The organism is Enterobacter sp. YSU (assembly GCF_016082135.1).
Classification (GTDB): domain Bacteria; phylum Pseudomonadota; class Gammaproteobacteria; order Enterobacterales; family Enterobacteriaceae; genus Enterobacter; species Enterobacter hormaechei_C.
Map to the genome: position 1 here is coordinate 1,903,512 of NZ_CP059487.1, position 57,671 is coordinate 1,961,182.

The window sequence follows — 57,671 nt, forward strand, 5'->3', positions numbered from 1 at the left end:
TGCGGAACGTGAATCTGTTTACAAGGGGTAAAGCCGTACCATCCATGAGGGCTCAGAGAGCCGGGGTCTCCTCCAGATCACTGGAAGTTATTGACTCTGGCAGGCCTATCCCTATGACTTTTTCCCGGATGGCAAATTAAGAGCGAACAGGGCCAAATTAGTACTCTTTTCTAAACGGAAATACTGAATCACCCTGATATAACTGGTCTCTCACAAGACAGGAGATCATCAATGGAACGTGTAATATTTTCAGTAATCTTTTTTATGATGCTGGGCGTACCTTTTTACCTTCTTTATAAAATTGCCCGGGACATTTTTGGTACCGCCGGTGCTGGTGAGCCTGCACAATTGCCTCAGGGCAAGCAAAGACGCTCAGGAGGCGCTGGTTCGGGTTCGATCTGGCAAGGACACCATCTACAGGGGAGCAGCCATTTGAACCCCCTCGGAGGTGATTGTAATGGTGAAAATAGCATAGCTGGTGGTTGTGATGGTGGCGGTGGAGGAGGTGACGGAGGTGGTGGTGGTGACTGATAGCCTGCAACTTTAACTATCAGGATGAAACCCATGTCCAGCAACCGGAAAAAGAATTCATTTCAACCGAAAAGCCCTGCCTTAAAGTGAAGCGTATTAAACGTGAAGGATGCTGAATTAGAGGGTATCGGTTTTATACTGAAGCGTAACTGGAAGAAGGATCTGAAATTAACTATTACGGAAAAGTAACTTTCTGACTCACCACGTACGCCCCTCGGTTATGCCATACAGTTTGATACGAAAACAGATCAGTAAGTAGATTGCTATACGCCGGAGAGAAGTCTATTTTTCATGCACCGAACCTGTTTGGCCTGCAATGGAAGCAGGTATAATAATCACATACAAAGGAGGGCATTATGAATACATTTTTATACGTGCTTTTGGCCTGGATTGTTGTGCTTTTTATCGCCAACAAACTGCTCGCAAGACGTAAGCCCAATACGGTTAAAATCCTGGTACAGCGCAACGGGAAAGCCGCAGAGGTTGATGCTGTAGTGGTTCAGGGTTCAAAGAGAGCTAACAACAGTTCTGTTGCGGACAGCGACGCGGTAGATAGTTATTTTGAAATGAATCCTTACTCCCGCGAAAACCAGGCGAATGGTTGGGCTATGCTGGCCAGAGACGATGACCAGCTTAAATAATCAGTTGAGTGTGATGTGTAAAGCAGCTTAAAACTCTAAATGGACGAACAGGGGAGGTGACAAAGATGACAACCAATACAACAACGACCACCTACCGCTCAGAAGAAATCGTGCCGTTCAGACGGCCCAAAGGGGATCTGGATAGTCGGTATATGCCTCAGGTGTATGCAATGGTGCGGAACTGGGCAAGTAACCCTGCTCAATATGGTGAGGGTGTACTGGCCTCCTACCGCCAACCGGCAGTAAACCTTGCCTACCAGGTAAAAGGAACTCGTGTTGTTTTAATTCTGGTACCAGTAGAGTGCGAGCCACCTGGAGTGATAATGACGGAAACAGTCCTGTGGCCGTCACTATCACTTGTAGAAGTCTTGCAGACCTTGCAGGAGGCCTGGCAAAATATTCCGGCGTTAAACCCCTGACGACTTCTGTCAATATCACCGGCTAGTGATTTACCTCTCTGCTGGTGGTCAGCCCGCCTAAGTTCAAATTATCTCTTTCTAAATTAGCCCGGATAAAAATCGGTCCCTCTAAAATAGCCTGCCCTGAGTAGGCTACGTCATACAAAGCGTTGGCCAGTCACCAGCTGGCTGGTGGCCATAATGCTCCACAGGATAAACCGTATCAGAACTACGCAAAGAAAAAGCCCCAACAATTTACCGATGGGGCCTTTTGCAGACATTTTACAGCCTTACCAATGATAGAGCGCTAAGGCTTCTGCTTAGTGAACAGACTTGCCCACAGATAATGGATAAAGTTGAGCAGAATGTATGTTACTCGTTGCTCGAATTTCATCGGGGCTTTGTACTTTGTCGTTATGTTATGAATATGAGTAAGGTCCGTATAGAGCCCTGGCGACTTCCTTGTTGACTTCAACACCGAACAGATGTGCTGAACAGACTCCGGTGTGAACAACCGTAGCCCTCGTCGTTGTTTGACTTTATGGATAAAATCGTCCATCCCCATACATAACCATTCCGGCTTGATGCCATCAAACTTACAACGTCCGTTTATGATGACGACATTGATACATTCCAGTTCTCTAGCCTTAAGAGCAGACTGAATAGCCCTGATGTGCCCCTGGTTTTGCTTAAACGGGTTCTGCAACTTGAGGGTTCGGGACTGAGTCCATTTCCGCCAGTGGCTTTCCTCCAGAGTACCGTAGAGCTTGCCTACGTAGTTTTTCTGCTCTATGACGTATATACCATGTGGGGCTACGAGAATGTGATCAACCTGCGTAGTGCTATGAGCCGACAACTGAAAGGTGAGATCACTAAGTAGCCCCTGAGCTTCTTCAGGAAGCCCAGATTCAATTGCCTTTGCAGTCCGCCGTTCCGCTATGGCAGAGGTCATAAATCCCAACAGACACAGCAACACGACGAAAATAAGGATAATGAAAGCTACCCCCGTAATGCTCCACAGCAGATTGAAAGCATCCATGTTACCTCACAGAGGGGTAGCTGGTGGCATTAACAGATTCTACTAAGCGGGTAGTGGTACCGGTAAGGCTCTCAATATTTGAAGACAGGCTCATCAGCATGCCGAGTGCAGAACGGAGATTACGATGAGGCTCATTGTAGTTTTTGAACGTGTCAGTGGAGTACATTTTTGAAAGACGTGTACGGATCTCTACTGACGTAAGATCTCCATCCACCAGGCCGTACTTAACTGCCTGAGGTGTTGGCCATACACGGCCTGAATAGAGAGAAACAGCATCGGCATCATGACGCGAGAGAAGCTTTTTACCCCGTCCAAGTTCAACATCAGTTATAAATTTTTCATGCATCGTGTTCAGGATCTCCTTCTGCATGAACTCCCTCGTTGAATCGGACAATGGGTGGAAGGGGTCAAGAGCATCTTTGAACTCACCGGCCGTAAGGGGCTCATTCTTGACGCCTACTGTGCTCATGATCTCTGACAGATTCCAGTGGTCCATACGCACACCGATAGAACCGATCAGGGCATTACTGTCGGCATAAATTGCATCAGCGGGCGATACCGCGTAATAGCATGCGGATGCGCATATGCCTTTCACACTAACGATGATTGGTTTATATGAGTCTGCGATATCAGAGAAAAAACGACCGGTACCGCTGGAGAGTACTTCGAGGGAGTTTTGCTTCGACCGTGCTTCATCGCCACGTTCTGTGCTCCCGGTTTTGTTACTCTTGTCAGCGGCTACAGATGAAAGAGAGCCACCGGCATCTGATACGCGTTCAATCTGTGGCTGGTGGTTTTTAAGCGCGTTTATCTGGCGGTAAATAATGATGGCGTCAGAGGGACCACCACCACCTGACTCTGCCTCGATAATAACTGCTTTGGCATGGGGATTATTGTAAGCTTTGGCAAGAGCTGTTGCGATCACTGTTCCATCGCCCGTTTCCGAGCCGGTACCCATCTCGCCAGAAATCCGTATTACAGCTATATGGTCTTTCTTCCCTTCAGCGTCCTGCCATTGTTCGTAAAGATTGTAGAAAGAAAACCCTACAGCGGTCATGGCAATTAGCGACATAGCAACTTTTGCCGTGGTATGAATGCGAAACATCTTATAAAAACGGTCAGCGTTATCATTGAGCGATTCTTTGATATTTGTAGGGGACTTCCTTTTTTTACTGCTTAACATCTGACCACCTTTACATGAGTTTTTGAAAGTTAGACCACAAGCGATTCAATGCAATTCCCAGTATCAATAAAGCGACTGGTGGGAAAAGTTGAGCGATATTGTTAAATAGTGACATATTTGGCATGACCAGGTAGACCATCGTTAAAGCACTGATCACCCAAAATGCTCGAAACCAAATACGATAAAACTGAACTGTAACCTTACCAAATACGTACCTCTTCAATTTCCACTGGTACATTCCATCTGCTAGCATGGCAAATAGATAGGGCAGAAAAACGATTAGCCACCCCAGGATTAAGTTCCACCGGAAAATGGACTGATAAAGTAAGAGGGGTATGTTTTTGGCCATAGTGTAATTAATAGAGGTAAATTTTTCAGCAACAATGTTAATACCTCTGGCTGGTTTTTTGGTGTCAGGGATCAGAATAGTATTCAGATAGTCAATTAACTTATAGTCATGTACCAACCAATTTAAAGTCGCTTCACTATTTGCAATGACAGACTTCCAACGGTCATTTGATATGATGGACCGGCTTGCATTAACCTCCTGAGTAATCTGATATTTGAGCTCCTCAGTATTCTGGAAAGCCAAGCTGTAACCAAAATAAATGACCATGCCAAAAAAAAGCATTGTTCTGAGCACTGCTGCCCTGCTTGTATTATCCGCAGCCATTGCTTTCCCTCCATTCACGAAAAAGAGCTAGCCTCTGATCGTGATTGCAATAGTTGTTACGCCACATCGTCGGGATACCCAGGAGCCAGTGGTACTGTTTAGGTATGATTTGGTCGATGAGGCTTAACTCCGCCAGTTCTTTATGCTCTGCGCTTTTCCACTCGATCTGTCCCACATCAGGAACAAATACAGCGGTCCTTGCTTTTGCGGCCTGGCGGGAAAATTCTATAAAGTTGATGCCCCACGGCGTCCAGTATCTGTACTGCTCGTTTAGGCCGATGTTAAACACCGGCAGAGAAAGAGTTGAGTCGGCAAAAGCCGAAATCACATTTTTGCAGACTCTTGGACTATCTATTTTTTCCTGTTCGGTTTTGAGATGAGTCAGCAGTGCACGGTCAATAATGCTGTTAAAGGTGTTTGTATAAAGGCCATTAGGGTCAGGAAGCTGATCTATGGCAGTAATGATTTTAAATTTTAACCGAGAAAGAAAGGGAGAGTCCTCAATAGTAACTATATGACTATGTGTTGTTTCTGGATGAATCTGGGGTTTGATGCGCTGTACTTGTTTAAAAGAGACACTACCTGGCAAATTAATGAATGCGCCCACCGTGCGTGTTAAATCGACGAAATAAGGCAAAAGATAACAACCAAGCATACGGGCATTCTTTTTTACAAGATCACACCGTACGTCATTGTTATCGAAAGAAATACGGAAACTAACGAATTTACGTTCAGGACCTTCGCTGGTGGTCAGTGATTGAATCCATTCATGGCATGATCCTTGTGGTACCGACCAGTAGCTGGTTTCACGGTCCCCAAAGGGATCAGTCGTGATCAACTCTCCCTTTAAAAGGAAAAGCTCAGACAGGGTATTTGCCATGGAGAATAGGGAATCGATATCGTTGCTCTGACAAAATTTTCCCAAATGATGAAACGCGTTTTTTTCTATCATAGTTAGCCGATCTCGAACTTCCTGAGAATCTGCGTACTTTAAACCCAAAGACTGAAAGCGCCTTTTTACGAGCGAGCGACATTTGCTGACTTTTAGTGCAGAGCTTAAAATTTGCTGGCGCGTCAGGACAATTTTTTCATCCATCAATGCAACTTCCTTAGAAATTTATTAAGATTTTTGATATCGAGATTTTGACGCAAAGTAACTTTTCCGGCCTTCTTGAAAAGCATTTCCGACAGAGTTGTGTTTGGCTTCATTTGTTTCTCAGCAACAGCAATAGGGATTTGGCCTACAACCTTCCTGCCATCTTGAAGCCTGGCAACTATGTGAAACATAGGGACCTGACCCAAGAGATCCTTTGGAATACTCTCTTCTAAAGTTGTCTGCTTTCTTTCTGAGATTGAACCTGAGAAGTTATTATGCGGCAAAGATGTTTCTGAACCGGTCGTATAAGTGACCATATTTGTGCTTATCGCACTCTTACCAAAGTTCTCTACAACAAGCGTCTGAGTAGGAGTATCGTTGACTCGCAAGCTTATATAATTGTTGCAGAGCCCCGTAATTCGATTGGCAGTTTCAACACTTGCCGCAGCAATAAAGTCGGAGATGGTTTGGGTGCAAATAAACAGTGCAATTTTCGCTGCACGACCCTGCGCCAGAAGGTTAATCATAGGGTTGTTAATGGCTGAGTGTGCCTCATCAACAAAAATACTTATCCTGGAATTAGCTGACATATCACCATCTTGAGCGTTGTAGCGACTACCGGCACAGGAGGTCAGATCTGACATTATTAATTGAGAAATAGCAGCTGCTGTATCGGGGTTTGAAAGGCCATCAAGCGAAATGTATAGCACCCCGCCAGTGCTGAACATCCCTTCGCTTGTTACAATTTCTCTTGATGATACTGAGTTCGGGTTAGGAGATAAAAGCTCATTTAAAGGTTTTTCAATGAGCATATCGAAAACAGGCATAATACCTGCGGTCATTTTAGCCATATGCTCTGGGTCGGACATTGAGTAATCAATAAGCTGGGAAACAGTATCTAACCAGTCTATTTGTTCGGACCCCTCGTAATTCATGAAATGAGCCGTAAACCATTCAGCGAGACGCTTGAAACGTACCGGCAAGGTATCGTTAGCGACGTACTTAACTTTTTCGGTCCAGACATCGTAACCATAATATCTCGCGTAACATGACTCCATTACCTTGACTGTAAGATTCACAATAGACATGTGGCTTTTCATGTTCTTGTGAATCAGATAAATAGAAGGCTTTTTCTCTATGTAAGAAAGCCCGGAAATCACATTGGAAACGAGAGCCTTGGCATACTGAACGAATGGGTTAACCTCACCGGGAACTGTCACCAAGCTCAAAAGACGAGATGTTAGGTCAGAAACATTAGTATAGGTGTTGCAGACATCAATACAGACCGAAGATGCTGGCTGGCCAGGATGAAATTTATAGAAAGGAAGACCGAGGGTCTTAGCCTCTTCCATTAGAGATTCTCGCCACTCTGCATCGTTCTTTGGATCTATGACAACAACAACATGACCAAGATGAAGCATGCTAATGCTTAGTAAACGCTGTAGCACCGTTTTCCCGGTACCCACGTTTCCGGTTATCAGAGTATGACCAAACCAATTGTCTTCAGTTACAAATATGGGTTCCCTACGTTCCACAGCAAAAATTGCATTGCTGCCGCCCATCTTACGAGCCATTGCGTCAAAATGTCTCTTAATTGGGTTGAAGACGAATGGCAACTCGATCTCACGTTTATCACTGGAGAGGTTAGCTATTTGATATGCCCGATCCGCATGTTCCGGACCCCACTCAAACCCATCACAAAAATAGGACTTTCGCTCGGGTATATCCTTATTTTTATTTTGATAATCCTGAACCAGTTGACGATACTTTCGCTCATTGGAGAAAAAGTTACTTTTGTTAATTACACGCAGTGAATCAAGACTAACGAACATGAAATGTCGCTTGAATACACGCCAATGAGCCATCAAAAATGGCGCTGCTGTTTTGCAACGATAAAGGCACAGCAAAAAAAGCAATATTGAGGTGAACAGAACTATTGGGGCGATGTCCAGTCCGTCTGAAGAAAGTCCCATATAAAGCATAGAAACCGAACAAATCAAAAGTATTGAGGCACTACGATACTCAAGAATAGGCCGATAAAAATTCTCTTGTGCATGGAGGTTAGTCCTCTTCGAATCTGACATTATAGGTTCCCAGCCTCTTTCAGGTTATTGATAATTCGTTCAATGTCCACTTTCGCCCGGTCTGATGCGGCCAGCAAAGTAGGCATGTTAAATGCATGGCATTTTGTATTGATCACAGCACCAGAATTAACGAGGTACTGAGGAAGCTTATTGAAAAGATCTTGAGCCTCTAACTGCGACCCAAATTTTTCCACGCAAGATTGGGTCAGATAGAGAGTATTAGGAGTACTTACCATAAATCTGTTTTTGCGCTTTCTTTTAAACGCCACCTCCATTTTGGACAGAATTTGATGCAGTACTAACGCAATTTCTACAAATTCAAGCTCTGTAACGTCACCTTCGCTTATAAGCGAGAATTCACCATTTTGGTCTGATTCAGTAGATGCAAAGACTTTACTGTTCAGATTGTGACCAGAAACAGGTGATGCTGGTTTTTGTACTTCTGCTTTGTCCGATGATTTATTCCGGTTGCGCTTGGGATTTTGTTTTTCTACCGGTGCTGTTGGGGCGAACAGTCTGGCCAGTGCTGGCGAAAGATGATGCCCCTTAGCGTCTGTGGGCGCATGCTCTCCATTTGATTCTTCAAGTACAGGAGGTAAGGCGGGCTCTTCACTTGCCATCACACTGGTTGCGGCTGCTTCGGTCTGGGAATACACAACTTCAGCTGGTGGTGGGCAGTTACCCTCAGTATCTGGTTCTGAGTTTTCTTGTCCTACAGAAACATCCATAGAGCGTTCATTCGTACCCTGGGGATCAGCGTTCTGTTCTCGGTTAAGTTCTGGTAATTCTGACGGCTCGGAGAGAAGCTTTTCATTATGGACCGAAGAGCTTGTTGCACAACTACCGACTTCTGGCCGAGAAACACTAAGCTGTGAGAAATCGGTATAATCAATGATCTCATGCTCTTCATCTTCTTTCTCAAAAAGATGTTGATAATGTTCATATTCCACAGCCTCAGTTTTCAGCGGACCAGTCGCGGATGCACTATCGGTTCCATGATATTCCACGTCGCCAGAATGTTCTTCGACTGCATTTACACGTGGGGGAGGCAGCTCAAGCGTTTGCTTTGGACGTGGGGCAGAGTTTTCAACAGAAGACTCATCATTAATCACTAATGCCTGATACATAGAAGTATTGAAAAGTGACTTTAAAGTTGTTGGCCTTCTTGGCTCATGATAGGTGAGCTGGAACCCGGCGCAGTTATCGCCGAGCTGGACTAAACGCAGATCGTCAATGTCCCTTACTATCCACATTCCATCGAGAGAGCCTTCTCTGAATGTCAGTTGGAAATAGGGCTCTTCACTGAATGCTTTTTCATCTAATCCCGGCAGCAATGCCATAGTGGTATCTATGTTGAGGTAGGGGACAGCATCAACACACACTATATAGTCATTGGAAAGTGGAGCGCTTAAAAGGAGTTCATGAAGTTGGTTGACCAGGACATGGGATTCCGTGTCCTTTGCCGATTCATCTTCACTTTCTTCTATATCAGGAATGACAGGATCAGCTGCTTCCTCACCCTCAGATTTAACTATCTGCGTGTCATTATCAATTTCATTATCACTTTCGGCTTTCTTCTCAAAATCGTCGGATGAGCCTTCATTTTTCTTAGAATGTATATCAACATCAATAGAGGCAGAGGAGCGGCCTAAATCATTAACCTTAAGAACAGCCGTCTCAACAGTATCAGTAATTTTAGTTATAACGTCCCGACCGGGCACTGGTCTTCTGTATTCAGTAACTGTTTTTTGCTCGTCAATGTAAATAAAGTCTTTATTGGCATTAACGCTAAAAAGACCCGGCACTGAGTCAGGGATTTTATAGGAATCAAAGATTAAACCAATCCACCTTAGCTTAAGAAGGTTATAGAATTCTAGTTTCCCTATCCCATTTCTAAAGATGTTTGATATTTCGTTTTCCGAATAGATACCCGGAATGAAGTAGTGAACGACACGCTCATCATCATAGGGCTCGACGTAACCACGTTGAACTAGGGATTCTACCAATACGGTCTTACCAGCCTCTCCCTGAGGGAAGTTATATTTATGTAATTCGAAATCATTGAGAACAAAATCAAGGAATGCGTTCTCGTTAAGGTATACCTCACCATTTACGATAATGATGTGCATAGGCTTAGCATTGTAATTGTTGATATTGATACTGGTAAAGTTGTGCTTGATGGTACTAATGGCCCTTGCTGCTGCATCATTAGAACGCAGACCCATGATAGGGTCACGTAAAACATTAAGGTCTGTACCAGTAGAATAGAAATCAGCGGTCCTCACGCATTTAGACAAAAAGTCATTCCCATCAGTATAAACGTTTAGGGCGGTGATCATTTTTGAATAAACACGTTCTTTATTTACCCGATCCAAAAATGCAAGACATACCGGGTTTAGGATTCGCTCAAGGAAAACGCTGGACCAGATATTATGTTGATTATGAATACGCTTTCGCCAGTGGATTTCGTATTCAACCACGTCATTTTCACGTGCCCAGTCAAGAAGACTTTGTGAGCTTGGCGTCCAAATGATCGGACTAGCTAAATTCAGGCTTACAATGTCGAGATCGTAAACCTTTCCGGCATCATGGACTAAACCACAGATAAACGCAGCATAGAGATATACTTTTCTACGGACTACTTCTTCATCTTGATATCCGATTGGTCTCAGTTCTGAGTGATGCGCATTTTTTAAAGAGAGTATGGCCACTTCCAGGCTGTGAGAAAGTAACCCACCAATACCATTATGATGATGATTTTCGGAAGCTGGCAAAAGATGTATCCAGCGAACATATTCAACCAAGGGCTTTAAAACTAAATTAGTAAATGTATATGCATCGTCCCTGATGTCGCTATCGCTGATAGCTAACATCATTGAAATTGAGTGCAGCTTTTCCCGATACAGAGACAGGATTGACTGTTCATTAAATGTCTGTATGCCCGTCGGACGAGTTGGATACTCGATGAATTTCAGGACTTCTGGATTTGGATGATCAGGAACAGTGTACTTCTGATCTCCTAGAATCTGCGCAAAAGGAGAGAGGCTTGATATATCCTCAATCATTACAGAGGTTGCATCATTCTCCTGAGATGAGAATATCCCCAAAATCCGTTTAATACATAAATACAGCGCCCTGAAATTCATCATCATACCTTATCGACGTTTGCCTGACAGTTCGGCTGCAATGTATGCCTGCACACTTTTATATTGCATTACTTTGGTGATGAACTCTGCTGGACTGTATGGCCCATCCTTACGGCGAGAAACATTCAGAGTCTTTTTCACATTCTCAACATATAAATTAATACTCTTTATAATGTTGTGAGACATAACCGGATAGTCGCTTACAGCCAGTAAACCCAATGAGTTGTACTCATACATTGTGTTCATGAGCTGGTTCATCTCGAAGATGTACTTGTAAAACCTCATGGTGTTGTGGTTATTGAAGTTGAGTTGTACTGGTTCAAAACTGAAAGGTACAAACTGAGTTGATGACATGAATGAGTCATTCTTGTCGAACTCAATTGACTTAATATAAGCAACAAGATTTTCTTTCATCTTATTGTTTTCTTCATGCAGCTCGTTGAACCAATCCTGAATAGCCTGAACAAGGTCAGGATGTTTAACTGCATCAACCGTTTTAAAGAGAGAGGAAATAGCGATACTCACATCATCAAAACCTCTGATGACTGCTCCATTTCTGGCAGTTAAAAACCGGTTAAAGTCTGGGGTGCCGGGGTTAATAATAACTTTGGCCATACCCTGGTGCTCTGGTCTACGTTGAGTAGAAGTTTGAGCGTTTACGCCTTGCTTTTTATTTGAACCTTTTACCATTACATCTTTTGGTTCAATGTTAATACGCTCATTGTCCGTGATAATTGCGTCGTTCATTGTGCCACCTTAGTTTTTGAGTATTGACGGATTTTTCGTCCAAGTTCGATATATGCTGAATGATAGAGCTCAAGCATTTCTCTGTAAGGCTCCAGCAATGCTTCCGTTTCAGAAATCATTTCGTATTCCCAGCTGGCATGGTTTACAAAACAGTTCTTAGAATATTTTCCACTTTTCATTGGTTGCACCCGTTTTGACATGTGGCTAGGCGCTCTTGTTTTATAAGGGCTGAACTGATGCCAAGTGATCGTTACTTTTCTGGCATTACCAATTAGCTCAACTTTTGGTGCGTAAGAACCCAGGTACTCCCTCTTTGGAACTTTGCTATGTCGGGTAAGGTTAATCTCTTGGTGGTTTCGTTCCTTCCACTTGATCCAGTATTTTGTAATGAGATCTTCAGCCTCAACACGCAAACCTTCAATCTGAGCACGTAAATTTTTACGTGTTAGCTCTATAGAACTTATAAGATTTGAATTACTCATGACGCCTCCTGATGTGAAATTACTATACCGGAGGAAATTTCCGTTTTTTTTCACGAACAGAAGATTTTTGAATGCTCTTTGATGAGGGAATTGAACAGATGTAATGCACTCGCTGTTTCCCCCATTCGGGAGGGGCCTTCAGAAACAGTAACAGCGAGTTTAGCCTCACTTCCATCGCTACCCCCTAAAGTTACTTTTGACAGAATGACCATTGTGGATTATTGCTTTTGATAATGTGCATTGCTCTATTAAAGTTATACATATATCTAGTGCCACTTTTCCAAAAAAAATGACCCTATGGAACTTTGTCCATAGTGACACTTTTATAAAAAGTGACCCTATGACGACATTACATAGGGTCACTTTTCAAACATAAGTGACCCTATGTGAGGCATTCATAGGGTCACTTTTCTTTGTTTAGTGATCCTATGTAAGCATGAGGTTGATGAAAAGTAAAAATGTCAGTTTATGACGGTCAGTGAAAGACGTCGTTATTCTAATCCAACGTTGGGAGGGGCTGGATTTAGGTTTTTTTTTAATCGCTTCACATTTCGTTAGCATGCGCAGGAATTTTTGATAAAATTCTGGTTAGTTTGGTTAAAAAGTGTTACAAGTAAGCGGTGTGGTTGAAGGGATAGATTTAAGGCTTATTCAAGCCTTAAGAAAATACTAAAAGTTACTTTTCACCCTACCGAACACCTAACAAAAAATCCATGTTGAAGATTTGAACAATTGTAATGGCGCAAGGACAATCAGCACATGTCAGAATCTGATAATTTAACTCGTAGCTTACTCGGTAAACTTTTCCGCACTGAGATTTCGCTTATTCGTAGTTACCGTGCATTTTTAATGTTATTGCCTGTGCATGGATCTTCTGCATATCAAACTGGGACTCCTCTTCTCCAGCGTCGCCTATTTGGGAAAGGATTTAGTACAGCCGCTGATTTAGCTTTTGAAGTGGAAACACGTCCAGGTAGTTTTTTGGTTCCGCGTACACTCGGAAAGGAAATTACATGGGAGAGGTTTTTTTCTGCGGTCTTGGACGGTGATTCCAATGTAATTCGTGAATATGATACAAATGATATTGACTATGGTATTTACGATGCCGGTGAAAAAGTGACTTTTCTGAATGGTACAGTGGATATCTATAATCCCAAGAAGATTCATGAGTTGCGTTCTAAATGTGTTGATATACAGAATGACTACTTTATGCAGGTGTTCTTTATCTCAATGCTCGCACCAGAGTTTGTAAGTATTTTCTTTGGTTTAAAACCAACTACAGCTGATGCTATTAAAGACATTGGTTATTCATCGTTAAAAACAATTAACGATGTCGTTCTTTTCCCACGTACAATTGCTTTCTCACAAGGGCATATTGAAGAGAGTGTTTCACTTAAAACGAAAGTTTTTGCCTGGGCTTATGAATTGTCTGCTGACATCCGGTTAGGAAAAGTTAGTGATGATTTGATGGAACTATTACGTTATGACACTATGTTCACCAGTCACCGTCAGGATGTGTTCAACACTTTAACAAATAAAGTTATGTTAAAGGATTATTGATATGGCAAAGGTCGATCAAACAAAAGCTAATGCTCTATTGCGAGCAGCAAGAACTATGTCGCTTGGGGCAAATAAAAATACAATACGAATTTTGTACGGTAATCATGTTGCTGAAAATATCGATTTTGAGCCTGGTGCAAAAACAAAACTCAAAAAAGGTATCCGGGGCTGGAGCAAACGCACAGATAACCGCCGAGCCTTTTCTGCTGTTATTGATGTCGCAGTTAACTATTTTGGTTTTGATCCAATAAATCCGGAAGCGAGTTTTCGGCAAATTGACTTCAACCGAATAATGAGTGTCCTTCATAATCTGGGATACTTTGTATGCGCACCGGAAGTTAATAAAATAATAGAAATCCTTACTTCTATGAAAGAAATTGAAGAACTAGGTGCCTGCGAAAAATGTAAACGCCCATACATTGTGCCAGTGACAAATGATGCTCATTGTCCACGTTGCAGATTATCTTCAACTGCTTCAGCCATAGAGAGGTATTCTCAAGAAGAATTAGATTAAATTTAAAAAAGATATCGCGAAACTTGCCTTGTCTGAATCTAAATATTGACTTAAGTCAAATTCTGTTGTTTGCTTTACAATCAAATATTAGTTACAACTTAAATATCAACTCTTGACAAGTAAAGATATAATTTGATTTTTCTTTATTCAGTTTTTCTTCGTTCCAAAAATGTGCACCTTTTTTTCTGTTGAAAACGTAAAACTACTTAGGTTCTCAAAACCTTCTATGCATGACGACTTCTTAATCGCTTTCAATTAATATATTTTATATTCTTGTCTAAGTTCGCTTCTTTGATCCTTAGCTATTCCTTTTTTGAAATATAGAAACAGCATTACTTGTGATGATTTTTTTCAGCTCTAAATACACCTGTTTTCAAAGCAATATTTGCTTTTAGATATTCGATAAAACCATGTTTTTGTTACACCGGATTTTTGACAACGTGCAAGATGGATGATCTTTCCATCACCGAGACTATCTTCTTAGTCAGCACTCCTTTTCCGTCCTTTTCAACATAAAAACGACCATGCTATACGAGCTCTAACCTTTTTTTTGTATGCCATCATAACCGCATCAGAAAAGGAGAACGGTCTATGACTCGTATTGCATTAGCGCCTTCAAAGATGGTTTTGCTTATGTCTTTGGTAATTACTGGTGCCCACGCCAGCCCTGAGCAACCCCTAATAAAAGATACGCCCTTTGTATCTGGCCAGGCTTATAAGAAGGGTTTCTTCTGGTATGACGATCCTGCTAAAAAAAGCGAAGCTGAAGAAGAAGAGGTTTTGCCACCAACCGGTGCTGCTAGCTCGCCTTCAAAAGAGGAAATGGTAGATTTAAATTCAAAATGGCTAAAAGAGAATATGCCTCGACTGTTAACGCAGGCAATGGATAACCCTACCGCAGAAAATCTATCACGTTATTACACGGCGCAAAGGTTAATGCTGGATATCAGTACGCGTTTTTCTGACAAATCAAAAGATTATTTTCTTAAAAACCCGATGATGTCTGAAAAACGCAGGCAACCAGTGGAAAAGGTGGCACTGGATGCTCACCGCACTGTTGTTGAAAAAAATCAGCAAACGGTAATGAAAGATATCTTTACTAAGTCAGGTTTATTTTTCTTTTTCCAGAGTACTTGCCAGTTTTGCCACGAAGAAAGCCAAATACTTCAATTTATGCAGAACTATTATTCGGTAGATATTCTTCCAATCAGTATGGATGGAAGGCCATTGCATAATGGCCTTTTTCAGGATTTTAACATCCCCAACGCACAAATTATTGATCAATTTAAAATTCGAGAGGTACCTACAATTTTCCTGGTTTCAAAGGATGGGACATCAGCTCAGCGCATTAGTGAAGGCATGATCTCCGCTGATGAATTAAAGAACACTATTATACTTGCCGCGAAGGGCATGAATCTGATCGATGACGCTTCGTTCCAGTCAACTCTAGATATTAAAAGGCAATATACCATCGGCGATGATGGCGTTATTACCGTTAATAAATCCGAAATGGAATCAGACCCATTCCTACTTCAAAAAATAATGGACCAAAAACTCGAAGGCTATGACATGCCTACGGCCGATCCGGTCAATTATCTCAATGCTGGCGGCAGTTTTGGAGGCACTTATGCGCAGTAATGCCGTTTTCAACTTCAAAAAGTTACTTTTGTCTCTTTCTGTTTGTGCTGCAATTTTAGCCCCGACTGCAAATGCAGACAACGCAATGCGTAACATTTTCAATGGCATGATGACGTCTACCAGCCCGGCCACCTTTTCCACAGCAACCCGTACAGGCATAGTTGGCGGGTCAATGTCTTACCGAACAACAAACGTTAATACCAACCTTGTTTCCATGTCGTTTCCAAAAGCTTCTGTCGGTTGTAACGGTATTGACGTTTTTCTTGGGTCCTTCAGCATGATCAACGGGGACCAGCTTGTGCAGGTGGCCCGTGGTATTGCCCAGGGTGCGGCTATCTATGCTTTTAACGTTGCTGTTTCAGCTATTTGTGCTGACTGTGCTGCAACGATTAATGACATCCAAAACAAACTGCAAGCGCTAAATAAATTTGCGAAAGATTCATGCAATGCAACTTACTCTTTCCTTTCTGAAAACGTGGGTACGCCAAGCCAGTTCGCTAACTCAGTTAGCTCTGGACCAGCCTCAATTCTGGGATCGATTAATGGTCTTATTCCTGATTTTGGCTCATCGATGACAAAGTCACCTGAAGCTGTCACTTCTCAGGTTAAAGCAAAGGATCCCGAAGAGTTCGCTGAAAAATTCAGTGGTAACCTCTTCTATATGTCGTTCATGGATATTGATAAGGGAACGATGAACATCGGAGGGGTAACGGAGTTATCCGGTTATAAACTGGCAGAACAACTTATGTCTCTCGTAGGTACTGTCATTATCAACTGGGATAGCAAAGGCGAAAAAGCGGGAATGGAAGTCCGCCCGTCTACCATGACTGTCACGGATTACATCATGGGGCCACCAGCTGGCGGATCAATTAAAATGCTCAAGTGTTCTCCGGCACCAGATCCATCATCCCCACGAAAGGCTCAGTGCCTTGTCATGTCAGAAGTTAATGACGGTGGTTTTAAGGGATTGAAGGATACCATTTCTGATCTTCTTTTAAACGTACAGAAAAAAATCATCAACGACGTTCGTGTTTCAGATGATGAATTACGCATTATCTCCTATATCGGCATCCCGACCATTATCGACTCTTTGCAAACATTCGAAGCACCGGAAGGGTACGCATACATTCAGGACATCAGCACTATTGCTGCGACGAGCCTCGTAATCAACATGTTGCGCCAGGTTGAGGCCAAAATTTCAACCATGAGCATACCGAGTGAGTCGCTGTCGGGTAAAAGGGATGATCTCAACCGATTAACAGACAATCTCTCAAAACAGGTTAAAGCCGCCTATGAGCTATCGCACAGCCAGGTCGGTACCAGCTCGGACGTCATTTCAACCTGGGATAACCGTCGCCTGCAACGGAAGGCTTTCACTGAAAGTATTCGTGGCACACGTAACTGAGGTCTGACATGGATTACAACATATATACCCTGGGTGATATTGATTTTGTCTGGTCGGCTTTTACCGGTATTGCCCTGATCTTTTCTCAATATACTGGTGTAAAAGAGTTCCTGACCACGGCCGCCGTTGTAGCAGGTGTGAGCCTATTCTATAAAACGTGGCTATGGCTTCAGGCTCCGACCAAAAATGAATTACCGTTTTTCTCCTGGTTTTTGGGGTTGATCCTTTTCATGATGGCAATGGTTCGAGTGGATGTAACTATTGAATCTGTAAAGTCGGGAGAGGTCAGAAACGTCGACGGAATTCCAATTTTTATTGCTGCGATGGCAACCGTCACCACTAACTTAAGCCAGGGTTTGCTGAAGGATTATAAAACAGCGTTTGATCCGCTTTCTCCGGTGGACCTGTCTGCAACAACTCTGGACGATGACATCACCCTCGGTCCGATGATCCGATTCGTGAAGTTTTTGCAATGGGGCGGCGATAGCCAGGGCTACTGTTCCGCATTTCCTGAACCGGCCAGCGGGCTAGGGCCAATGAACGTATGTGCTACCGTTCAGTCTCTTGCATACAACTGCCTGAAGGCTACCCAAAACTCAAGCGCAAATATTGCCGGTAAAGAAACTATTTTTAACGATATTTTCTCAGCTAATCTGGCAGATAGCATGGACCGGATTAATCAGGCGATGAAAGGCGCACTGAAGAATGCCTCTGCCAGTATTGTTGGCGCTAACGGTTCAAAATCTGGTACGTGTGATGAGGTCTGGTCAACTGTGAAACAGGTTACCAGTACAGCTGAAGCTCGCCAGACTATTTCCCTTATAGGACAGACAAACGGCATCCTTACTCCAGACGAAGCAAATGGTGCACCTACCGGCGCAAGCTTTACTGATGTTATGGCGTCAGCAAATGGTATGTACGGTAAGGCTATTGGTTCGTATGACGCCACCCTGAACCTGTTCATTATGAATGAGCTCAGAAATGGCGCAAGCAAATATAAGACCCCACTCGGTCTGGCTTCCGATATGCAGTTGTTTGAGGCTTCTCTGAAGCGAACCAACACAATGGCTTCACAGGGCCAGTTGTGGTTACAACTGTCGGGAGCAGCAATCGCATTCCTTGAAATGTTTGCTTATATGGTTGCTCCATTTGCTTTGCTTATGCTGCTGGCGTTAGGTGGTAATGGTGTTGCCGCTGCGGCGAAATATTTGCAACTTATCCTCTTCGTGAATATGTGGCCGCTTACGGCAGTAATGGTCAACGCGTATGTGAAGAAAGTCGCGACGGCCGACTTGGATACCTGGAGCACCCTCAACAGCCAGAATAATGCCGTCACGTGGATGGGACTCCCAGGGCTTGCGGAAACATACAGTTCATACCTGTCTGTTGCTTCCGCCCTCTATGCTCTGATTCCGGTACTCACATTATTCCTGATGACACAGTCGATTCACCCGATGATGAATGCGGTTAAGGGAGTGACCCCCGATGCGCCGGTGGATACTGGTCATGTAACGCCCAAAGTATGGGATGGCCCTAACAGCGGTAAATCTTCATTTGGTGACGTGACACGAACCGCCTTAACCAGTACCGGTCAGGGATACAGCGATGGCGGCGCAGTTGATTCAAGTAATTTCCGTCTTGGAATGTGGAATGCTGGTTCAAGTATCGCTAACAGCCAGGGACAAGGATCAGCTGTAACCTCATCAGTTATGAGTGCGGCAAGTAATTCATTCCAGGCTGGTTACAGTCAGATGAGCGAAATTGGAAGGTCAGGACAGTCGAGCCAGCAGTTCTCAACCAACCTGCAAACAATGAAGCAGATCTCGGATAAGATTGGTGCCTCTGTAGCAGAAGGTATTGCAACGAAACATGGGGTGAGTGCGTCTCAGATGGCCAGCATTGCTTCAAATGTTATTCTCAACGCTGGGCTTAATGGAGGTGTTGGAACTGGCAATGGAGCCGGGCTGAAAGCGGCTGTAGCAGGGCAATTGAGTAGCGGTGCATCTAAGACCAATACAGGCAGTGACTCGCTTTCAAATGACCTTTCAAAAGCAATCACGAATCAGCTTAGCCAGGATTCTGCGTTAACTGACCAGTTCAGTAAAGCGGCGTCTCAGGTAAGCAGCGATCAGATATCCAATACTAATGCGTTTAAAGAAGCATCGTCGAAAATGAACCAGGCGACACAGACGATGGCGCAAAATATTTCTACATCGGTTTCGACTAACGCAAGCTCCAATAGTGGAATGAGCCTTGATTCTAAACAAAGCATTAACCTGGACAGGTTCTCCGATTCTATTCGCAACAAAAACTTCAGTGATGATGATGTAAGGAATTTTGCTCGTAAGAATGGGCTGGATGAGAATGCGTTTATGGAGAAATTCAACTCCTATAACGATACCTTCAAGGCCAGTAATCAGCTTGGATCGCAGCTTCAACGTACTGACGCGCTTGTGGCTGCAACCCGAGATTTCAGTGAGCAAAAAATTGCGATTGATACCGCCCGGGGAGAGACGGCCGAAAGTAATAAACAGGATCTCCGTGAAACCTCCAGCCTGCTTAAAAGTCTGGTTTCCGACTTCGGTGGTAATGCACAGCAGCTGCTACCTATCACCAATCAGCTCGACAGAATTTCAGGTGACGGGTCAGGAATTAATACTATCACTCAGGCACAGGATAGAACTCCTGACAGCGTAAATACGTCTGGCGTGATGAGTGCGTCACGCGTAGGGGAACTGGGTGGAAGTGTAGATTCGCAGGCTAAACTCGGTCTTTCCTCCAACGCTCAGGACGCGACACAGCATGTCCCTGGAAAAAGTGAAGCTGGCTTTACTCCGTATAACCTTGATAACGCGGGCAAAGGCGATATTCAGGGAATACATAACAACAACGTGGGCCGCACTTATTCTGATGAAGAAAGGAATGTGCTTAATTCTCTCGAAAAGAATGGACCTGTACTGAATAATCAGGGTGTAGAGAAAGTCGTCAATTCGGGTCAGGATGTCAGAAATGCAGAAGGCACATTTAACGATCTGGAAAAGGTTGGAGGTCGGGTGGTTGGTGATGGAATGGATCAACGAGCCACTGCTTTGAACAGTATGTATCAGAGCGGGCAAGTTCGTGGCTTATCTAATAACACTGATAACTACTTTAGTCGTGTTGCCAACAACCCGAACTTAAGCCGGGACGATAAGCGAGCTGAATTGGCACAGCAAGCTGTCTTTACCTATGGTGCCAGCACCATGGCTACCGGTGCCGAAAGAGAGCAGCTCAAAGCGGATACCCAGAAGATCCTTAATGAACTGGGTAACTATAACGTTAACTGGAGTATGAATGACGTTAAGAGCATCCATAGCAGTTTCAACACTCATAACAGAGCTGATGGTTCACTTGAGTCAGTCGTACGGGCAAACCTGGGAGAAGGTGGGTCGGGCGGTGGTCTCGTTGGTAACCGCACTCAGACCGTCACAGATCGCTTGGTTGGGGAAAAGATAGAGGCCAACACTGAGCGGGGCGCGATTTCTGGTGCGCTACTCGGGGGCCAGCAATTTGTTTCGGATACGCTAACCAGCGTTGGGGCGAAACCGGTAAATGAGATGCTTACGGGAGCGGGCATCCTTCAAACCCAGACATCGATAGCAAATGATGCCTCTAACCCTGCAAATATGCCTGATTCTCTCCAGGGTAAAGTCCTTAATCACATGCAGATGTCTGATGGCGTCGCAGCTGTAAGTGACCGGTATCAGAGTATTAGCAGCGACGGCGTTTCGACTTATGCGAATGCAGCGCAGAACTCTGAAAGGGCTATCCGGCAGCAATTGACGGATGACCCACGCTTTGGGCCTCAGAAAGCAGATGAATTCATTCAGTACATGAAGTCAGAGCTGAGCAACACAAATGAGCCTTACCAGTCACGTGTCGATAAAGCGGATCAGTGGCTTAATGAAAATAAAAAATAAGGGAGGTTGAATATAACCTCCTGAAATGACTATCAATAGATTGTAAATTACTGCTAAACAATTAAGGCCGCAAAGTATGTGTTTGCGGCCTTTTTTTCAGAAGTACCGCTCTTGCGGAACATTCAACTGACGGTTTGAATCAGTGAAGACAAAAATCTATCAAACTCTGTATGAGATTCAATAACATAATCAGTAGATGCTTTGTCTCTTATCTGAAAGCAGTCGTCTGCAAAACTATAAGCGAAAAGTGACATGCCATCTTCTCCGATTAACACCTTATCAGTGAGATTTGGGTCAACGTAGATTTCATTGTCTCGTGCTTCAAAGTTGCGTATGTAAATATTTGACCACAATAGATTTTCGTTCTCTGCCTGAACAAGGTTATAAAACGTAAGTCCGTTGTACTCAAAACCATCCATAGCATTAAACACTTGGGCATAATCAAGCCTGGTTTTAATGAGTTTCTGTATATCTATATAGGCGCTCTTTTTGTGATCTGCCCACTCCACTGGAGGCGGATTGCAGATTAAGTCTTTCAAGACTTCCGGGGCTACCGGGCTGGCTAAAGGGTAGTGATCTGCAACCATCAACCTCTTTAAGCTGCTGAGTAGTTGAGTTAAATCTTTCATGAGCGCCTCTTACTTTCCTACCGGGTAGATAACACCGTTCGGCGATGGCCATAGAACTTTGGTGCTTGAATTATACGGTAGATCCTTCGTAATGATGGATTGTGCTTTCGACAGTGCTGAATGGTATGGTGAATTCTGAATAAGTACCAGGTTGTCTATAGCGTTTGTGCCACCATCATCAAGAGGGATCTTGTGGTGAACCTGCCACCCAGAGGGGACCTTGCCTGTTGCAAGTTTCATCAAATCGTTAGGTTCAAACGTAGCCAGGGCATCTGGGTGGTCTGAAAGTGATTTAAGGAAGTTAGGGCGTACAGTATTGTTGAATTGTCCACGGAGAGCTAAATATTCAGCTCTGTCTCGGCGCATGTAGTTCAATTCGCTAACATTCATATCATCGAGCAAAACGTGTGCTTTTTTGTACTTGCCGAGATAACTTGTCAATTCATCCGCAGACCTTGGATTTCGGATAACCAGAAGTGAAGCCGCTGCAACCAGCATACCTGAAGTTGTTTCGTTCAATACCTGGTCATAGCCTTCAACAGCTTCGCCGCCAAGTTGTTCAGCCGTATGTCGAAATCCCTCCACATTTCCATTATAAAGCCCGCCAGCTGCGAGAAGACGACCAGCCGCTTTGGAATTAATGGTTTTTGTTGATTGGGCGTGCTGTGCTGGTGTCGTTGATCGAACGTAATACCCCGGGCGTTTCAACTGACGAGAGATGATATCGCGCAGACGGGTAAAGAGGGACAGGGGCAGGTCATTGCGTAGGTTGCCATTTGATATAACCCCCGGCCCGGCATTGCCGGTTATGTCTTTTCTAAGCAGAACGATCTTACCGTATCTGATGTCGTCAAGCGTATCGCGGTAAGCGAGCCAGGGGCGTTGATGGTGGAACTGGTGATACCGGCTGACAAACTGTGTATATCCCTGCGGTAAATTCCATTCCTGAATAATCCGGTTTGGCAGGGCGGTATCTTCGAGGTCATGTACCGCCGTGGCCGGATGTATGATGTGGGGAATATCCTCAAGGTATATGTCATCCAGTGACTTAGCCTGACAGTGATGCAGCATAATGTCCCTTTCTTGTCGAATTCATATGAGACATTATTGCGTATGGTATAAAACAATCAATCCTAAAGTGGATGGGCGTACGAGATCAGCAGTGACAGGGTAAAAGGAAAGTTACTTTGTTCATCAGCGTCCCATGAGCTGATGGTACCTTGCGTTAAGAGCTGCAAGGTCAGATTCGGTGAGGCCCGTGTAATAATCGGTTTTGTGCAAATGCGGATAACCGGCCGGAAATAATGATTCGTCGTCATCAAGGCAGATAAATGCTTTAACTCGATGTGAAAAGACAAAGTCCTCACACTCGGCAGCCCGCACACCAGTCTGTCCGTGTTTTAAATATACCGAACCGGTTGCACCTATGATTTTGTCTCTATAAGGCACCCGGAACAGAGATTTCAGATAACTTGTATTAGCGCACTCACGCCATGAGCTGGAGATAACAATCACCATGGCAGGGCAGTTATCCAGCAATTTCTCTAACAGTGGCATTCGCTCAAAGGTTTCATTTTTACACCTGTGGCAAACCCCATCGAAATCTAAGAAAAGCACGACATGCGAATCAGGGAGAGGGGCCCATAAACCAGCTGTTGTTTCTTCATGAACACATACTTCTTCATGATGAGGGTTTTTCTGGATCAAGAAAGAAGAGAGAATCTTAAATAAATTTCTTGCAGAAGAAGACAATATATTACTCCTGAGTCAGTGTGAAATATTTGTGGTGGTTTACCCAAGCCACTCGATGATCTTCTGTAATATCGGGTTGTATTTATTTAACAACAGGAGTCGGGTTTTGCTCCGGGACATTTTTAGCTATATGGCCATTGTATCGAGGAGGTTGCTGGGTCCATTGATAAAGCTCACCCATCCCGTTACGCTGCTGGATCCGGCGATTGTACTTTACCATGAAGTTAAATATGTACTTTGCACGTACCTTTGGGGTTTTGCTGTTGTAATCTGCAATCCCTTCAAACACATTGCCCTTGCGATCAACAATTTTTCTATAGAGCCACCATGTTCCAACCCAGAAACTTGCGCAAGCATCGTAAGCCAGAACCCGCCACGTTACCGTCGGGAAATGCTTTTTTATTTCAGGTAGATTGGATGAGTTGATCTGCATTGGGCCAATATCATAAGTGCCGTTAGTATTCCTGCTGAAAGTACCAACCTTACCGCCTTCATTGTCAAACAACGTAAAAACCAGTTCAGCATCAATTCCGAAGTAGCGGGCGGCATCCGTAATGCACTGAGTGTAAATCTCATCAGGAACGGGAATAGGTTTCACATCATCTGCTGGTGGTGTAAACACAACGATTTCTCCACTGAATCTACGTTTTATCTATTCTCCCATATATCTATCGACTTTCTTTCGGCTTTACCCGTTGATTTAAGCGTTTAAGCAAAATTCTGGAATTTTGGGGCGTGATAATATTAGTGCTCGATTTAAGGAGCGGAAATGAAAAAAATTATTAAGGCATCGGTATTACTTCTTTCATTAAGTACCGCCTTCACGATGAATGCCGAGCCGGTTAATACAATGGTACTGCCAGATGCAGCCCGGGATAAGCTCAAAGCCATTGGGCTTTCAATCGAGCACGTCGAACCCTCGCCAGTAAAAGATATTTTTACGGTGATTTCCAGGGAGGGGGTAAGTTACGTGAGCAAAGACGGAGATTACATTTTTACCGGAAGCTTATTCCACGTGAAAGGTAAAGATGTGGTAAACACCACTGAGCAGGCCATTTTAATGGGCGTCCGGGAATTCGCATCCAAAACAAAATCCATCGACTACAAATCACCAAACGAAAAATACCGGCTTGCTATCTTTACCGATATAACCTGTGGATACTGCCAAAAACTGCATCATGATCTGAAGTCTTATCTTGATGCCGGTATTTCGATTAAGTTTCTTGCATTCCCACGTGCAGGACTGAACTCGGTAGTAGCCGGGAACATGGCCAAAATCTGGTGTTCAGCAAAGCCAAACGAAGCTCTGGATGCAGCGATGAATCCGGTTTCAACTATCCCGGAAGGACGTCCTGATGAGGCTTGCTTAAACATTATCAAATCGCATTTCCAGGTGGCCTCAACAATCCCGCTGCAAGGTACTCCTACCATGGTGACACTAAGCGGCAAACCGCAGTTATTTACGGGGTGGCTGAGCCCGGAAAACCTGGTGACCCAAATGGGCGCTGCGCAAAAGTAACTTTTCCGACTGTAAGAGGTGTGTATGAAATCTACTTTACTGAGTACGTTAATGCTGGTTGCTGTAGGTGTACAGCCCGTTTTCGCTGCACAATGTCAGTACGGAGCCTGTGGAACGGAAAACGATCCCGGAATCGGATTTCTGATGTCATCGGTACAAATGGATAAAGGTGAACATCTAAAGGAACTCTCTGGTGTTGCGACCACAGGTGACACCATCTCTAAAAAGATGGAAAGCTACCTGGGAAATAAAAAGCTCAAGGTAAACACCGACAGTACCCGCAAGGGGCCGGGTAATACCACCATCAGGCCTACAGATGAGCTCGCCCCAACGAGGCAACTAAAAGTTATCCGGCCCGAACTGGTAAAAAATCCCGATTCGCAGCTCGTGGTAGCTTTCAATGAGCGCCTGGCCTGATTTATTGACTGAGAGCGTCCAGAAGGAAAAAAGATGTCGATACTCAGTAGCTTCGTCATCAGAGCAACGGGGATACCTGACAAAAAGTATCTCCGGGATCCCGTAATAAAACGTTGTTATAAACGTCTGAGTCGTAGGGTGCCTGCTCTAATGACGGGGTGGCTTCTGTGCATTCTGGGTTCAGGGTATGTCAGTATGGCACTGGAACAGCCTGATAGCACTGTATTACTCAGTCTGCTGCTGTTGTATGTTATGTCAGGCATTTTACTGATGCAGTTCCAGTATATGTATTCAGAGCGAAGCATAGGCTACAAGTTCTACCTGGAAGTGCTTATGAATGCAGCTGCCAGTACTCAACATAAAGAACAGTTACAGTATCTGTTCATTAATAAGCCCAATTCCATCACGATGGGCGATCTTTACCGACTTTATGATTTTAATGGGGGAGGGCGATAGCCACGTTAATGTGCGTGTCCAAAAGTCACTTTTGAACATTCTCTTCCCGCCGTCTGCTTTCAGTTCCAGGGGATCACTGCAACATAATTTCCGGAACGCAGCGGCGCATCAAATTTATCAGTAAAGGCGTCGATCATTGCTGAATAAGCAATGCTGTCTGACGGCACAGGTGCATTGCTTTGCATACTCACTTTCAGAACCTGCTTTGCTCCTTTCGCTGACGGGTATACCTCGACATCCAGCTGTCGCATATAGTGCATCTGCGACATCGTCTCAGTGCCTATTACCCCATCGACTGGCTTGTAGTCATAGTCAGTATGCAATTCGCCATGCTTGTCAGTTCTCGTTGTCTTTTTATCTACAACGTAGCCTGTCACCCCAGTAAGAAGCTGCTCGCTATACTGCATGTTCTCCTGTGAGCTGCTGATTCGGAACCTGAGCACATAATCTGGCTGGTGAGTGGAAATAATGACTCCTTTTTTTGCTAATCCATCAGCAAAACGGCCTGAAAACATTCTGGACTGAATACTTTCGTCCGGAGGGACTATCTGAAACCTTTTATTTGTAACAGGACGAGGCATTAGATCGTACGCATCTACCTGGTTTGCGAAATGATATCCGCATCCACTCAAAAGCATTGCGGTTGTGAGTATAAAGCCCTGCCTAATCATCCTTTAATCTCCAAAAAGCATTGTTTCACGAATAATTCCGATTTACCGGGCCAGTATAATCCATCGCAGGTTAATAACTAACAGGCTGAAAAGCATAAAGGTAGCTATGTCTAAAGAATTTTATTTAAAACCGATGGCCACGATTTTAATTTCTGCGGTTATTGCTACCGCTGCCTCGGCGTTAATCACGGCAACTTATTTTAAACCGAAGGTGCTCAGTGAGGAAGAAATTGGCAAAATTGCCGCTACTTACCTGGTAAAAAATCCCCATTATTTAGTGGAAGCAGGTAAGGCGCTGGAAAATCAGAACGTGAGTGCCTCAGTGGAACGAATAATTCCATATGCGCCAGCTCTGCTGGATACCAAGGAGACGCCAAACATCGGCCCTGATGACGCCGACGTCGCGGTAATCGAGTTCTTCGACTATCAGTGTATTTACTGCATGCGGGTTACACCTGTTGTTGAATCGGTAATGAATCAGAGCAAAGATGTAAAATTCTTCTTTAAAGAATTCCCGATTTTTGCCGGTTCAAAACCTGTATCTGCCATGGGGGCCGCTACGGGTCTGCACGTCTATCAGAATTTCGGTGCTGAAGCCTATCGTAAGTACCACAACAACCTGATGGCTGTGGCTCATACCTTCATGACCTCTCAACGCAAATTCGAACTCACTGACTTTAATACTGTGGTGGAAAAGTCAGGGTTTAACAGCACGTTTTCTGACAGGGAAAAAAACCGGTATGAAAACGTGATCTCCGGCAATATGCAGCTGGGCGAAGCGCTCGGGATCACCGGCACACCCGGTTTCATCATTATGAATATGAAAAAGCCGAATGCGGCGACTACCACATTTATCCCCGGGGCTATGGACGCAGCAACTTTGCAGGGCGCAATCGAAAAAGCTCGCGGGGCCTAAAGTTACTTTCACATTTGATGAGTACGGCCATGCCGGTCATGGCCGCTACGCTTTTACAACGAGTAATTCATCCCAGCGGGTCGTATATCTCGGTGATAGCATGGCCTGCTTCATACGAAAATCCTGTTGAATGCCTTCCCCCAGTAAAAACAGAGCTCCGCGCTTTTCTTTATTGAACCGGTCCATAACTTTCATCAGTGCCTGACTGCCAGGCCTGGCCGGGCGAGTATCAAACAGGCTGAGTTGCTCTGTGCCGTCAGTCATAGCGGAGAGCATTACCCCTGCTTTCGCATACGCTATCCCGGGTCTGTAAATGCGGTTCAGGATGGTCATGGCTGCATCAACCAGATCGCGGGTGTTCTGTGTAGCGGTAAGCGGCTCGATACCACAATTGCTGTAGCGGTTTTCACCTTGCGCATAATTGCTACTCTGAATGAAGACTGTGATTTGACGGGTCCACGAGCCATCCTTGCGCAGCTGCTCTGCCGCCCGGGCGGTAAAAAATGAAACTGCCTCATGTAGCTTGCCTATCTCATTAAGGCGCTGACCAAAACTTCTGGAAACGATAATCTGTTGCCTGACAGGAGGAGACTCGTGCAGCCGGAAACATGGTTCGCCATGCAGTTCCCGCCAGGTACGCTCGATTTCAACGCCAAAGCTTTTACGTAAAAAGCGAACGTCGCTATTATAAAAATCACCGGCAGTGATGATCCCGAAAGCCGACAGGCGTTCACTAATCTTTCGACCAATACCCCATATTTCTCTGGTACTGATCAGGCTCAGGAGCTTCCTGATCCTGGCCTGATCAGTCAAAACTACAACCCCGCCTGTAGCTGCCCATCGTTTGCTCGCATAGGTGCATAATTTAGCGAGGGTTTTGGTGCTTGAACAACCCACACCACAGGTAAGGGACAGATTATGAAGAAGTGTACTTCTGATCAACCGGCCGTAATCTTCATAATCTATTATCTTGTTCATGTTTTTCAATAACATGAAATTTTCATCTATGCTATATCGACTCGATTGAGGCGCGAAGCTTTCCAGCGTTTCATGGAAGCGATTTGAGTAGTCTTCATACAAAGTAAAGTTAGAGCTCCGGACTTCGATCCGGTGTTGCTGAATCAAATCCCTGCACTTAAAAATTGGGGTCCCACGCTTAATACCAACGCTTTTAGCCAGTTTATTCATTGCAATGACGGACGAATCGTTATTGCTGGCTATGATGAGCGGCTTTTTTGACAGCTTGGGATCCATCGCACACTCAAATGCCGCATAGGCTCCGTTAATATCAACGTGCATGTACATGGCTGAACTGATTCAGTGCAAAGGTGACGACGCCCCATATCTCAAGGGATTCAGGATTTACACGTATCGGCTTATAGGCTGGATTAGAAGGCATCAAAAGCAGCTCAGGATACGTGTGTAAGATCTTTACCGTAAACTCTCCATCCACCAGCGCAACGACGATAGAGCCGTGTCGTGCTGTTAAAGACCGATCCACAACCAGTATTGCTCCATCATTGATACCGGCATTGATCATACTGAGGCCCGCCGCCCTGACAAAGAAGGTTGAGGGGCGGTTGCGGACTACATATTCATGCAAATTTAATTCATTATCTTCATGCCCGGCGCACGGACTCATCACTCCACAGCTTAGTAAATCACTGAAAAAAGGTGCCATTTCGTAAGGCTTGTTGCTAATGTGCTCAAGGATAACAGACATAGCTACACTCGAATTCTTGTACTGTATGTATAAACAGTATTGCGAGTTGAAGAGAAAAGATCAAATCTCTCCGGTAACGCTATCAAGCCTGACGAAAAATTAAGCTTTATCATAAACATCAAAAACCATCTTTTACCGATAATGGCGAGCTGGCCTACGAAGAAGGTATACAAGCTAGGATGAAAGGATTCTGATGCTCCTCCCACCAAATTTTTTATCTCCTGAAGACCAGGCTGAGTACGATGCTTATATGGCAAGGTTCAGCGAGGTAAATCACTATTATGAGCATTGCACTGTCCCCGTGATTGACTGGTTTTTTAAACAAGCAACCGAGGCGCTGCATCATGGTCTATGGTTACCGGCCTGTACGAGCTTTCTGAATGGGATCGAAACATCACTCAGGGTTACGCTGAAGTTGAAATCAACTGTTAACGTTCAGCAGTCAGTTCCTGTACTGGTGGACTTAGATGGTACGTCAGTAATGAGTAACGCTTTAATGCGAAAGGCTAAGCAGGAAGGGATGCCGATAGAATTACTGTCATTTCCAGCCGAGAAGAATATGTTGGCAAAGATAGACGCTGGTAAAAAACCTGAAGCAGATATCGTCAGGCTTAGAAATAGTCTATGCCATGGCAACATTCTGGAGTTCATTATGAGTGTTAAAGTCGGTTCTCCAGATCCCATACGAATTTTTACTCCTGGTAACTGCTGTGGTTTAGCGCTTTTACTTTCGGCCTTATCGAAGAAATGGACGGTAGGCTTGCATCAATACTGGATCGACAACAATCTGACGTCCTGCTGAAACCTCATAAATCATGCCTACTAAAGTCACGTGCAAAAAAACGTTGTAGCATGATATGTTTAAAGTCAAAACAGTGGGTTCTATGTTTTGACGGCAAACATGATATAACTAATACTTCATAAGTAGATATCAATAGTCATAATGGAGTGAACTATGAAATTAAAAAATATTCTGCTGTGTGCGATGATGTCAGTCGCTTTTGGCTCCTCTGCTAATACTACACATAAAGTTGAAAACGAACCTATCCCAAACATTATTCTTGATGGTAAGGTTGATGATATTTGTAAAGATGCAAGCATCCGAACTGAACTTAATCATGATAAAGCAAAGGAACTGGTAACCACCAACCTGAAGCAGGCATTACCATTAAATACGGTACCGGATAAGTTGGATGAAGTTGCAGAAGCCTTTGTAAACCGCGACAAAGGCGCTTCAGAAACAGCAGACCATTGCCTTGTTAATGTACGTAATAAATACTGGGAAATGTATCCCTCTGAAGATAAGTAGCATTTATTATTAAAGGCTTCACTTAAGAAGCCTTTTTTAACCCTTTGCGAAACCTGCTTTAAAAGCAATGCGCTATTCATATCTAAGAATCTATTTAATTAATGAATAATAGTGGACGGATTCATTTCTAGTGAATGCCGAAGTTGGTGTTTTTTGAGTTATTAGACGGTAAGTGCAATCTGGTATGATTCACCTAACATACGAATCTGGAAGGAAAGGTATATGGGTGACCTGGTCAGCAAAAATAACATTGACCGTTTAGAGCGATTTCATTCTTTGCTGGCGGGTCAGTACTGGACGTCCACTGACAGCATCCCTGAAGAGGGTATTGTGGCAGGGGATACGCTGCTCATTACGTCTTTGCGTTACGTTGAAGATAAGCTGCACACAGTGATTCTACGCGCCCATCCCCGCGTTTACGGTCAGACTGTAGCTATTGTCACTGAAGACAGCAGCGGCAACCGTAGGGAACGTGGCAAAGAAATGCGAGAGCATCGCTTCCTGGTTAAGGATTTTCTGTCCAGTTTTGTATTTGAACCCGACCATAAGGTAATCCGGGATGCTGAACTCAGACAAGCTCAGGAAGAAGTGAATAGCCTACAGGCATCGCTTACAGCCCTCGTGAGCGATGCTCAGGGGCTCCGTGACCTTGCGATTGAGCAATTAGGTACAGATGACCGTGAAAACCCTGTGACGGGCCTTAGCGTTGCGTTAGTGCCCCCACAAGAGCAGCAGGCGGTAACCTCACTGGCGATTGGATCAGTTCAAAATGCTCTGTCCTCTGGTATTTCAGATACCCGCATTGAACAAATCAGAGAAGCGGCCTTAAAAGAAGGGCAGATCAGCACAGCCATCAGCAAAATCATCACACAACGAACGCAGGCAATCGCTAATGCCAGCAAAAGAATGCTGCCCTATTTCGAGGAAGTTGCAGCGGCAAGTCTGGCCACTACAGAAGAAGCCATGGAATATGTGAAGAAAATCCACGATGGCGTTGGCAGTCTGGAACTGTATACCGGCAAAGACGTTGAGGTAGTGAATATCGTGAAGGGTGAATCCGCTCCATCACACCTCCCGCTCCAGGTCGTTCAGGCAAAGCTGATGGTGGATGAAGAGCTGGCCGTATGGTGCGATCTCGATAGCTGGTTCGACTTCTCTGATATGGAAAAATTTCATGAAACTTTACGAACCAGCCCCGGGCTGGTGGAGCAGATTTTTCCGTCCGAACGTTCCATCGTATGTATGGCCACAACACGACGTTATATCGATTACCGCGATCCCTGGGAAAATCATGTCCGCAATGACAGGAACCGGGTTGTATTCCTTCTGGTCCGGGACGGTCAAAATATTCATCAGGTTTACTCTTCGGTAGAAAGCCATCTTGGGGCTTCGCAGCTATTCCCTTCCGCCAGCGAACAGGAAGCACATTTCCAGGGGATTGATGGCAGCACCATAAAGTTTGAGGACGTCAGTTATACCGACCGACTGAAGCAGCATGATCTTATGGCACTTCACTACCGTCGTTTCCTGATCCTTATCTGCGGCCTCGATCACCGGCTCAAACTATTTGGTGATTTCTATGATACCAATACCCCTTACAGTTTTCTGAGCCTTGAGTTCCAGGAACGGTACTTCCAATTTCTGCACGACAAAGACGGTTCTGGCCTTTTGGGTATGGCTGAGACACGGCCGTCTCTGCAAAGTTATCTTGAACAGGCAAACTCATGCCTTCAGTCCGGATCCCGGGTAATGTGCAACTGGGATTCGTTGATGAACCCAGTGACAGCACCAGGAGCAGTTCAGGAAGACAACAGCTACTCTGGCTATAAATGGCTTGGGAGAACCCATAAAAACTATGAGCCGGTTATTGCATTCCGTCAGGGAGACGATATCTGTGTCAACGCAACAGTAAACAGATACTCAACGGATCGAGATTTCAATTGTAAGGTGAATTTGTCTTTATTTAAGGAGTCCAGCAGGAATGATGCTGAACTGGGTTTCCTGTGCATGGATACCATTAAAGCGGAGGAGCTCGAATGGTACATTCACAGACGTAAATTCAGGTCTAATCACCTGTTTTACATTCGCTTCTTCAAGATGGCTTTAAATTATATTCGTGCCGAGCGTGAGGCAGAAGAACCTTACCGGCAGATGCTGAGCCAGGCTCTGGCCGATGGAAATATTGGCCAGCCTAATCTGAGATCAGAGTTGATAGATCGATGCATTGTAGCCTGGCGAGCTGATAACAGGGGGGCGACGCTGGAAGCTGCCATGAGTACAGAGAAGGGCTCCAAAGAGCTCCTGAACCAGCTCTATATGCTCGCTGATGTGGGGCTCAAACATCTTCCCGGGGTTCGTAATTTTATTAGCAGCAAAGGCTATGAGCTGGTCAGGTTATCGGTAAATGCTTCAGGGAAACTTGTTGCATATGCCGCACCAGCAAATTTTGAATGCGACAACCGGATGGAAGGGCATGCCTGGGTTCATCGAATGGTACTTGCTACATCCCGAAATGTCTTAAACGTCACTCATCAACGTTTTGCGAAAATGAAACACTTCTTACCAGCTGAAAACACCCTGTTCGAAGATGAACAGCTGGTGGCCACATGGTCGGGCAAAAAGACTGCTTTCAAAAGCTTCGAAGAGAAGCAGCGTTATTTTGATACATGCTCCCGTGGCGCTCAGGCTCTTAAGCAGTTTTTAAAGCTGAACGATCCGGTGATTTACACCAATCTGCTTGGCCAGTGGATTGAGGCCTATGAAAGTATCAATGAAACCAGTGAGTACGTACAGCAAGTAAGCCTAATGGCTCCTGTTGCGGTCAAGAGCGAAAAAGGTAAAGCCAGCCTCATCTATATTGGCACTAAAGACCTGGCCGACTGGTTTTATCAGAAAGCGCCGACACCCGAGTTGCAGGCGCTGTTCCTTGAGGAATACCTGTCCAAATTTGAAAATAAAGAGGTCAATAAAGAAAAGCTACTTTCACGCAGAAATACCGCTCTGTCTCTCAGTTTTTACACCATGGACAACGGGGAAGTACCAGATGAAATCCTCGTCACCAAATCAGTTGATAATGCCAGACGGTGGTATTCAGGAATGTTCACAAGCATGCCAACGATGTTAAATGACCAGTGGTCCTGCCATGTTGCGCATTTTTCCCGTAACGGAAAACTCTATTTGACGCCTGATCTGGTCACTGATGAAGGGGAACCTGGTTTTGATGAAATACTCGGGTATCCGCGCCCGGAGGGGCTGGTACCGGTAACCGTGTGTGAGTTTGAAATTGACCACTTTAACCGACGTGGCATTGATGCGAATGGTGATAAGGTGAATATTACACAGTGGGTCGATATTTATCAGGGTGAGCGTGAGGTTACGGAACTGCTGGGGCCTATTTCTGAAGAAGGGGTGAACATCAAAACCTACAGGATGGACACTCTTGAGCAGGCGATGAAAAACATCTCCCGGGGCTCGACGCGCCTCAGACCGTCAACGGAGAATAGCGAGTGGCAACAGCCAGCAGAAGGTGTGAGCCGCTATGTACTTCGGTCATGGTAAAACGCGGGGGCAGGTGCCATCAAAACATCAAACAAAAAGCCATTACAGGCTCAAAGACCCCTTATCGCTCAAATTTGAAAGAGATAAGGCTTTATGATGGCAACGAGGATTATCACCCATCTCGCCGGAGTAACTGGCATAAAAATTGTTTAATCTTTATGCCAGCGCTTCGGCATTTGCTGGCAAGGAGACAGTGTTGAAAGACCATATCGTACCCCCACGAAAAACTAGCGCGAGTTTATCTTATCAACTCAAACGTATTGGGCGCATGCTCCTTCTTTTACTGAGCTTGGCTTTTATAGTTTACGGATTCGTACTGGCTTTCCATCCGCCGCTAACAACCTGGCTACTTCAACCCGGTGGACACTTTGCCCCAGATGACCGATTCATACTGGTTAGTGTTAAGGTTCAGTTTACAACCGGAATAATGGGGCTAATTGTTTGGCGCTTATGGTAAAAGTGGCAAGCAATGATGGGAGAAGGATAACGTTGCTCAGCTCAATCCGGTTTACTGATTGCTTAAATAGAAGGCAGTCATGCCTACATCAGAAAGGAGAAGCATAGATGGTAGAAGCACGTTATCAAGGCAAGCCTGTTAGCAGTCTTCCTGAAGAAGCTTTTGCTGAAGGGTTATCGCGATCCGGTTTAAGCCCCGTTCTGCTACTGGCATCCCCGACCACAGTACCCGTTACCACGGATGAGCGCTGGTGGCTCGCAAAGGAAAACGTGTCAGGACATTACGGCAGGATTTTTTATGCTGCGGTGCGGGAGTTGGTCATAAGGTCGGATATCATCTCAGTAGTGAGAAGTATTGCAGATGAGAATTTCACGTCCGAACATATGGGGTACTTCGAGCGACTTACCTCTGATGAAAAAGAAGTCGTGTTTAGTGATTACCTGCGCACTCTCGCTGAAGGCGGTCTTACCTGCACTGAGAAGAATCTCGTCAAACTGACGCAAGATTTATACCCGATTGATGCAACTCCTGACAACATTAGAAAGCTATCCACGGACAGGGATGCACTGAACGAACTACACATCGATGGTATGGTACTTTTTATTACCGGCCCTGCGCTTTGATTATGGAGATAATACATGCGGTGTTATCCCTGTTAAGGGTTAAGGTAACATTCTTCTAGAATTACAGAAAAATAGAGGTCTAACATGATAGTAAATAAAAACAGGTTTATGCATAAAAACGGGAAAAGGTTTAAGTCCATCGGAAGGTATTTAAGATTTTGGCAAGCAGTAGCGTCCTCTGGTTTACCCATGGACATGGTAATACGGGAAAAACCATATCAACTTATGGTCGCTTTGATTGCTTTATATACGGCCATCCCTGTTGTTACAATAGTAATTTTATCTGGTCAGCAATCGCATAAGTTGGAACTAATTGCTGTGCATTTCAGTACAATTATCACGATGGTGTTTGTTTTGCGTCGAAAGATGGGGAAACGTTGGCTGGATTTATTTGAAGAAAAATTAGCCATTTATAAACCTAATGATAAACTCGCGCTTAGCGAATTACACGAAAGCATACGTGAGAAAAATGGGCTAGACTTGCAGGATTTACAAGATTGGTACTGGAAAGAGAAGATGACATATGAGTATCACAAAGAACGTAAAACAACTATAAGCTATCAAAAATTCAAGTAGCGTTTTAAAATGACAGGGGAGGGCTATTGTGATTTATTAAGTCGGCAAGGTTATTAGGTAGGGGTGTTCAATATGATAAATTCTTCGAGTGAGGTTATTTCAAGAGTTGTTCTGGGCCTTTGAGATAGCTAATTATCATTACAGACTTTATCGAAAGGTATGAATTATGAACATTACCGACAAAGAACTTAGCTCAAATACAGTGAGACAGTATGGATGGAACTTAGGAGAGTTCAATCACTCAACGCCTTTTACATCTCATTTTATTTATATCACCGACTATCATAAAGATAATACATGGATGATTTCACTTTCGCAGGAGGATTTTAATACAACCAAAATTTTAACATCGTTAAGTCTAGGGAAGGTGCGAACAAGTTCCTGATATGAGATCATCATATTCATCCGGAGCGCATCCCAGAGGGACATCATGAGCTAACCGATACTAATGAACCGTGAGGCTTAACCTTACAACGCCGAAGGTGTTTCGGCGAAGAGACGAAATTTTCAGCCTGATACAGATTAACAGAATTTGCCTGGCGGCTTTAGCGCGGTGGTCCCACCTGACCCCATGCCGAACTCAGAAGTGAAACGCCGTAGCGCCGATGGTAGTGTGGGGTCTCCCCATGTGAGAGTAGGGAACTGCCAGGCATCAAACAAGTGAAGAGGCCATCCGGAAGGATGGCCTTTTTGCGTTTCTGCACCTGCTTCCTTTCCATAAACAAATCACCTATCCCCCCATATATACGGTAAACTATCCCGGTTTTTGCATCAGGATAGCGTCTATGAATCACTCCCTTAAGCCCTGGAATACCTTTGGTATTCAACGGAATGCTAATCAAATTGTACGTGCCGACAGTGCTCAGCAGTTGCTGAATGCATGGCAAAACGCAACAGAAAACGGTGAACCCGTACTTATTCTGGGCGAAGGAAGTAATGTCCTGTTTCTCGATGATTTTGCGGGGACGGTAATCGTCAATCGCATCATGGGGATTGAGCGTAAAGAGAGCGCTGACAGCTGGCATTTACACGTGGGTGCTGGCGAGAACTGGCACCATCTGGTGCAATATACCCTTGAAAAAGGGATGCCAGGGCTGGAAAACCTGGCTCTGATCCCGGGCTGTGCAGGATCATCTCCTATTCAAAATATCGGTGCCTACGGCATCGAACTGAAACACGTCTGCGAATATGTCGACTGCATCGAACTCGCGACTGGAACGGCGAAGCGCCTGACCGCAGAGCAGTGCCGCTTTGGCTATCGCGACAGCATTTTCAAGCACGACTATCAGGATCGTTTCGTCATTGTGGCCGTTGGCCTGCGCCTGGCGAAAGCCTGGAAACCCGTTCTGACTTACGGCGATCTGACCCGTCTCGACCCGGCTACCGTCACACCGCGTGAGGTATTTGATTCCGTATGCCACATGCGAATGACCAAGCTCCCGGACCCGAAAGTAAACGGAAATGCGGGCAGTTTCTTCAAAAACCCGGTGATCAGCAGCGAAAATGCAAAAGCGTTTCTCGCCGGCTGGCCAACGGCCCCGCATTATCCTCAGGCGGATGGTAGCGTGAAGCTGGCCGCAGGCTGGCTTATCGATCAGTGTGAATTAAAAGGTACGACTCTTGGTGGCGCTGCTGTTCATCGTCAGCAGGCGCTGGTACTGATCAACCAGTCCAACGCGACAAGTGAGGATGTCGTCAACCTGGCGCATCATGTTCGCCAGCGCGTGGGCGAAAAATTCAACGTCTGGCTGGAGCCTGAAGTTCGCTTTATTGGCCGAACGGGCGAAGTGAATGCCGTGGAGACCATTGCGTGAAGGACAATACTATCCCGTTAACTCTCATCGGTATCCTTGCCGATGGCGAGTTTCATTCTGGCGAGCAGCTGGGCGAACAGCTGGGCATGAGCCGTGCTGCGATCAATAAGCATATTCAAACGCTCCGCGACTGGGGCGTGGATGTGTTTACGGTGCCAGGAAAAGGCTACAGCCTGCCGGAACCGATCCAGTTACTGAATGAGGAGGTCATCCGCAGCCAGATTGGGCACGGTAACGTCGCGGTATTGCCGGTCATTGATTCGACGAACCAGTATCTGCTGGATCGCCTGAGCGAGCTGAAATCCGGTGATGCCTGCGTTGCCGAGTACCAACAGGCAGGACGTGGCCGCCGGGGGCGTAAGTGGTTCTCACCATTTGGCGCCAACCTCTACCTTTCCATGTACTGGCGGCTTGAACAGGGGCCAGCTGCGGCCATCGGGCTGAGCCTGGTCATCGGCATTGTGATGGCAGAGGTGCTGCACGATCTGGGTGCCGATCAGGTGCGGGTAAAATGGCCCAACGATCTGTATCTCAACGATCGAAAGCTGGCGGGGATCCTGGTTGAACTGACGGGAAAAACAGGCGATGCCGCACAGATCGTCATTGGGGCGGGACTGAACATGGTGATGCGAAACGTGCAGAACGATGTCGTGAACCAGGCCTGGACCAACTTGCAGGAAGCGGGGATCACCATCGATCGCAATACGCTTGCCGTCCGCATGATCAATGAGTTGCGTAGTTCGCTGACGCTCTTTGAACAAGAGGGGTTAGCGCCATTCCTGTCTCGCTGGGAAAAACTGGATAACTTTATTAACCGACCGGTGAAGCTGCTGATTGGGGATAAAGAGATTTACGGCACATCACGCGGCATTGACGCGCAGGGCGCGTTGCTTCTTGAACAGGATGGCGTGATTAAGCCCTGGGTGGGCGGTGAAATTTCGTTACGAAGTGCGGAGTAACCCTCTCCCCACAGGGGAGAGGGTGTAGCAGGTCATCACTGCGGATACGGCACCCAATCCCCGGCATTCAGTCGGACATAAGGCTTATTCTGATACTGGATCACCACCGCATTGGCGTTTTCCGATACCTCCGCCGTCTGCGGCAGCCCGCTGGTGAGCTGATCCCAGTTCACGCTATCTTCCACAAACAGCTTACCGTCTACAGCGCGAGCAACCAGTTCCGAGATAGCCAGATAGCTGCTTGGCTGGGTGATTTCAATGGGCGCTCCCTGATGCGGCGCCTTCATGCCAAAGAACTTAATCCCGGCCGGAACGTTAGTGATGGACGGGCTTGGGATATCGCGCAGACCAGACACCTGCATCCTGTCGCCTTTCAGCGCCCCTCCGTGTTCTGGTACCACCACCACCATCACTTTGCGACCTGATTTTTCCAGCTCGTTGAAGAACGCGTTCAGCTCGTCAAAGAACTTCTGAGCACGGGCCTTATAATCGGCCGTTTTACTCACGCCGGGATAATGGTTCCCGTCGTGCAGCGGCAGCGTGTTATAGAACGTCGCACTACGTGTCCCTTCCTCTTTGCCGACGGTATCTAACCAGCGCTGAAGCACGGCGGTATCGTCATACACCGGCGAGCCATCAAAGCCCAGCAACGTTACCGGCAGCCCTTTCTGGTCCATCAGCGGGGCCTGCATGCCACCCTGTTCACGCACTTCTTTCAGGAAGTTACCGAACTGACCGTTATGGCCCATCATCAGGTGCTGGGTAAAGCCCAGTTTTGCGAGGTTATCAAACAGATAACACTGGTTAGCTGCCGGCTGGTAGAGGTTCTTATGCGAAGGCTGTCCGCAGCTGGCGCGCAGCAGGCGGATAGCCGCCGGGCCGCTGTACGACGTGGCCGAGTTGAAGTCCTTAAACTGAATATCGAAATGCGACCACAGCGGGTGCGACATCAAACCAGCCGCGTCAACGTCAGCCCAGGACAGAGAACAGATGTTAATGACCAGCAGCTCAAACGGCTGAGCATCGGCAGGCAGCGCGTCCGGGAATTTCGTCTGACGCTTATCTTCCGCAGCGTAAAAACTGGAGAGCCACGCGTTCAGGTTAGTGGATGTCGGCGGTGCAGTCTGCGCAGGAATATCCCCAACCACAGGCGTATCCCCTGCTGTCGCAACGGTCGCGGCGGCGGAACCGCCCGTGGTGGTCACGGTTGTCGTCGGCTGACCGGCTGGCCACAGCGAGAAGCTCGGGCCCGTCAGCGTCAGGACGTTAAGCCAGATCATAATCGCGACGACAAACACCGTCACCCGGATCCACTGAGACAGGAACAGCCAGGCGACCAGCAGGACAAATACCGCGCCAATCATCTGCCAGTTAATAAAGCGCTCAACCAGATCGAGCATATAGTCCGCACTGAAACCTGCGACCTGGGAGCCCTGGCTCATGATGCTTTCAGGGCCGGGCAGCCAGGTATCATGCCAGAACAGGGCGAAACCGATGGGGATAGCGACCCAGTGACGTATACGGTGCAGCCTGAGGTTCGGGATTGGCATCAGCAGGAATGCCATAAACACCAGGTTAAGCAGAGGGTGGAAATTAAGATAGCCTGCCCACAGCAGACCAAACTTCACCAGAAAGTAGAAATTCCAGCCGGACAGGCCGCGCCAGTATTGCCAGAGTGGCGAGGGCGCCGAAGAGGTATAGGTAGAATTAGTCATGTTTTCGGTTTGCCTTGACGTTCGGAGCGCGAGTCAGTGTTCCGGCGGGTTTAATATAGCGAGGTTTGACGAACAGTAATCTGATCGTATCGCGAATACGGCGCAGGGAATGGCGTGCATAGTAGCCAAGCGGCAAAAAAATCAGCGCGCACAGAACAACCAGTTGGATGATATCGCTGATATTCATAATGGCGCGCTCTCCTTGTTCTCATCCAGTAAGCGTAGCGGCTCGGGTACCCGTCGCCAGACATGCCCGTCATGTTTCGCGTTCAGAACCGGTTTGGCGCCGCTTGTGACAGGCAACGGTTTGGCCCACTTTTCAGGTGGCAGGGCACGCATCTGGACAAGCTCAGCCGCGATCAGGTTATCTTCAAACCAGACCATACGGTTCGAGAAGATATCCGCGGTAGGAAGCGGGAAGATATGGTTAAGTGCAGTATCCAGATCGTTCACCCGGCAGAAGGAGAGGAACAGCACCAGGCGGTTATCGCCAATGGTCATGATGTCCCCGATACGGTTAGGGCGGCACAGAGTGAGCGCCTGCTCAACGCGAATACCCGGCACGGGGCGCAGGGCAACCATCACCCCTTTTCCGTCTGCCGGTAACAGCGTATTGCTCATCATGTTGCCCACCGCATCGCAGAAGGTGTCCCATTTCTGGTAGCCGCGCAGTTTCATCGGCTGCGTCATTGAAAGCAGGGTGCTGATATCTTCCGGAACATGTCGATTAAACTGCTGGCCCTGGATGCTTTCGATCAGCGTCAGACAGCGCGACAGGGGAGCATTCCACGGAATGACCATATTCGCGCCGCAGCCCAGTAATAAGCGCTCATCGGTGGCGCGCAGGCTGGTATTATTTTCACGCACTACAATTTTTAACGCGCTGCCGCGCTGGCGACGTAATGTGTGAATGTGCCTTGCCAGCGTTTCGATTTGGTTATTCTGGATCAACGAGAAGATAATAGTCGCCGCCTGCGTGGTGCGCGCCTCATCAAATAAGGCTTCATTGGTATCGAACAGTGACCAGTGCTCAGACAGTGCAGGCGCACCTTCCAGTACCGCAATATGGCTCAGAACACGTTTTTCATCACTGCGTGGCTGAACTACCGTCTCTTCCTGTTGAGCAAGATGCCACTCATCCCCGACTTGTTTGAGTGTAAGTTGTTGTCGGGAGCTCACCCCTTTTTCATTGCACCAGAAAGCCACGTCGTAAAGATGGCTGTCGGTCTGGACACGAATACTGGCCAGGCCATAGAGAGAACGGTATTCACTCATTAAAAGTGAAAAAAGCTTGTCATTATTACTGCCTGGGTTAACAACCAATAAGGTGCAATTTTGATTTTTTGCCCATCTGTTGATTCTTCCCAGCCATTTCAGCAGCTTTTCAGACGGTATATTTTGCAGGCCATCATTAGAGCATTTTAGAATCAGTAAATAGTGCTCAGGAACAATAGAACACTGAATATCGCGGGGTAAGAAGTATAGACTGTCAGCCTCCGCAGGCATGGAAAATAATCGTACTGTCTGGGGCCCACGGTCACTGTCGAGCCTGATGATTGACTTCGGCTCTTCGCCCATCGTAATGACGGCCACGCGGGAATCCTTCCCCTGCGCCGCTATCGTCTGGTTTACCAGACTGATGGCATCTTCATTACGATCCGTATTAACCCACCAGACTCCTCCGACTGGCATGTGGCGCAATTCGTCCCATAATGACTGGATGCCAATAGAAAATATGGAGTCCACGGTGTCCCTCTTTTCGTCGAATTTCTATGTCTCTCAGTTTACTAGCGAAAGCGTAGAAATAAACCTAACATTGAAATTAAAGAACATCAGATTTAGCATGTAAATGAAATTTAATGGCAGGACGCCTCGCTGCATCTGAATCTTATGATTTTACTCAAAGGGATGAAAAAAGAATGCAAAATAACGAACCCGCAACCCCAGTCGACTCAAGTCTGGGTTACACATTCCAGAACGATTTTTTGGCACTCACGCAGGCTTTTTCTTTGCCTGAAATAGATTACACCGATATTTCCCAGCGTGAACAGTTGGCGGCGGCTATTAAACGTTGGCCGTTATTAGCTGAGTTTGCCCAACAACAATAAGGAAGCCATTGATGGCTGTACTAGGATTACAGGGCGTCCGTGGTGGGGTGGGTACAACTTCCGTTACCGCGGCGCTGGCGTGGTCATTGCAGGTATTAGGTGAATCGGTACTGGTCATTGATGCCTGTTCCGATAATTTGCTGCGCATGTCATTCAATGTCGACTTTACGCATGCAAACGGCTGGGGACGCGCGCTTCTGGACGATAAAGACTGGCGGGATGCGGGTTTGCGTTATACCTCCCAGCTCGATTTGCTTCCCTTTGGTCAATTGACCGAAACCGAGCGCGGGAATGAAGCCGCGTACCAGCGCCTGTTCTCTCGCTTCATCACCGCATTGCAGAGCCTGAAAGAGAGCGGGCACTATCAGTGGATCCTGCTGGACCTGCCGCACGGTGCCGCGTCGCTGACCCGCCAGCTGCTGGCGCAGTGCGACCATGTGCTCTCCATCGCGAACGTAGATGCGAATTGTCATATCCGTCTGCATCAGCAGCCGATGCCTGCCAATGCCCATATTCTGATCAACGATCTGCGCATTGGCAGCCAGATCCAGGACGATCTCTACCAGGTCTGGCTCCAGAGTCAGCGCCGCCTGTTGCCGATGGTGATCCATCGTGACGAAGCGATGGCGGAGTGCCTCGCGTCCAAACAACCTCTCGGGGAGTACCGTAGCGATTCACTGGCGGCGGAAGAGATCCTGACGCTGGCCAACTGGTGTCTGCTGCACTTTGCTAAACGGCCGGAGCCTGCCGGGAGTTCAGTATGAGCCGCCTGACTAACTGGCTGCTCATTCCGCCGGTCAGTTCGCGCTTAAGTGAACGCTACCGCCATTACCGTCATCACGGCGCCTCGTCGCTGAGCGCTGCGCTGGGCTGTTTGTGGATGATTCTGGCGTGGATGTTCATCCCCCTCGAACATCCCCGCTGGCAACGCATTCGTGCGCGCCACGGTGAACTCTATCCGCATATCACCCCTGACAAGCCGCGTCCGCTGGATCCCGCGCGCTACGCTATTCAGTCCATCTGGCTACTAACGACCTCAACGGGCGCGGAGAAAAAAACGTCCCGCTGGCGCAGCTTCGATCGTGTGCAGAACCTGCGTGAACACTACCACCAGTGGCTTGACCGGCTACCTGACCGGGTGGGCGACAAAACGGGTCATTTAGATAACCACAAAGAGCTCGGGCACCTACACCCGGGCTTGCGGCGTTTTATTCTCGGCGTGGTTGTGGTGTTCTCGCTGATTCTTGCGCTGGTCTGTATTACCCAGCCCTTCAACCCGCTGGCGCAGTTCACCTTCCTGATCCTGCTGTGGGGCGTGGCGCTGCTGGTGCGGCGCATACCAGGGCGTTTTTCTGCCCTGATGCTGATTGTGCTATCGCTGACCGTTTCCTGCCGCTACATCTGGTGGCGATATACCTCAACGCTGAACTGGGACGATCCGGTCAGCCTGGTGTGCGGCTTAGTCCTGCTGTTTGCTGAGACTTACGCCTGGATCGTGCTGGTGCTGGGTTACTTCCAGGTTATCTGGCCGCTAAATAGACAGCCGGTGCCGCTGCCAAAAGACACGACCCAGTGGCCTACGGTGGACCTCTTCGTGCCGACCTACAACGAAGACCTGTCGGTGGTAAAAAACACCATTTACGCCGCGCTGGGTATCGACTGGCCGAAGGATAAAATCAAAATCTGGATCCTCGATGACGGTGGCCGTGCCGAGTTCCGCCAGTTCGCGGACGAAGTGGGGGTAGAGTACATCGCCCGTACCACGCATGAACACGCGAAAGCCGGTAACATCAACAATGCGCTGAAATATGCCAAAGGGGAGTTCGTCTCTATTTTCGACTGCGACCACGTGCCAACGCGCTCGTTCCTGCAAATGACCATGGGCTGGTTCCTGAAGGAGAAAGAGCTGGCGATGATGCAGACGCCGCACCACTTCTTCTCGCCGGACCCGTTTGAACGTAACCTCGGCCGTTTTCGTAAAACCCCGAACGAGGGCACGCTGTTCTATGGACTCGTGCAGGACGGGAACGACATGTGGGACGCAACGTTCTTCTGCGGCTCCTGTGCGGTGATCCGCCGGAAACCGCTGGATGAAATTGGCGGGATCGCCGTCGAGACGGTCACGGAAGATGCGCACACCTCGCTGCGTCTGCACCGTCTTGGCTATACCTCCGCCTACATGCGTATTCCTCAGGCGGCGGGGCTGGCTACGGAATCCCTGTCGGCGCACATCGGCCAGCGTATTCGCTGGGCCCGCGGCATGGTGCAAATTTTCAGGCTCGATAACCCGCTGATGGGTAAAGGGCTGAAGCTGGCGCAACGGCTGTGCTACGTCAACGCCATGTTCCACTTCCTGTCCGGTATTCCACGGCTTATCTTCCTCACTGCGCCGCTGGCGTTCCTGCTTCTTCACGCTTACATCATCTATGCGCCTGCGCTGATGATTGCCCTGTTCGTTCTGCCGCACATGATCCACGCCAGCCTGACGAACTCGAAGATTCAGGGGAAATATCGCCACTCCTTCTGGAGTGAAATTTACGAAACGGTGCTGGCCTGGTACATCGCGCCGCCAACCATGGTGGCGCTGATTAACCCGCATAAAGGGAAATTCAACGTCACCGCGAAGGGCGGGCTGGTGGAAGAGGAGTATGTCGACTGGGTGATCTCCCGGCCCTATATCTTCCTGGTGCTGCTGAATATTGTGGGCGTGATTGTTGGGATCTGGCGCTACTTCTACGGCCCGGAAAACGAAATTCTGACGGTCTTCGTGAGTATGGCGTGGGTGTTTTATAACCTGATTATCCTCGGTGGCGCGGTGGCGGTATCGGTGGAGAGCAAACAGGTTCGCCGCGCGCATCGCGTCGAAATCAGCATGCCAGCGGCCATTGCCCGCGACGATGGACATCTCTTCTCCTGTACCGTTCATGACTTTTCGGATGGCGGTCTGGGTATCAAGATCAACGGTCAGGCGAAGGTGCTGGAGGGGCAGAAGGTCAACCTACTGCTTAAGCGCGGCCAGCAGGAGTATGTCTTCCCGACGCAGGTGGTGCGTGTGAGAGGAAATGAAGTGGGTCTGCAACTGATGCCGCTGACCAAAAAGCAACACATTGATTTTGTGCAGTGTACGTTTGCCCGCGCGGATACGTGGGCTCTCTGGCAGGACAGCTTCCCTGAGGATAAGCCTCTGGAAAGCCTGCTGGATATTCTTAAGCTGGGGTTCCGTGGCTATCGTCACCTTGCAGAATTTGCCCCGTCGTCGGTGAAATTAATTTTCCGGTCACTTACTTCACTGGTTTCCTGGGTCGTGTCGTTCATTCCGCGTCGACCTGAGCGAGATGAAGCGAAGCAGGCGGACCCGGTTATGGCTCAACAATGATGATAACGCGATGAAAACAAAACTTTCCTGGTTATGTGCAGTGGCAATGGGGATGAGTGCGCTCCCTGCAACAGTGGCTAACGCAGCGCCTGATAACGCAGCGGCCACGCCCGCGCCAACGGTGCCTGTCGTCGCGCAAGCGACCGATCCGGTTGTGACGGCCGCGCCGGGGCAGACGGAAAACGTCGTCCCGAATCAGCCGACGACGGGGAATACGCTGCCCGCCGACAACCCGGTGGTTGGGCAGGTCATGCCTGGCGTGCCGGGAGCCAGTGCGCCGGTGGTTGCCGAAAATACGCCGTCGCGTGACGTTAAGCTGACGTTTGCCCAGATCGCACCTCCTCCGGGCAGCATGGTTCTGCGCGGCATCAACCCAAATGGCGGTATCGAATTCGGTATGCGCAGCGATGAAGTTGTGTCGAAAGCGATGCTCAACCTGGAATACACCCCATCGCCGTCGCTGTTGCCGGTGCAGTCCCAGCTTAAGGTCTATCTGAATGACGAGCTGATGGACGTCCTGCCCGTCACCAAAGAGCAACTGGGTAAGAAAACCCTGGCTCAGGTGCCGATTAATCCGCTGTTTATCACCGACTTTAACCGCGTGCGTCTGGAGTTTGTCGGCCACTACCGCGATGTCTGTGAAAACCCGGCCAGCAGCACCCTGTGGCTGGATGTCGGGCGTAACTCTTCGCTTCAGATGACCTATCAGCCGCTGGCGTTGAAAAACGATCTCTCCGCCTTCCCGGTGCCGTTCTTCGACCCGCGTGATAACCGTCCGCTGAACCTGCCGATGGTCTTTGCCGGCTCTCCCGATGTGACCGAACAGCTGGCGGCCTCTATCGTGGCATCCTGGTTTGGTTCCCGCTCCGGCTGGCGTGGTCAAAGTTTCCCGGTCATGTACGACAAAATGCCGGACAAAAACGCGATCGTGTTTGCCACCAACGCCAAACGTCCGGCTTTCCTGCGTGACCATCCGGAGGTGAAAGCGCCCACCATCGAGATGATCAGCCATCCGGACAATCCGTACGTGAAGCTGTTGGTGATCTTCGGCCGTGATGACAAAGATCTGGTGCAGGCGGCGAAAGGCATTGCGCAGGGGAATATCCTGTTCCGCGGTAACAGCGTTGTGGTGGACGAGGTGAAACCGCTGCTGGCACGTAAGCCTTATGATGCGCCGAACTGGGTACGTACCGACCGGGCCATCACCTTTGGCGAACTGAAAACCTATGAAGAGCAATTGCAGTCAACCGGGCTTGAACCTTCTCCTGTCAGCCTGTCGCTTAACCTGCCGCCGGATCTCTATCTGCTGCGCACCAACGGCATTGATATCAATCTGAACTACCGTTACACCGCGCCGGCGACCAAAGACAGCTCGCGCATGGATATCAGCCTCAACAACCAGTTCCTGCAATCGTTCAGCCTGACCAGCAGCCAGGAGACAAACCGGTTGATGCTTCGTCTGCCTGTATTACAGGGGCTGCTGGATGGCAAAACCGATGTGTCGATCCCGGCGCTGAAGCTCGGTGCGGTGAACCAGCTGCGGTTTAACTTCCAGTATATGAACCCCATGCCGGGTGGATCGGTGGAAAACTGTATTACCTTCCAGCCGGTGCAAAACCACGTGGTGATTGGTGATGATTCCACGATCGACTTCTCGAAGTATTACCACTTTATTGCGATGCCGGATCTGCGTGCCTTTGCTAACGCCAGCTTCCCGTTCAGCCGCATGGCAGACCTCTCTGAATCGATTGTCGTGATGCCAAAAGCGGCCAACGAAGGCCAGGTTACCACGCTGCTGGACACCATGGGCACCGTCGGGGCGCAAACCGGCTTGCCGGCGATCAACGTGACGGTGACGGATGACGGGAGCCAGATCCAGAACAAAGATGCCGATATCATGGTCATCGGCAACATTCCGGACAAGCTGAAAGACGAGAAGCGCGTCGATCTGCTGGTGCAGGCGGCTCAGTCGTGGGTTAACACGCCGCTGCGTCAGACCGAGTTCCCGAGCATCATGCCGGACAGCGGCGATCGTCAGGCCAATATCAGGACGACCGTAAGCTCAACGGGTCCGATGGCCGCGATTGTCAGCTTCCAGTCGCCGTATAACGACCAGCGCAGCGTTATCGCCCTGCTGGCGGACAGCCCGCGCGGGTATGAGCTACTCAACACGGCCATGAACGACAGCGGTAAACGGGCGGCAATGTTCGGTTCCGTCTCGGTGATCCGTGAGTCGGGGGTAAACAGCCTGCGCGTGGGGGATGTCTACTACGTCGGTCATCTGCCGTGGTTCGAACGCCTGTGGTACGCCCTGTCTAACCACCCGGTGCTGCTGGCCGTGCTGGCTGCGCTCAGCGTTGTACTGCTGGCGTGGGTACTGTGGCGTCTGCTGCGAATCATCAGCCGTCGTCGTCTTAACCCGGACCATGAGTAAGCGGTGATGAAAATCTTTCGCGGGTGTGTAGTCGCAGCGTTGATGCTGGCGGCGGCGAATCTTCACGCCGCCTGTCGCTGGCCTGCCTGGGAGACGTTCAAGCAGGATTATATGAGCGAAAGTGGACGCGTCATTGATCCCAGTGACGCGCGCAAAATCACCACCTCCGAAGGGCAAAGCTACGGACTGTTCTTTGCCCTCGCGGCAAACGATCGCAAGGCGTTCGATCTGCTGCTGGCATGGACGCGCGATAACCTTGCCGAGGGAGATTTAACCCAACATCTCCCGGCCTGGCTGTGGGGGAAAAAGGACGACGAAACCTGGGCGGTTATCGACCCTAACTCCGCGTCTGATGCCGATATCTGGATTGCCTGGTCGCTGCTGGAAGCCGGGCGGCTGTGGAAAAATCCCGATTACACGCGCACGGGTAAGGCGCTGTTGACGCGCATTGCCAGTGAGGAAGTGGTGAAGGTGCCGGGGCTGGGTTCTATGCTGCTGCCGGGTAAAGTCGGTTTTGCCGAAGAGAGCGTCTGGCGCTTCAACCCCAGCTACCTGCCGCCGCAGCTTGCGAGCTATTTCACCCGTTTTGGCGCGCCGTGGACGACGCTCCGTGAAACCAACCTGCGTCTGCTGCTGGAGACCGCGCCTAAAGGATTTTCCCCGAACTGGGTGAAATACCAGAAAAAGGGCGGCTGGCAGCTGTCGCAGGATGCATCCCTGATCGGCAGCTACGATGCGATTCGCGTCTATCTGTGGGTAGGGATGATGAACGATAACGATCCGCAGAAAGCCCGGCTACTGGCGCGTTTCAAGCCCATGGCGACCACCACAATCAAACAAGGCTTGCCGCCGGAGAAAGTGGACGTCGCGACCGGGAAACGCACCGGAGATGGGCCGGTAGGGTTTTCTGCCTCCCTCCTTCCGTTTTTACAAAACCGGGACGCGCAAGCGGTGCAACGCCAGCACGTCGCCGATCGTTTTCCCGATAACAATGCTTATTACAGCTACGTTCTGACCCTCTTTGGACAAGGGTGGGATCAGCATCGTTTTCGTTTCACCGTGCAAGGTGAATTACTACCGGACTGGGGCCAGGAATGCGCACGTTCACACTGAATCTACTCACCTTATCGCTTGGCCTGGCGCTAATGCCCCTGGCCCTGGCCGCCAACTCCCCGCAGCAGAGACAGCTGCTGGAACAGGTCCGTCTGGGGGAATCCACCCAGCGTGAGGATTTAGTGCGCCAGTCGCTCTATCGCCTTGAGCTGATCGACCCCAACAACCCGGACGTGATTGCCGCGCGCTTCCGCTACCTGTTACGACAGGGCGATACGGCGGGCGCGCAAAAAGAGCTGGATCGCCTGAAAGGAATGGCGCCCGATTCCAGTGCCTATCAGTCCTCCCGTACTACCATGCTGCTCTCCACGCCGGATGGTCGCCAGGCCCTCCAGCAGGCTCGCCTGCTTGCCACCACCGGGCACACCCAGGAAGCCATTGCCGCGTATGACAAACTGTTTGACGGTAAGCCGCCCAGTGGCGACATCGCGACGGAGTACTGGAACGTGGTGGCGAAAGAGCCAGCCCGCCGCAACCTGGCCATTAATCAGCTTAAGAAAATAAACGCCAGCAGTCCGGGCAACGTCCCGCTACAGTCCTCGCTGGCACAGCTTTTGTTCCAGAGCGGACGGCGTGATGAAGGGTTTGCGGTGTTACAGGAGATGGCCAAATCGAACAATGGCCGCAGTCAGGCGTCGGACATGTGGTACCAGCAGATCAAAGATCAACCGGCCAGCAGCGCCAGCGTTACCGCGCTGCAACAATACCTGAGCGTGTTCAGCGATGGCGATAACGTGACGGCGGCGCGCGCCCAGCTTGAAGCGCAGCAAAAACAGCTTGCCGATCCGGCGTTCCGCTCCAAAGCCGAAGGGTTAGCCGCAGTGGACGCCGGGCAGGGCAGTAAAGCGGTAACGGAGTTGCAAAAAGCAGTCAGCGCCAACCACGCCGACAGTGAAGCCGTAGGCGCGCTGGGGCAGGCCTATTCTCAGAAAGGCGATCGCGCGCGTGCGGTTGCGCAGTTTGAAAAGGCGATCGCCCTCGATCCGCAGAGCGATAATCGGGGCAAATGGGACAGCCTGCTGAAGGTCAACCGATACTGGCTGCTGATCCAGCAGGGGGATAACGCCCTGAAAGCCAACAATACGGCCCAGGCCGAACGCTATTACCAGCAGGCGCGCAATATCGACAATACCGACAGCTACGCGGTTCTGGGCCTCGGTGATGCGGCGGCGGCGCGCAAAGATAACGACGCGGCCGAGCGCTATTACCGCCAGGCGTTGCGGATGGACAGCGGCAACAGCAACGCGGTGCGCGGTCTCGCCAATATTTATCGCGCGCAGTCTCCGGAGAAGGCGACGCAGTTTATTCAGTCGCTCTCTGCCAGTCAGCGCCGCAGCATTGATGATATTGAACGTAGCCTGACGAACGAGCAGTTGTCAGCCCAGGCCGAACAGCTGGAAAGCGAGGGGAAATATGCGCAGGCCGCAGAAATTCAGCGCCGACGCCTTGCGCTTTCCCCGGGCGACGTGTGGATCACCTACCGACTGTCACGCGATCTGTATAGCGCGGGTCAACGCAGCCAGGCGGATAACCTGATGCGTCAGCTGGCAAGCCAGAAACCGGGCGATCCGGATCAGGTTTACGCCAGCGGGCTGTACCTGTCCGGTAACGATCAGGACCGGGCGGCGCTGGCGCATCTGAACACGCTGCCGCGCGACAAGTGGAACGGCAACATTCAGGCGCTGGCGGACCGCCTGCAAAGTAACCAGGTGCTGGAAACCGCCAACCGCCTGCGCGACAGTGGAAAAGAGCAGGAGGCGGAAACGTTGCTTCGCCAGCAGCCTCCGTCCACCCGTATCGACCTGACGCTGGCGGACTGGGCTGAACAGCGTGGCGATCATGAGGCCGCGAAAACCGCCTACAACACCGTCCTGCAACGCGAACCGCAGAACGAAGACGCGATCCTCGGCCTGACCGAGGTCTATCTTGCCCAGGACAACAAGGACGCGGCGCGCGCGGCGCTGGCGAAACTGCCCGCGGCACAGAACGGCGAACCGCTCTCCATCAATATGCAGCGCCGGCTTGCCATGGCGCAGGCTGGCCTGGGTGATCATGCCGCGGCAGAAAAGACCTTCAACGCCATTCTTGCGCAGGCCAAATCGCAGCCGCCTTCGATGGAAAGTGCGCTGGTGATGCGCGATGCCGCCCGTTTCCAGGCACAAAATGGTCAGCCTCAGCAGGCGCTGGACACCTGGAAAGATGCGATGGTCTCATCGGGCATCACAACGACCCGTCCGACCGATAACGACAGCTTTACGCGGCTCACGCGTAACGATGAGAAAGATGACTGGCTGAAGCGCGGCGTGCGCAGCGATGCAGGCGATCTTTATCGTCAGCAGGATCTGAACGTCACGCTGCAACACGACTACTGGGGGTCCAGCGGCACGGGAGGCTATTCCGACCTGAAAGCGCACACCACCATGCTCCAGGTTGATGCGCCGCTGTCGGACGGACGTATGTTCTTCCGTAGCGATCTGGTCAATATGAACGCCGGTTCCTTTGCCACCGATAACGGAACCTACGATCCGACATGGGGTACCTGCGCCGAAACGCCATGTCGCGGTAGCACAAACCAGTCGGCCAACGGCGCCAGCGTGGCCGTCGGCTGGCAGAACAAAACCTGGGCGTGGGATATCGGTACAACGCCGATGGGCTTCGACGTGGTCGATGTGGTGGGCAGCCTGAGCTATAGCAACGATTTAGGGCCGATTGGCTACACCCTGAACGCCCATCGCCGTCCGATTTCCAGCTCGGTGCTGGCCTTCGCCGGGCAAAAAGATCCCAATACCGACACCACCTGGGGCGGCGTGCGTGCCACCGGTGGCGGCGTGAGCATGAGCTACGACAAAGGCGAAGCTAACGGGATCTGGTCAAGCCTGAGTGCCGACAGCCTCACCGGGAAGAATGTCGAAGATAACTGGCGCGTCCGCTGGATGACCGGCTATTACTACAAGCTCATCAATCAGAACAACGAACGCCTGACGGTGGGCGTGTCCAACATGCTCTGGCATTACGATAAGGATTTAAGTGGCTATTCGCTGGGCCAGGGCGGTTACTACAGTCCCCAGGAGTATGTGTCGTTCGCCTTACCGGTGAACTGGCGTAAACGCACAGAGAACTGGTCATGGGAGCTGGGCGGCTCCGTCTCCTGGTCTCATTCAAAAACAAAAGATGTGATGCGTTATCCGTTACAGGGGCTGATCCCGGACAATGAGCCAGGCCGTTATACCGATAAAGGTGTGATGGAAACCGGAAGTAGCTCGTCAGGGACGGGTTATACCGCAAGGGCGATTGTTGAACGCCGCGTGACGTCCAACTGGTTTGTCGGTCTGGGCGTCGATATTCAGGAAGCAAAAGACTATACCCCGAGCCATGCGCTGCTCTACGTTCGGTATTCTGCCGCGGGCTGGCAGGGTGATATGGACTTACCACCGGAACCGCTGGTGCCTTATGCAGACTGGTGATCGGATTTTTTCTTAATCTAATTGTAAGTCTCTCTTAAAAGTGCAGCTATCGGGTATACTCGGGCGCACCAGGTTTACACCCTGGTGCGCCCTGCGCTTCGAGTATTGTGGAGAGTCATTTTGCGTGTCAGCCGTTCCTTAACGATCAAACAGATGGCGATGGTGTCTGCCGTCACAATGCTGTTTGTCTTCATCTTCTGCGTCATTTTGCTGTTTCACTCCGTACAGCAGAATCGCTATAACACGGCTTCGCAACTGGAAAGTATTGCCCGCTCGGTGCGGGAACCCCTGTCAGCCTCGATCCTGAAAGGGGATATCCCCGAGGCGGAATCCATCCTGAAGCGCATTCAGCCCGCCGGTATCGTGAGCCGCGCGGATGTCGTGCTGCCGAACCAGTTCCAGGCGCTGCGGATGAGTTTTATCCCGGAGCGTCCCGTCCCGATGATGGTGATGCGCCTGTTTGAACTGCCGGTGCAAATTTCCCTGCCTCTCTATTCCCTGGAAAGACCGGCTAACCCGCAGCCGCTGGCCTACCTGGTGCTACAGGCCGACTCGTACCGCATGTATAAATTCGTCATGAGTTGGGTTGCTACGTTAGTGACTACTTACTTACTTTTGACACTAATGCTGAGCGTGGCGCTGACATGGTGTATCAACCGGTTAATTGTGCATCCGTTGCGCCGCATAGCCCGGGAGCTGAACGACCTCTCTCCACAGGAGCACATGGGGCATCAGCTTCCCTTGCCGCGCCTGCATCACGACGATGAAATTGGCATGCTGGTCCGGAGTTACAATATCAACCAGCAGCGTGTCCTGCGTCAGCAGGAAGAGCTCAGTAGCAACGCCACCCGTTTTCCGGTATCCGATCTGCCAAACAAAGCGTTTTTAATGGCCTTGCTGGAGCAGACCGTCGCCCGCCAGCAGACCACCGCGCTGATGGTGATTGCCTGCGAAACCTTGCAGGACACGGCGGGCGTGCTGAAAGAGAGCCAGCGCGAGATGCTGTTGCTGACGCTGGTGGAAAAGGTGAAATCCGTTCTGGCGCCGCGCATGGTGCTCACCCAGGTCAGCGGTTATGACCTGGTGGTGATCGCGCACGGTGTTAAAGAGCCGTGGCACGCCATTACGCTAGGTCAGCAAGTACTCACTGTCATTAATGAGCGGCTGCCCATTCAGGGTATCCAGCTTCGCCCGAGCGCCAGCATCGGTATTGCGATGTACTACGGGGGGCTGACCGCCGAGCAGCTTTATCGTCGGGCCTTCTCGGCCGCGTTCACCGCGCGCCGGAAAGGCAAAAACCAGATCCAGTTCTTTGATCCGGAGCAGATGGAAAAAGCCCAGCAGCGCCTGACGGAAGAGAGCGACATTCTGACGGCGATGGACAATCGCCAGTTTGCGCTCTGGCTACAGCCGCAGGTCAATTTGCGCACGGGTGAAGTGACCAGCGCCGAAGCGTTGCTGCGTATGCAACAGCCGGACGGCACGTGGGAGCTGCCTGAGGGGATGATCGAACGTATCGAGTCCTGCGGCCTGATGGTCACCGTCGGCTACTGGGTGCTGGAAGAGTCCTGCCGCCAGCTTGCGGCCTGGCAACAACGGGGCATCACGCTGCCGCTGTCGGTGAATCTCTCTGCGCTACAGCTGATGCACCCGACCATGGTGCCGGAGATGCTCGAGTTGATCCACCGCTACCGCATTCAGCCCCACACGTTGATCCTGGAAGTCACCGAGAGCCGTTGTATCGACAATCCTGACGATGCTGTCGCCATTCTGAAACCGCTGCGTAATGCCGGGATCCGCATTGCGCTGGACGATTTTGGTATGGGGTATTCTGGCCTGCGTCAGCTCCAGCACATGAAAACGTTGCCGGTGGACGTCCTGAAAATCGACAAAACCTTTGTGGATGGGCTGCCAGAGGATTGCAGCCTGGTACAGGCCATTATTCAGATGGCGCACAGCCTGAATCTGCACGTAATTGCCGAGGGTATTGAAACCGACGCCCAACGTGAGTGGCTGGCTGCGGCGGGCGTGGAGAGCGGACAGGGCTTCCTGTTTGACCGCGCCGTACCGACGGATATCTTTGAGAAACGCTATCTCGCCGACGCTGGCAATAACGCAAAAGTGTAATTTTGTTGCTGGCTTGTGCGAGCCAGCTCAAAGTTCTTAACATTTGTGTTTCAAATTTGAACCCCGTTTATTTCTGTCCTGTTATGTGGGTGTTATTTTAAAGCCGCAGGTTAACCATAACCTTACAAAGCCTGTAGTTTTTCTTTCCAGGGACACCCTATGAAAACCTCACTCTTCAAAAGTCTTTACTTCCAGGTCCTGACAGCCATCGCCATCGGTATTCTGCTCGGTCACTACTACCCGGAGCTGGGCGCGCAGATGAAACCGCTTGGCGACGCGTTCGTTAAGCTCATCAAAATGATCATCGCGCCGGTCATTTTCTGTACCGTGGTGACCGGTATCGCTGGCATGGAAAGCATGAAGGCGGTCGGGCGTACGGGGGCGGTTGCCCTGCTGTACTTCGAGATTGTCAGTACCATCGCGCTGATTATCGGCCTGATAATTGTCAACGTGGTACAGCCTGGCGCGGGCATGAACGTCGACCCGGCCACGCTGGATGCGAAAGCGGTGGCGGTTTACGCTGAACAGGCGAAAGATCAGGGGATTGTTGCCTTCCTGCTGGACGTGATCCCGAGCAGCGTGATTGGCGCGTTCGCCAGCGGAAACATCCTCCAGGTGCTGCTGTTTGCCGTGCTTTTTGGCTTTGCCCTGCACCGTCTTGGCAGCAAAGGCCAGCTGATTTTTAACGTCATTGAAAGCTTCTCGCAGGTGATCTTCGGCATCATCAACATGATCATGCGTCTGGCCCCGATTGGCGCCTTTGGCGCGATGGCCTTCACCATCGGGAAATATGGCGTCGGCACGCTGGTACAGCTTGGCCAGCTGATCGTCTGTTTCTACATCACCTGTATTCTGTTTGTGGTGGTGGTGCTCGGCTCCATCGCCCGTGCGACCGGCTTCAGCATCTTCAAATTTATCCGTTACATTCGTGAAGAGCTGCTGATTGTCCTCGGCACATCCTCTTCGGAGTCCGCGCTGCCGCGTATGCTCGATAAAATGGAAAAGCTGGGCTGCCGTAAGTCAGTGGTGGGGCTGGTTATTCCTACGGGCTACTCCTTTAACCTGGACGGCACCTCGATATACCTGACGATGGCGGCGGTCTTTATTGCCCAGGCCACTAACAGCCACATGGATATCTTCCATCAGATTACGCTGCTGGTGGTGCTTCTGCTCTCTTCAAAAGGGGCGGCGGGCGTAACGGGCAGCGGATTTATCGTGCTGGCGGCCACCATTTCGGCGGTGGGCCATCTGCCGGTGGCGGGCCTGGCCCTGATCCTCGGTATTGACCGCTTTATGTCTGAAGCCCGTGCGTTAACCAACCTGGTCGGCAATGGCGTGGCGACGATTGTGGTGGCGAAGTGGGTGAAAGAGCTGGATCACAAGAAGCTTAACGATACGCTGAATAACCGCACATCTGAGGACAAAACCCCCGGTTTATCCTCTTAATCCCTCATAAATGCCCGTATTCCCTTGTGGGGATGCGGGTACCTGCGCATAATAACCGTTCATACCTGTCATAATTCGACAAGATTTTTTTTGGGTATATTTCACTTCCGCCCGTGACGTTTAGCCGAACACGCTGTCTAATCGGAAGGTTTTCATCGTCATCTTTGAGTGCTCACGTCGCGAGACACTCTCTTTAACCAGGAATGTTGATCAGGGGTTCACATGCAGGGCACAAAAATTCGACTCTTAACCGGCGGTTTGCTGATGATGGCAGCAGCCAGTTATGTGCAGGCAGATGCGCTCCAGCCAGACCCGGCCTGGCAACAGGGAACACTGGCGAATGGTTTCCAGTGGCAGGTATTATCCACTCCGCAACGTCCGAGCGATCGCATTGAAATCCGTCTTTCTGTGAATACCGGCTCCCTCACTGAAAGCACCCAGCAGACCGGCTTAAGCCACTTTATTCCTCGACTGGCGCTCACCCAGAGCGGCAGTTTGCAGGCGGTTCAGGTGCGTTCTTTATGGCAACAGGCCATCGATCCGAAACGCCCGCTGCCCCCGGCTGTGGTCTCCTATGACTACACCATGTTTAACCTGAGCCTGCCCAACAACCGTAACGATCTGCTTAAAGAAGCGCTGACCTATCTTTCGGATGCCACCGGCAAACTGGCGATTACGCCTGAGACCGTTAACTATGCGTTGAGCAACAGCGACATGGTGGCGACCTGGCCGACGGATACCAAAGAAGGCTGGTGGCGCTACCGCCTGAAAGGGTCAACGCTGCTTGGCCACGACCCGGCAGAGCCGCTGAAACAGCCGGTTGATGCCGCGCAGGTGAAATCTTTCTACCAGCAGTGGTACACCCCGGATGCCATGACCCTGATTGTGGTGGGCAACGTGGACAGCCGTGCGGTGATAGAACAGATCAACAAAGCATTTGGCGATCTGAAAGGGAAGCGTGAAACGCCCGCCCCTGTTCCTACCTTGTCCCCGCTGCGTCCTGAGACGGTCAGCATCATGACGGATACCGTGCGTCAGGATCGTCTTTCAATGATGTGGGATACGGCCTGGCAGCCGATCCGCGAGTCTTCTGCGCTGTTGCGTTACTGGCGTGCGGATCTCGCGCGTGAAGCGCTGTTCTGGCACGTTCAGCAGACGCTCAGCAAGAACAACGTGAAAGATATTGGCCTGGGCTTTGACTGCCGAGTGCTGTTCCAGCGCGCCCAGTGCGCCATTAACGTGGAATCGCCGGGCGATAAGCTGAATGCCAATCTCGGCGTGGTGGCGAAAGAGCTGGCTAAAGTGCGGAAAGAGGGCCTGTCTGAAGAGGAGTTTAACGCGCTGGTGGCGCAGAAATCCCTCGAATTGCAGAAACTGTTCGCCACCTATGCCCGCGCCGATACCGATATCTTA

At 49.0% G+C, this 57,671-nt stretch carries 46 protein-coding genes and 1 rRNA gene (1 of these 47 only partly in view); 29 read left to right on the forward strand and 18 right to left on the reverse strand.

The genetic code is table 11. From position 1 onward, the window contains the following. Nucleotides 1–231: 231 nt before the first annotated feature. The 3 genes from H2Z33_RS09190 to H2Z33_RS09200 all read left to right on the forward strand — a co-directional run bounded on the left by H2Z33_RS09190 (nucleotide 232) and on the right by H2Z33_RS09200 (nucleotide 1,591). Nucleotides 232–531 carry a hypothetical protein gene (locus H2Z33_RS09190; RefSeq protein ID WP_000442693.1) on the forward strand — a complete coding sequence of 100 codons (300 nt, stop codon included), beginning with the start codon at nucleotides 232–234 and terminating at the stop codon, nucleotides 529–531. A gap of 356 nt (nucleotides 532–887) precedes the next feature. After that, nucleotides 888–1,172: a hypothetical protein gene (locus H2Z33_RS09195; RefSeq protein ID WP_001091367.1), complete on the forward strand. Its 285-nt coding sequence runs from the start codon at nucleotides 888–890 to the stop codon at nucleotides 1,170–1,172. Between the two features lie 65 nt (nucleotides 1,173–1,237). Beyond that, nucleotides 1,238–1,591 carry a hypothetical protein gene (locus H2Z33_RS09200; protein WP_000210769.1) on the forward strand — a complete coding sequence of 118 codons (354 nt, stop codon included), beginning with the start codon at nucleotides 1,238–1,240 and terminating at the stop codon, nucleotides 1,589–1,591. Nucleotides 1,592–1,877: 286 nt separating this feature from the next. Here the strand turns inward: H2Z33_RS09200 and H2Z33_RS09205 are convergent, their stop codons facing one another. The 8 genes from H2Z33_RS09205 to mobI are packed head-to-tail and all read right to left on the reverse strand — an operon-like array spanning nucleotide 1,878 to nucleotide 12,020. Further along, nucleotides 1,878–2,609: a nuclease-related domain-containing protein gene (locus tag H2Z33_RS09205; protein WP_000338612.1), complete on the reverse strand. Its 732-nt coding sequence runs from the start codon at nucleotides 2,607–2,609 to the stop codon at nucleotides 1,878–1,880. Between the two features lies 1 nt (nucleotide 2,610). Next, a complete protein-coding gene (locus H2Z33_RS09210; RefSeq protein ID WP_000952985.1) occupies nucleotides 2,611–3,792 on the reverse strand; it encodes a S49 family peptidase in 1,182 nt (393 codons plus the stop codon). Between the two features lie 10 nt (nucleotides 3,793–3,802). Beyond that, nucleotides 3,803–4,465: a DUF4400 domain-containing protein gene (locus H2Z33_RS09215; protein WP_000718549.1), complete on the reverse strand. Its 663-nt coding sequence runs from the start codon at nucleotides 4,463–4,465 to the stop codon at nucleotides 3,803–3,805. Next, the gene (locus H2Z33_RS09220; protein WP_000343600.1) at nucleotides 4,452–5,561 is read right to left on the reverse strand and encodes a hypothetical protein; all 1,110 of its coding nucleotides are present in this window, start codon (nucleotides 5,559–5,561) and stop codon (nucleotides 4,452–4,454) included. The genes H2Z33_RS09215 and H2Z33_RS09220 overlap by 14 nt, the downstream gene beginning before the upstream one ends. After that, on the reverse strand, nucleotides 5,561–7,645 hold the full coding sequence (traD, locus tag H2Z33_RS09225; RefSeq protein ID WP_001284073.1) for a conjugative transfer system coupling protein TraD: 2,085 nt from the start codon (nucleotides 7,643–7,645) through the stop codon (nucleotides 5,561–5,563). The genes H2Z33_RS09220 and traD overlap by 1 nt, the downstream gene beginning before the upstream one ends. Next, a complete protein-coding gene (mobH, locus tag H2Z33_RS09230) occupies nucleotides 7,645–10,791 on the reverse strand; it encodes a MobH family relaxase (protein WP_001011152.1) in 3,147 nt (1,048 codons plus the stop codon). The genes traD and mobH overlap by 1 nt, the downstream gene beginning before the upstream one ends. A 9-nt stretch (nucleotides 10,792–10,800) precedes the next feature. After that, complete coding sequence (locus tag H2Z33_RS09235; protein ID WP_000995978.1) at nucleotides 10,801–11,538, reverse strand: hypothetical protein; 738 nt, start codon at nucleotides 11,536–11,538, stop codon at nucleotides 10,801–10,803. Next, a complete protein-coding gene (gene mobI / locus H2Z33_RS09240) occupies nucleotides 11,535–12,020 on the reverse strand; it encodes a conjugative transfer protein MobI(A/C) (RefSeq protein WP_000071885.1) in 486 nt (161 codons plus the stop codon). Before mobI ends, H2Z33_RS09235 begins: the two co-directional genes overlap by 4 nt. A 759-nt stretch (nucleotides 12,021–12,779) precedes the next feature. Between mobI and H2Z33_RS09245 the strand changes: the two genes are divergently transcribed. The 5 genes from H2Z33_RS09245 to H2Z33_RS09265 all read left to right on the forward strand — a co-directional run bounded on the left by H2Z33_RS09245 (nucleotide 12,780) and on the right by H2Z33_RS09265 (nucleotide 21,096). Next, a complete protein-coding gene (locus H2Z33_RS09245; RefSeq protein WP_000004208.1) occupies nucleotides 12,780–13,580 on the forward strand; it encodes a hypothetical protein in 801 nt (266 codons plus the stop codon). 1 nt (nucleotide 13,581) lies between these two features. Further along, nucleotides 13,582–14,094 (forward strand): hypothetical protein, encoded by a 513-nt coding sequence (locus H2Z33_RS09250; RefSeq protein WP_001140952.1) that lies wholly within the window; start codon nucleotides 13,582–13,584, stop codon nucleotides 14,092–14,094. Between the two features lie 591 nt (nucleotides 14,095–14,685). Then, nucleotides 14,686–15,732 (forward strand): thioredoxin family protein, encoded by a 1,047-nt coding sequence (locus tag H2Z33_RS09255; protein WP_000196727.1) that lies wholly within the window; start codon nucleotides 14,686–14,688, stop codon nucleotides 15,730–15,732. Beyond that, nucleotides 15,722–17,137, forward strand: coding sequence for an IncHI-type conjugal transfer protein TrhH (gene trhH, locus H2Z33_RS09260; protein ID WP_001257292.1), 1,416 nt, complete (start codon nucleotides 15,722–15,724; stop codon nucleotides 17,135–17,137). Before H2Z33_RS09255 ends, trhH begins: the two co-directional genes overlap by 11 nt. Before the next feature lie 8 nt (nucleotides 17,138–17,145). After that, on the forward strand, nucleotides 17,146–21,096 hold the full coding sequence (locus H2Z33_RS09265; RefSeq protein ID WP_000386160.1) for a conjugal transfer protein TraG N-terminal domain-containing protein: 3,951 nt from the start codon (nucleotides 17,146–17,148) through the stop codon (nucleotides 21,094–21,096). A gap of 122 nt (nucleotides 21,097–21,218) precedes the next feature. On the opposite strand, the gene H2Z33_RS09270 is transcribed toward H2Z33_RS09265, so the two are convergent. The 4 genes from H2Z33_RS09270 to H2Z33_RS09285 form a co-directional block, all read right to left on the reverse strand. Beyond that, nucleotides 21,219–21,725: a YrhA family protein gene (locus H2Z33_RS09270; RefSeq protein WP_000654195.1), complete on the reverse strand. Its 507-nt coding sequence runs from the start codon at nucleotides 21,723–21,725 to the stop codon at nucleotides 21,219–21,221. Nucleotides 21,726–21,734: 9 nt separating this feature from the next. Further along, nucleotides 21,735–22,796: an HNH endonuclease signature motif containing protein gene (locus H2Z33_RS09275; protein WP_000902297.1), complete on the reverse strand. Its 1,062-nt coding sequence runs from the start codon at nucleotides 22,794–22,796 to the stop codon at nucleotides 21,735–21,737. A gap of 123 nt (nucleotides 22,797–22,919) precedes the next feature. Further along, nucleotides 22,920–23,477 (reverse strand): HAD domain-containing protein, encoded by a 558-nt coding sequence (locus H2Z33_RS09280; protein WP_001371950.1) that lies wholly within the window; start codon nucleotides 23,475–23,477, stop codon nucleotides 22,920–22,922. A gap of 82 nt (nucleotides 23,478–23,559) precedes the next feature. Beyond that, nucleotides 23,560–24,099, reverse strand: a complete 540-nt coding sequence (locus H2Z33_RS09285) for a lytic transglycosylase domain-containing protein (protein ID WP_000494968.1) — start codon at nucleotides 24,097–24,099, stop codon at nucleotides 23,560–23,562. 147 nt (nucleotides 24,100–24,246) lie between these two features. Between H2Z33_RS09285 and H2Z33_RS09290 the strand changes: the two genes are divergently transcribed. The 3 genes from H2Z33_RS09290 (at nucleotide 24,247) to H2Z33_RS23405 (ending at nucleotide 25,869) form a co-directional block, all read left to right on the forward strand. Next, nucleotides 24,247–24,996: a thioredoxin fold domain-containing protein gene (locus tag H2Z33_RS09290; protein ID WP_000720274.1), complete on the forward strand. Its 750-nt coding sequence runs from the start codon at nucleotides 24,247–24,249 to the stop codon at nucleotides 24,994–24,996. Nucleotides 24,997–25,020: 24 nt separating this feature from the next. Continuing rightward, a complete protein-coding gene (locus H2Z33_RS09295; protein WP_000843243.1) occupies nucleotides 25,021–25,413 on the forward strand; it encodes a hypothetical protein in 393 nt (130 codons plus the stop codon). A gap of 195 nt (nucleotides 25,414–25,608) precedes the next feature. Further along, nucleotides 25,609–25,869 carry a hypothetical protein gene (locus H2Z33_RS23405; protein ID WP_001439466.1) on the forward strand — a complete coding sequence of 87 codons (261 nt, stop codon included), beginning with the start codon at nucleotides 25,609–25,611 and terminating at the stop codon, nucleotides 25,867–25,869. Between the two features lie 59 nt (nucleotides 25,870–25,928). On the opposite strand, the gene H2Z33_RS09305 is transcribed toward H2Z33_RS23405, so the two are convergent. Further along, a complete protein-coding gene (locus H2Z33_RS09305) occupies nucleotides 25,929–26,384 on the reverse strand; it encodes a hypothetical protein (protein WP_223230168.1) in 456 nt (151 codons plus the stop codon). 262 nt (nucleotides 26,385–26,646) lie between these two features. Here H2Z33_RS09305 and H2Z33_RS09310 point away from each other — a divergent pair, with 262 nt between their 5' ends. Further along, nucleotides 26,647–27,456, forward strand: a complete 810-nt coding sequence (locus tag H2Z33_RS09310) for a DsbA family protein (protein ID WP_000031378.1) — start codon at nucleotides 26,647–26,649, stop codon at nucleotides 27,454–27,456. Between the two features lie 45 nt (nucleotides 27,457–27,501). Here H2Z33_RS09310 and umuC read toward each other — a convergent pair whose 3' ends face one another. Further along, entirely contained in the window at nucleotides 27,502–28,755 is a 1,254-nt protein-coding gene (gene umuC / locus H2Z33_RS09315; protein WP_232350972.1) for a translesion error-prone DNA polymerase V subunit UmuC, read from the reverse strand. Beyond that, a complete protein-coding gene (gene umuD, locus H2Z33_RS09320) occupies nucleotides 28,745–29,179 on the reverse strand; it encodes a translesion error-prone DNA polymerase V autoproteolytic subunit (protein WP_000111290.1) in 435 nt (144 codons plus the stop codon). The genes umuC and umuD overlap by 11 nt, the downstream gene beginning before the upstream one ends. Before the next feature lie 193 nt (nucleotides 29,180–29,372). Here umuD and H2Z33_RS09325 point away from each other — a divergent pair, with 193 nt between their 5' ends. The 8 genes from H2Z33_RS09325 (at nucleotide 29,373) to birA (ending at nucleotide 38,475) form a co-directional block, all read left to right on the forward strand. Next, the gene (locus H2Z33_RS09325) at nucleotides 29,373–29,981 is read left to right on the forward strand and encodes a hypothetical protein (RefSeq protein WP_000926374.1); all 609 of its coding nucleotides are present in this window, start codon (nucleotides 29,373–29,375) and stop codon (nucleotides 29,979–29,981) included. Between the two features lie 153 nt (nucleotides 29,982–30,134). Next, nucleotides 30,135–30,488, forward strand: a complete 354-nt coding sequence (locus tag H2Z33_RS09330) for a hypothetical protein (protein WP_000769182.1) — start codon at nucleotides 30,135–30,137, stop codon at nucleotides 30,486–30,488. A 222-nt stretch (nucleotides 30,489–30,710) separates the two neighbouring features. After that, nucleotides 30,711–34,046, forward strand: coding sequence for a hypothetical protein (locus H2Z33_RS09335; protein ID WP_000502666.1), 3,336 nt, complete (start codon nucleotides 30,711–30,713; stop codon nucleotides 34,044–34,046). Between the two features lie 564 nt (nucleotides 34,047–34,610). Further along, on the forward strand, nucleotides 34,611–35,126 hold the full coding sequence (locus tag H2Z33_RS09340; RefSeq protein WP_000228894.1) for a hypothetical protein: 516 nt from the start codon (nucleotides 34,611–34,613) through the stop codon (nucleotides 35,124–35,126). 84 nt (nucleotides 35,127–35,210) lie between these two features. Then, entirely contained in the window at nucleotides 35,211–35,702 is a 492-nt protein-coding gene (locus tag H2Z33_RS09345) for a hypothetical protein (RefSeq protein ID WP_000636790.1), read from the forward strand. Nucleotides 35,703–36,237: 535 nt separating this feature from the next. Continuing rightward, a 5S ribosomal RNA gene (gene rrf / locus H2Z33_RS09350) occupies nucleotides 36,238–36,353 on the forward strand. A gap of 134 nt (nucleotides 36,354–36,487) precedes the next feature. Beyond that, complete coding sequence (murB, locus tag H2Z33_RS09355; RefSeq protein ID WP_032672220.1) at nucleotides 36,488–37,516, forward strand: UDP-N-acetylmuramate dehydrogenase; 1,029 nt, start codon at nucleotides 36,488–36,490, stop codon at nucleotides 37,514–37,516. Continuing rightward, nucleotides 37,513–38,475 (forward strand): bifunctional biotin--[acetyl-CoA-carboxylase] ligase/biotin operon repressor BirA, encoded by a 963-nt coding sequence (birA, locus tag H2Z33_RS09360; protein WP_017384195.1) that lies wholly within the window; start codon nucleotides 37,513–37,515, stop codon nucleotides 38,473–38,475. Before murB ends, birA begins: the two co-directional genes overlap by 4 nt. Nucleotides 38,476–38,510: 35 nt before the next feature. Here birA and bcsG read toward each other — a convergent pair whose 3' ends face one another. Genes bcsG through bcsE form a run of 3 tightly spaced genes read right to left on the reverse strand, consistent with a single transcriptional unit; the run spans nucleotide 38,511 to nucleotide 41,936 of the window. Further along, nucleotides 38,511–40,190, reverse strand: a complete 1,680-nt coding sequence (gene bcsG / locus H2Z33_RS09365; RefSeq protein ID WP_032672219.1) for a cellulose biosynthesis protein BcsG — start codon at nucleotides 40,188–40,190, stop codon at nucleotides 38,511–38,513. Beyond that, nucleotides 40,183–40,377, reverse strand: a complete 195-nt coding sequence (bcsF, locus tag H2Z33_RS09370) for a cellulose biosynthesis protein BcsF (protein WP_017384193.1) — start codon at nucleotides 40,375–40,377, stop codon at nucleotides 40,183–40,185. Before bcsF ends, bcsG begins: the two co-directional genes overlap by 8 nt. Beyond that, entirely contained in the window at nucleotides 40,374–41,936 is a 1,563-nt protein-coding gene (gene bcsE / locus H2Z33_RS09375; RefSeq protein ID WP_032669013.1) for a cellulose biosynthesis c-di-GMP-binding protein BcsE, read from the reverse strand. Before bcsE ends, bcsF begins: the two co-directional genes overlap by 4 nt. Before the next feature lie 173 nt (nucleotides 41,937–42,109). On the opposite strand from bcsE, the gene bcsR reads away from it, so the two are divergent. The 9 genes from bcsR to H2Z33_RS09420 all read left to right on the forward strand — a co-directional run. After that, nucleotides 42,110–42,298, forward strand: a complete 189-nt coding sequence (gene bcsR, locus H2Z33_RS09380; RefSeq protein WP_003861175.1) for a cellulose biosynthesis protein BcsR — start codon at nucleotides 42,110–42,112, stop codon at nucleotides 42,296–42,298. 11 nt (nucleotides 42,299–42,309) lie between these two features. Next, entirely contained in the window at nucleotides 42,310–43,062 is a 753-nt protein-coding gene (gene bcsQ / locus H2Z33_RS09385) for a cellulose biosynthesis protein BcsQ (protein WP_003861177.1), read from the forward strand. Next, nucleotides 43,059–45,674, forward strand: coding sequence for a UDP-forming cellulose synthase catalytic subunit (gene bcsA / locus H2Z33_RS09390; RefSeq protein ID WP_047740908.1), 2,616 nt, complete (start codon nucleotides 43,059–43,061; stop codon nucleotides 45,672–45,674). The genes bcsQ and bcsA overlap by 4 nt, the downstream gene beginning before the upstream one ends. 10 nt (nucleotides 45,675–45,684) lie before the next feature. Beyond that, on the forward strand, nucleotides 45,685–48,108 hold the full coding sequence (gene bcsB, locus H2Z33_RS09395) for a cellulose biosynthesis cyclic di-GMP-binding regulatory protein BcsB (RefSeq protein ID WP_074133788.1): 2,424 nt from the start codon (nucleotides 45,685–45,687) through the stop codon (nucleotides 48,106–48,108). A gap of 6 nt (nucleotides 48,109–48,114) precedes the next feature. After that, a complete protein-coding gene (bcsZ, locus tag H2Z33_RS09400) occupies nucleotides 48,115–49,221 on the forward strand; it encodes a cellulose synthase complex periplasmic endoglucanase BcsZ (RefSeq protein WP_017384189.1) in 1,107 nt (368 codons plus the stop codon). Next, on the forward strand, nucleotides 49,203–52,685 hold the full coding sequence (gene bcsC / locus H2Z33_RS09405) for a cellulose synthase complex outer membrane protein BcsC (RefSeq protein ID WP_063135052.1): 3,483 nt from the start codon (nucleotides 49,203–49,205) through the stop codon (nucleotides 52,683–52,685). The genes bcsZ and bcsC overlap by 19 nt, the downstream gene beginning before the upstream one ends. Nucleotides 52,686–52,805: 120 nt before the next feature. Continuing rightward, the gene (hmsP, locus tag H2Z33_RS09410) at nucleotides 52,806–54,812 is read left to right on the forward strand and encodes a biofilm formation regulator HmsP (protein ID WP_032672215.1); all 2,007 of its coding nucleotides are present in this window, start codon (nucleotides 52,806–52,808) and stop codon (nucleotides 54,810–54,812) included. 159 nt (nucleotides 54,813–54,971) lie between these two features. Next, nucleotides 54,972–56,258: a C4-dicarboxylate transporter DctC gene (gene dctA / locus H2Z33_RS09415; protein WP_015571524.1), complete on the forward strand. Its 1,287-nt coding sequence runs from the start codon at nucleotides 54,972–54,974 to the stop codon at nucleotides 56,256–56,258. A 222-nt stretch (nucleotides 56,259–56,480) separates the two neighbouring features. Continuing rightward, nucleotides 56,481–57,671: the 5' portion of a M16 family metallopeptidase gene (locus H2Z33_RS09420; protein WP_023295577.1), read on the forward strand. It continues 300 nt past the right edge of the window; only the first 1,191 of its 1,491 coding nucleotides appear in the window; the start codon lies at nucleotides 56,481–56,483; the stop codon falls past the right edge of the window.

Coding starts and splice junctions, on each gene's coding strand:
- H2Z33_RS09190 (WP_000442693.1), top strand. CDS start 232: ATGGAACGTGTAATATTTTCAGTAATCTTTTTTATGATGCTGGGCGTA.
- H2Z33_RS09195 (WP_001091367.1), top strand. CDS start 888: ATGAATACATTTTTATACGTGCTTTTGGCCTGGATTGTTGTGCTTTTT.
- H2Z33_RS09200 (WP_000210769.1), top strand. CDS start 1,238: ATGACAACCAATACAACAACGACCACCTACCGCTCAGAAGAAATCGTG.
- H2Z33_RS09205 (WP_000338612.1), bottom strand. CDS start 2,609: ATGGATGCTTTCAATCTGCTGTGGAGCATTACGGGGGTAGCTTTCATT.
- H2Z33_RS09210 (WP_000952985.1), bottom strand. CDS start 3,792: ATGTTAAGCAGTAAAAAAAGGAAGTCCCCTACAAATATCAAAGAATCG.
- H2Z33_RS09215 (WP_000718549.1), bottom strand. CDS start 4,465: ATGGCTGCGGATAATACAAGCAGGGCAGCAGTGCTCAGAACAATGCTT.
- H2Z33_RS09220 (WP_000343600.1), bottom strand. CDS start 5,561: ATGGATGAAAAAATTGTCCTGACGCGCCAGCAAATTTTAAGCTCTGCA.
- traD (WP_001284073.1), bottom strand. CDS start 7,645: ATGTCAGATTCGAAGAGGACTAACCTCCATGCACAAGAGAATTTTTAT.
- mobH (WP_001011152.1), bottom strand. CDS start 10,791: ATGAATTTCAGGGCGCTGTATTTATGTATTAAACGGATTTTGGGGATA.
- H2Z33_RS09235 (WP_000995978.1), bottom strand. CDS start 11,538: ATGAACGACGCAATTATCACGGACAATGAGCGTATTAACATTGAACCA.
- mobI (WP_000071885.1), bottom strand. CDS start 12,020: ATGAGTAATTCAAATCTTATAAGTTCTATAGAGCTAACACGTAAAAAT.
- H2Z33_RS09245 (WP_000004208.1), top strand. CDS start 12,780: ATGTCAGAATCTGATAATTTAACTCGTAGCTTACTCGGTAAACTTTTC.
- H2Z33_RS09250 (WP_001140952.1), top strand. CDS start 13,582: ATGGCAAAGGTCGATCAAACAAAAGCTAATGCTCTATTGCGAGCAGCA.
- H2Z33_RS09255 (WP_000196727.1), top strand. CDS start 14,686: ATGACTCGTATTGCATTAGCGCCTTCAAAGATGGTTTTGCTTATGTCT.
- trhH (WP_001257292.1), top strand. CDS start 15,722: ATGCGCAGTAATGCCGTTTTCAACTTCAAAAAGTTACTTTTGTCTCTT.
- H2Z33_RS09265 (WP_000386160.1), top strand. CDS start 17,146: ATGGATTACAACATATATACCCTGGGTGATATTGATTTTGTCTGGTCG.
- H2Z33_RS09270 (WP_000654195.1), bottom strand. CDS start 21,725: ATGAAAGATTTAACTCAACTACTCAGCAGCTTAAAGAGGTTGATGGTT.
- H2Z33_RS09275 (WP_000902297.1), bottom strand. CDS start 22,796: ATGCTGCATCACTGTCAGGCTAAGTCACTGGATGACATATACCTTGAG.
- H2Z33_RS09290 (WP_000720274.1), top strand. CDS start 24,247: ATGAAAAAAATTATTAAGGCATCGGTATTACTTCTTTCATTAAGTACC.
- H2Z33_RS09295 (WP_000843243.1), top strand. CDS start 25,021: ATGAAATCTACTTTACTGAGTACGTTAATGCTGGTTGCTGTAGGTGTA.
- H2Z33_RS23405 (WP_001439466.1), top strand. CDS start 25,609: ATGGCACTGGAACAGCCTGATAGCACTGTATTACTCAGTCTGCTGCTG.
- H2Z33_RS09305 (WP_223230168.1), bottom strand. CDS start 26,384: ATGTTTTCAGGCCGTTTTGCTGATGGATTAGCAAAAAAAGGAGTCATT.
- H2Z33_RS09310 (WP_000031378.1), top strand. CDS start 26,647: ATGTCTAAAGAATTTTATTTAAAACCGATGGCCACGATTTTAATTTCT.
- umuC (WP_232350972.1), bottom strand. CDS start 28,755: ATGCACGTTGATATTAACGGAGCCTATGCGGCATTTGAGTGTGCGATG.
- umuD (WP_000111290.1), bottom strand. CDS start 29,179: ATGTCTGTTATCCTTGAGCACATTAGCAACAAGCCTTACGAAATGGCA.
- H2Z33_RS09325 (WP_000926374.1), top strand. CDS start 29,373: ATGCTCCTCCCACCAAATTTTTTATCTCCTGAAGACCAGGCTGAGTAC.
- H2Z33_RS09330 (WP_000769182.1), top strand. CDS start 30,135: ATGAAATTAAAAAATATTCTGCTGTGTGCGATGATGTCAGTCGCTTTT.
- H2Z33_RS09335 (WP_000502666.1), top strand. CDS start 30,711: ATGGGTGACCTGGTCAGCAAAAATAACATTGACCGTTTAGAGCGATTT.
- H2Z33_RS09340 (WP_000228894.1), top strand. CDS start 34,611: ATGGTAGAAGCACGTTATCAAGGCAAGCCTGTTAGCAGTCTTCCTGAA.
- H2Z33_RS09345 (WP_000636790.1), top strand. CDS start 35,211: ATGATAGTAAATAAAAACAGGTTTATGCATAAAAACGGGAAAAGGTTT.
- murB (WP_032672220.1), top strand. CDS start 36,488: ATGAATCACTCCCTTAAGCCCTGGAATACCTTTGGTATTCAACGGAAT.
- bcsG (WP_032672219.1), bottom strand. CDS start 40,190: ATGACTAATTCTACCTATACCTCTTCGGCGCCCTCGCCACTCTGGCAA.
- bcsF (WP_017384193.1), bottom strand. CDS start 40,377: ATGAATATCAGCGATATCATCCAACTGGTTGTTCTGTGCGCGCTGATT.
- bcsR (WP_003861175.1), top strand. CDS start 42,110: ATGCAAAATAACGAACCCGCAACCCCAGTCGACTCAAGTCTGGGTTAC.
- bcsQ (WP_003861177.1), top strand. CDS start 42,310: ATGGCTGTACTAGGATTACAGGGCGTCCGTGGTGGGGTGGGTACAACT.
- bcsA (WP_047740908.1), top strand. CDS start 43,059: ATGAGCCGCCTGACTAACTGGCTGCTCATTCCGCCGGTCAGTTCGCGC.
- bcsB (WP_074133788.1), top strand. CDS start 45,685: ATGAAAACAAAACTTTCCTGGTTATGTGCAGTGGCAATGGGGATGAGT.
- bcsZ (WP_017384189.1), top strand. CDS start 48,115: ATGAAAATCTTTCGCGGGTGTGTAGTCGCAGCGTTGATGCTGGCGGCG.
- bcsC (WP_063135052.1), top strand. CDS start 49,203: ATGCGCACGTTCACACTGAATCTACTCACCTTATCGCTTGGCCTGGCG.
- dctA (WP_015571524.1), top strand. CDS start 54,972: ATGAAAACCTCACTCTTCAAAAGTCTTTACTTCCAGGTCCTGACAGCC.